Genomic DNA, 57,671 nt, shown 5'->3' on the forward strand with positions numbered 1-57,671 from the left:
TTACGAATAGGTTCAAGAAAGTGGATGGATCTTGATAGTCAGGACCCCAGCCGCTCATTGAGAAGTCGTAATCTTGGTTTTGGTCATTTTGTAAACGAACTTTAAATGGTACGTTTTTAAGTTTAACTGTAAGACCGTCTAAGTTCTTTTGTAGTTGATCTTGAATGAATTCAGAAGATTTTCTCGCATTTTCAGTATCATCACTAGTGAATTCAACTGTAATTTCGGAAACTCCAAGTTCTTTCAAACCAGCTTTCCATGCTTTTTGTGCTTCTTTTACATCATATTCTAAATGTTTACCAGATTCTTTTGTATAATCTTCTTTGTTACCTGGGTCAAAAGTGAAACCTTCTGGTACAAGATTGTTTGCAGGTTTAGATCCGTTTTTAAGAACTGTATCAGTGTACGATTGTTTGTCAATCGCAAGAGCTATAGCTTTACGGATGTTTTTGTTAGCAAATACTGTGTCTTTGCCAGCACGTTTTTGGTTAAATTTAATGTAGAATGTTGAAGAATCATTCACTGTAACGTAGTCTTTATTGTTTTTGTTTTGAGCCGCGTAATCAGCACTTAATACTGTACGGTCAACTTTGTCAGTGTTGTATAAGTTAAGTCCAGTACCGGAGTCTTGAACAACTTGTACGTTGATTTGTTTCAACTTAACTTTATCTTTATCCCAGTAGCTATCATTTTTTACATAAGTCCATTTTTTGTTTGTTCCAGTCCAGTCTTTCAACTCGAAAGGTCCGTTGAATAACATGTTATCACTATTTTGTGCATATTTTTCGCCTTTTTCCGTAACGAATTTTTCGTTAAGTGGGAAGAAAGTTGGGAATGCAAATAATGAGTTAATGTAAGCAGTTGGTTTAGCTAAAGTAATTTCTAAAGTATAGTCATCTACTGCTTTAATTCCTAATTCTTCAGGTTTTTTCTTGCCAGCTACGATATCAGTACCATTTTTGATTGCATCAAATAGGTAAGAATAAGTTGCAGCAGTGTTAGGGTCAACTGCACGACGCCATGAGTAAACATAGTCATTTGCAGTTACAGGATCTCCGTTAGACCATTTTGCGTCTTCACGAAGTTTGATAGTATAAACTGTTTTGTCATCGCTAATTTTTGGCTCTTCAGCAGCACCGGCAATGGCAGGAATACCATCTTTGTCAAGCGCATATAGACCTTCGTTTGTTTGGTTTACAACGTTTAAACCAACTTGGTCATCCGCTTTTGTGCTGTCTGCAGAAGGAATTAGTGCGCTTTCTGTCAAGTTAAGTACTTGATCTCCTGAAGCTTTTCCTGAATCTGAGCCTTTTTTGTCGGATTTGGAATCTGATCCGCCTCCGCATGCTACCAAGACTAAGCTTAGTAATAGTGTTAATCCAAGTGTAAGAAATAATTTAGATTTTTTCACTAAGTAGACCTCCCTTTTTTATTTTTCTGAAAAATTGTTTCGATACCTATTATACTCTAAGATTTCTGGCTTTGTAAATTATTTTTACAAGATAAATGAAAACAAGGATGAAAGATACAAGTTATTAAAATATTAAGGCAAAATTGAAATTGCGTGAAAACTCTGAACAGAGAGTGTTACACAATCCTCTATTTTGCAATAAATCGAATTAATTATGTATACTTTGCTAAACCTTTTGATTAAGTTTTCAGAAAACATAACCATTTAAATTGATAAATTTACGCTGAACTTTGCCAATTAAGTTTTAACTGGAAGAAGTCATCTTTTTTGTATAAGTGAAAATATCGAACCCCTTTAAATTTTTAAAGGATTATTATATTTATATACTTTTTTTGAGCTGTTGTCTAGATAAAAATACCAAAAATTTAATTAAATTTTGTAATAAATTCGAAAAACGTTGATATAAAGGCATTTTTTTATTAACAATCTGTAAAGACACTAAGGCGTTTTTTTGAACAAAAATGGACAAATTTCTAACATTGCATGATAGCTTCCTTCTATCATATAGTCTTTCTATGGAAATTATGATAGAGTGAATTATGAATTTTAATTAGAGGTGAAGAAATGTTTTTACGAATTACTATTTATACACTTATTCAAGAAGCCATTATTTTTGGTATTCTGCTTTTCGGCAAAAACCAGCATGTTAGTATAAGCAATTATGTGGATATTTCTTTCCTTGTAGCGCTTATTACATTATTAATAGGGTTATTCGTTTATATTATGAGAAGTGGCTTTTTAGACCGTGTTCATAACGGCTTTCGAAACATCTCTCGTAAAATTAAACGAGAAGAAGAGAGCGAGTTCTCAGATATGCTGTTATCCGAGCTAGTTGGCCTTCAGTACGCTGGAATTTTGATTAGTTCGCTTCTTGTTATGCTATCTAGTATCCTATGCATGTTTTTGTGATTGACAAGCCGTTTTGAAAACTGCTAAAATAAATGTATTATAACTGATGCGTTAATAGGAAGATTAGTACATTTTGTTGCTTTATAATAGAGAGTCTGTGGTTGGTGAAAACAGATAAAGCGCAAAATCGAATGGACTTCTAAGGACTGTTTGTGAAAGATTAGTAGCAAACGGCGGCTAAAGACCGTTACTTCTTTAATAGAAATTTTCTATTGCTAAGAGCCTTTTTGGTACTTAGGGTGGCACCGCGGATAACCGTTCGTCCCTAACATTTATATGTTGGGATGGACGGTTTTTTATTTTCGCAATCAGTGAAAAAATTGGAGGAATAAACATGAAAAAAGTAATCTTTTCCGGAATACAACCTAGTGGACAACTAACTTTAGGAAACTATATTGGGGCGTTGAAACAATTTGGGCAGTTCCAAGATGAGTACGAATGTTTTTATTGTATCGTAGACGAGCACGCGATTACGGTACCACAAGATAGATTAAAACTTCGCGAGCAAACAAGAAGCCTAGCAGCCCTTTATTTAGCGGTTGGACTTGATCCAGAAAAAGCGACTCTTTTTATTCAATCAGAAGTAGCAGCACACGCACAGGCTGCTTGGATTTTACAATGCAACGTCTATATTGGCGAATTAGAGCGTATGACGCAATTTAAAGATAAATCAGACGGAAAGGCAGGCGTTAGTGCTGGACTTTTAACCTACCCTCCTTTAATGGCTGCTGATATCTTACTTTATCAAACAGACTTAGTACCTGTTGGCGAAGACCAAAAACAACATATTGAATTAACTCGTGACTTAGCAGAGCGATTTAATAAAAAACATGCGGATATTTTTACGATGCCAGAAGTATTTATTCCTAAACAAGGCGCTCGAGTGATGTCTTTACAAGATCCAACGAAAAAAATGAGTAAATCGGATGCTAATTTAAAAAATGCGATTTTCTTACTTGATCCCCCAGCAACTATTAGAAAAAAAATCAAAAGTGCTGTAACGGATTCTAGTGGTATCATCGAATATAATAAAGAAGAAAAACCAGGTGTATCTAACTTGCTAACTATTTATTCCGTTATTACTGGAGAAACGATTGCTAGTATAGAAGAAAAATATGTAGGCAAAGGTTATGGCGATTTTAAAACCGACTTAGCCGAGTTAGTTGTTGCTGAACTTGAGCCGATTCAAGAAAGATACTACGCTTATCTAGAATCAGCAGAATTAGATACTATTTTAGATGCAGGAGCAGAAAAAGCAGCTCGTGTAGCTAATAAAACATTGAAGAAAATGGAAAATGGCGTTGGGCTTGGCCGTAAACGCAGAAAATAACTATAAAAAAGCCGAGTACTTAGATTAACTCAAGTACTCGGCTTTTTCTATTTAAGCATTAACCTACTTTAATTTCCACATCAATGTTTCCGCGAGTTGCTTTAGAATATGGGCATACTTCATGCGCTTTTTTAAGTAGTGCTTCTGTTTTTTCTTCATCTTGGCCTTCGATAGTTCCTTCTAATAAGACACCAATTTTAAAGCCATTGTCTTCTGGATCGCTGTACAAGCTGACAGTTGCTGTTACTGTACTTTTCGCTTCAATTCCAGCTTTGCCAAGAACTAATTCTAAAGCGCTGTTGAAACAAGCCCCGTATCCAGCGGCAAAAAGTTGTTCTGGGTTCGTTCCGCCTCCACCATCTCCACCAAGTTCTGTTGGTGCAGAGATATCGAAGTAAAATACGTTATCTGGTGAATGTACTTCACCGCTTCTTCCCCCAGTATTAATGACCGTTGTTTCATATAGTTTTTTCATTTTCTATTCCTCCTAATTGATTAGTTAATGCTTGTATTTTTGTAAGTAATTGTCTGTAGTCTAATTCGGCAAAATCGAGTAATTGAAGGCAGTTGTCCACGCTTTTTAATACATCTGGTTGTATTTTTATTGCTTTTTCTGTCAGGCGAATATACACACGTCGCTCGTCTTCCGGATGACGATTCCGTGTAACATATCCTAAATGCTCCATTCGTTTTAGCATAGGTGTTAACGTTCCGCTATCTAAAGCCAGTCGTTTACCAAGATCTGATACCGTTTGTTCCTCGCCTTCCCATAGAACAAGCAGTGCAATGTATTGTGGATAGGTTAATTGAAACGGCTCTAAAGCTTCACGATACAGTTTCGTAAATTGTTTGGATGCATTGTAAACAGAAAAACACAGCTGTTCTTCTAATATGCGCGTGTTCGTGTCCAACATGTTCTCCTCCTTTTAAGTTGTGTGCAATTTAATTTTATACAATATCAATAAATAAAGCTAGTTTTCTGCTCAAAAAAAGCCTTACCCCGAATTAGAGGTAAGGCTTTTGACTATTATCTTATTCTTCTATTCTTTTGAATACTAAAGTAGCGTTATGGCCACCGAAGCCGAAAGAGTTAGAAAGTGCTACATTTACTTCTGTTTCACGAGCTACATTTGGAACATAATCCAAGTCACAAACTTCATCTTGGTTTTCTAAATGAATTGTTGGCGCGATAATGTTATCACGGATACTCAACAGTGCAAAAATAGCTTCAATACCACCAGATGCACCTAAAGTGTGTCCAGTCATTGATTTAGTTGAACTAATTGCTAATTTTTTCGCATGGTCACCGAAGACTGTTTTAATTGCTTGTGTTTCATATTCGTCATTGTAAGGCGTACTTGTTCCGTGTGCATTAATGTAATCCACTTTATCAGGAGAAAGTCCTGCATCATCAATTGCCATTTTCATTGCACGAGCTGCACCTTCACCATTTGGAGCCGGAGCTGTAATGTGGTATGCATCACCTGTTGCGCCGTAGCCAACGATTTCTGCATAAATTTTCGCACCACGAGCTTTTGCGTGTTCATATTCTTCTAAAATAACAATCCCTGCACCCTCACCAATAATAAAACCATCACGGTCTTTATCAAATGGACGACATGCAGTTTCTGGATCTGGATTTAATGATAAAGCTTTATTCGCAGTGAAACCAGCAAGCGACATTTTAGTAATCGGTGCTTCTGCTCCACCTGTAATCATGGCATCAGCATCTCCGCGTTCGATAACTTTAAATGCGTCACCGATAGAGTTTGTTGCTGTTGCACAGGCTGTAACTGTTGTAGAGTTAATACCTTTTGCTCCGAAACGAATAGAAACTTGACCGGAACCCATATCCGGAATCATCATTGGAACGAAAAACGGACTAACTCGACGATGGCCGCGGTTTAAGAAAATTTCAAATTGTGTTTCGAAAGTTTCCATTCCGCCGATTCCTGAACCAATCCAAACGCCTACGCGAGTTGCATTGGAATCATCAATAACTAAACCAGAATCTTGTACAGCCATTTCAGCACTTGCAATCGCGTAATGCGTGAAACGGTCCATTTTACGAGCTTCTTTTTTCTCTAGATATTTTTCTACATCAAAATCTTTTAATTCTGCTGCAATTTTAACCGGAAAGTCATCCGGATTAAGTCTTGTCATTTCTGCAACACCATTAACACCTTTTTTTGCGTTTTCCCAAGAAGTTTCCGCATCGTTTCCAATTGGTGTAACAGCGCCAATACCAGTAACAACTACTCTTCTCTTATCCATTTACTCATCTCCTTATTTTGCAATTCATAAAAAACAACTTCTGTCTAATGACAGCAGCTAGTATAAAGTTAAGGCTTTATTTAAAATTAAAAATAGTGCACAAACAAATAAACCAAAAGCCTGTTTCATTATAACATAAATAAAGGAAAGTTGTCCTAACAAAAAATAATCGTTAGGGCAACTTTCCATTTTTAATTTGTTGCTTACTTACCCCAACGAATAATTAGGGCGCCCCAAGTTAGTCCGCCGCCAAAACCGACAAGCAAGACATTATCGTTATCATTAATCCGTCCTTCTTCTACTGCGTCAACAAGAGCAAGCGCGATAGAAGATGAGGAAGTGTTCCCGTATTTATGAACAGTTTTCATTAGTTTTTCTTCAGGTAAATTCAAGCGTTCACGAGAAGCTTCCATGATACGAATGTTTGCTTGGTGAGGAATTAATAAATCTAATTCTTCTTTTTCAAGACCAGCACGTTCCAGTACACGTAAAGAAGCTTCACCCATTTGGCGAACTGCAAAACGGAATACTTCGCGTCCATTCATATAAATCTTTTTATTTTCATCTAAGTTCAAGTATTTTCCACCAGAACCATCAGAACCTAAGTCGAATGAAAGCAAACCATGATCATCAGAAACTGGTCCCATAACAACGGCACCTGCACCGTCACCGAATAATACAGCTGTTGCACGATCATCCCAGTTAGTGATTTTAGATAATTTATCTGCACCAACAACTACGATATTTTTATATGCGCCTGTTTTAATGAATTGTGCTGCTGTTACTACACCAAAAGTAAAGCCAGCACAAGCTGCTTCCACGTCCATACCCGCAGCATTTTTTGCCCCTAGACGGTCTTGGATAATATTCGCAACGGATGGGAATGTTGCTTCTTGCGTAACGGTTGCAACGATAAATAAATCAATATCATCTGGAGTAAGACCAGCGTTCTCAATTGCTACTTTTGCTGCTTCATAAGCTAAATCGTGCGTATATTCATCATCGCGAGCAATTCTTCTTTCTTCAATACCAGTTCGAGTACGAATCCACTCGTCGGATGTTTCCATTATTTTTTCTAAATCGAAGTTTGTTACTATTCTTTCAGGTACGTATTTACCTACTCCTAAAATTCCTGCGTTCATGTGTTCTCCTCCATATCAAACTGCATCAGGATGAAAATATGCTTTTTCTCCTGGATATTTTATGACCTGGTACTAATTTTAACAGAGAAATATCATTTACGCAATTGGATTGCTATTTTTATTTTGCTGTTAGCGTTTTGTCAGGATTGTTTTCAGCGAAACCGCCTGCTTTGGACCAGCCAATAACTTTCCCATCTTCTGATTTAATACGGTACCAATATTCATTTTTCACATCTGCTCGGCGATCTATATCTAGTTCTTTTCCTAGATAATCATTTAAATCAGTTACTACTTTCGAATTATCTTCTACAGGATAAGCATAGATTTTTTGGTCTGAATCGGTGATGTATTTATCTAGCGTTACACTCGTTTCATTTTGTGGTGTGTAGAAAACTGTTACCGATTGACTGCTAATCCACCCAATTATCTTACCTTGATCTTGCAGTTGATACCATGTTCCTTTTTCTGTATTCGCTTTTTGAGCGATTCGAAGTGTTTTATTTTGGTAATCTTTGGTCACTCCTGCTTTTTCTGCACCTTCTGTATTATATGGTTTTGTCCAAATAACTTCTTCGCCCGGATTTGTAATTTCTGCATAGGCTAATTGGTTTTCGGTTGATGTTACTGTATCGTAAATTTGGTCATATCGATCCAAATGGTAAGTTTCGATGGTTGAAATGAGTTTTTCAGCATACCCTGGGTCAGTTGCATAACCTGCATCTTGAATAGCGTGTGCTGCGTTTTTATAATCGGTTTCTCCAATTACCGCGGAATATAATTCTGAATTACCGGATACTCCGTTGACAAAAAGTTGCGCATGATCGACTAATGATGCCTTTTTGTCTGGATATTTTCTAAAGTCGGCTTGTGTGTGGTATGCCTTGCCGTTGCTAAATTCTTGTGTCCCCATAGAAACGGAACTTCCTTCATAGCTACCTTTAATTCCAAACAAGTTATTAGCTGAAGTTGATAAACCACTTTTTCCCCAGTTGGATTCTAAAATGGCTTGAGCTAAAGTAACACTCGTTAATATTTTTTCATCTTTTTGTAAATCTTGCGCATCAGTTGCGATTGATTGTATAAATTGTTGTTGTGATAAAGTCATTCCTGCTTGACTCACTGTCGTTTGGCTCGCTTCTGCTGCCCCTGCATCCACAAAGGGTAACAATGTAGAACTTACGATGACACTTGCTAGTAAAATCTGCGTGAATTTCTTTTTCATTATCAGTTGGCACTTCCTATCCAAATTAGTTAGTTCCCCCAATTTAAATGGCTCTGTCTCTGTTAACCTTCTTCATTCTAGCATTTTCATTCTGAGAGCCTACTAATTTTTCAATGAAAGATTTATCATAAAGTAAGCAGAATGGCTATTCTAAAGGTTTTTCGCTAACCTATTTACATTTGACAATATTATGTCATTGCTTATTTGCCCCTTTACACTACTATTCTCCGTACTTGCGGTTTTTCCTTCCTTTTTTTCGATAATCGCATTTTCAAATGATATATGATTGGATAATCTAATTTTATGTGCTAAAATGTATAATGAAATAGATGAAATGGGGTGTAAGGATGCGTTACGTGGTGACTGTAATTTGGGTATTCTTACTTTCTTTAATGGCTGAATTCGTTCTTTCTTCCATGTTATATGTATCATTTGATATGACACGGGCTATTATTTTAACAGTAGGGTTATCCTTCTTCATTATTTTAATCACTTTCTTGATGCCTAAAGATAGCGAAGTTTATGACTTTAAGTAAACATCCAACTTTCTGATAGCGAGAACTCACTTTTCGAGTGTAGCTCAAAAAAAGAACCTCTTTCCAATAACTGGAAAGAGGTTCTTTTTTTATTTGTCCAAATAATATTTGTTGACTGGTTTTAAATCATCATTTAATTCGTATACAAGCGGTACGCCTGTTGGAATTTCTAAGTCCATTATTTCATCGTCGCTAATTCCTTCTAAGAATTTCACTAATGCTCGTAAGCTATTACCATGAGCTGCAATAACTACTCGGCGTCCAGCTTTAATTTCTGGAGCAATTGTATCCATCCAATAAGGAATAACACGTTCTAGCGTTACTTTTAAGTTTTCACCTGATGGAATCGCGTGTGTATCAAGTAGTTGATAACGGCGATCATTCTTTGCTTGTCTTTCATCGTTTTCTTCTAATAATGGTGGAAGAGTATCATAGCTTCTACGCCATTTTTGTACTTGGTCAGCGCCGTATTTTTCAGCGGTTTCTTCTTTATTAAGACCTTGTAGCGCTCCGTAATGTCGTTCATTTAAACGCCAAGATTTATTGACTGGAACCCACATTTGATCAGATTCTTCTAGCACATAATTAAGTGTTTTAATGGCTCTTGTTAATACGGAAGTGAAGGCTACATCAAATTCTAAGCCGGCTTCTTTAATTCTTTTTCCTGCAGTTTGCGCTTCTATAACGCCTTCTTCTGACAAGTCCACATCATGCCAACCTGTAAATAAATTCAATTTGTTCCATTCACTTTGACCGTGACGAATTAATACTAATTTCATCTTCCTCATCCTTCCATTTTCGTCTATTTTCTAAACGACTAATCCAACCAAAGTTTTCCCTTTCAAGCAGGGTGTCAAACCTTTTCCATATTATTCTGTAACTTTAAAAGTAAATTCTTTATCGTGCAAATCAATTTCCACGGATGAATGTGGCATGATTTTACCAGATACAATTTCTCTTGCTAGAGGTGTTTCTACATGACGCACAATATAGCGTTTAAGTGGTCGTGCGCCGTAAACTGGATCATACGCTTCTTCTGCAATGAAAGCTTTGGCATCATCAGAAATAGTGATAGAGATTTCTTGATCAGCTAAGCGAAGTTGCAATTCTTCTACTAATTTCTCCACAATTCCTTTAATATCAGCAAGTGTCAGTGGTTTAAATAGAATAATATCGTCTACTCGGTTCAAGAATTCTGGTTTAAATTCGCTTTGTAAAATTTGCATAACGTCTGATTCTAATTCCGCTGAAATCTCGCCTTCTTCGGTTCTTTCAAGCAATAAATTGGAGCCGATATTAGAAGTCATAATAATCACAGTGTTTTTAAAATCAATTAAACGACCTTGCGAATCAGTGATACGTCCATCATCAAGCACTTGTAATAGGATATTAAATACGTCTGGATGCGCTTTTTCGATTTCATCAAGTAAAACAATTGAATAAGGATTTCGTCTTACAGCTTCCGTTAGTTGTCCGCCTTCCTCGTAGCCAACATAACCTGGAGGAGCTCCGACAAGTCTTGATACAGAATGTTTCTCCATATATTCAGACATATCGATTCGAATCATATGGTCTTCTGAATCAAACATATTAAACGCGAGAGCTTTCGCGAGTTCTGTTTTACCAACACCTGTAGGACCTAAGAAAATAAAGGAACCGATTGGGCGTTTTGGATCTTTAATGCCGGCACGGGCACGCAATACTGCATCACTGACTAATTGAACGGCATCATCTTGACCGATTACTTTTTGGTGCAATACATCTGCTAGTTTTAATAGTTTTTCGCGTTCGCCTTCTACGAGCTTAGTTACTGGTATTCCAGTCCAACGTCCGACAATTTCTGCGATTTCATTTTCTGTGACTTCTTCTTGTAAAATCCGATCTTCTTGCGCTGTTTTCTCGCGATTTTCTTCTTCTAAAGCGAGTAATTCTTTTTCCACAGCTGGGATTTTGCCGTGACGTAATTCTGCGGCTTTGTTTAAATCGTAGTTGTTTTCCGCTTCTTCTAATTCATGGCGTAAATGGTCGATTTGTTCTCGAACTTCGCGAATTTTACCGATTTCGCTTTTTTCGGATTCCCATTTTGATTTCATTTTATTTGCTTCTTCTTTATAGTCAGCTAGTTCCCGTTGTAAAATTTCTAAGCGTCGTTCACTTGCTGGGTCTTTTTCTTCTTTTAAAGCTGCTTCTTCAATTTCTAATTGCATTACTTTTCTTGTTACTTCATCGAGTTCACTAGGCATAGAGTCGATTTCGACACGAATCGTTGCGCATGCTTCGTCTACTAAATCAATTGCTTTATCTGGTAAAAAGCGGTCGGTAATATAACGGTTGGAAAGACTCGCTGCCGCCACTAACGCATTATCATGAATATTAACACCATGATGGATTTCAAAACGTTCTTTTAAACCACGTAAAATGGAAACTGTATCTTCCACGGTTGGTTCTGGAACAAGTACTTTTTGGAAACGTCTTTCAAGAGCAGCATCTTTTTCGATATATTGGCGGTATTCATCCAATGTTGTCGCGCCGATACAGTGTAGTTCTCCTCTGGCAAGCATTGGTTTTAACATATTTCCGGCATCCATCGCGCCGTCTGTTTTCCCAGCTCCAACAATCGTATGAATTTCATCAATAAAGAGTAAAATTTGGCCATCGCTTTGTTTTACTTCTTGGAGTACTGCTTTTAAACGTTCTTCAAATTCACCGCGATATTTAGCTCCAGCGATAAGGGAACCGATATCCAGCGAGATAATTGTTTTATCCTTTAGTCCTTCTGGTACGTCTTTTCTAACGATACGTTGCGCTAAACCTTCGACAATAGCCGTTTTACCAACACCTGGTTCGCCGATTAATACCGGATTATTTTTTGTTTTTCTAGATAAAATCCGGATAACGTTACGAATTTCTGCATCGCGTCCGATAACTGGATCGAGTTTGCCGCTTCTAACTTCCGCAACTAAATCACGTCCATATTTTGTTAAAGCTTCATAGTTTTCCTCTGCATTTTGAGAAGTCACTCTTTTCCCTCCTCTGATTTTTAAAATGGCTTCTTTGATTTGTTTTTTAGTTTTATGTTGATTTTTTAGTTCAGTTGTAATTGGATTCGACTTTTGATCCATGACAGCTAGGATAAGATGTTCTGTTGAAACAAAATCATCTTCTAATTGTTGTTGTTCTTTTTCCGCATCCCGCATTAGTTGGAAAAGTGCCTGGCTCATTGCTTGGCCGTAATTCACTCCACTTCCTGAAACTACTGGGATTTTGTCCAAAGTATTGTCTACTACTTTTTGAAGTGCGTCTGTGTCAACTTCTGCTACATCATATACCCGTTTTGCAAAATCGCTCTCTGTTATTAACACTTTAAAAACGTGTGCAACGTCGATTTCTTGATGTTCTGATGCAATAGCTAGATTTTGTGCGTCCGCAATTGTTTGCTGGACTTGTTGTGTAAATTTTTGTAAATCCATTTATTCGTCCTCCTTATAAAAGATAAGTCTGACCTTTTTTGACCTTAACTTTATTATAGAATTTTAAATTGTGTTTGTCTAACAAAAACCTTCTTTTTATAGAAAAAGATCTACCAATTTTTAAGTTGGCAGATCTTCTAAGTTTTCTTAGTCACGGCCAGTAAATAGACGTAGTAAGAACATAAATAAGTTAAGGAAATCAAGATATAAATTCATCGCAATCATTGGTACGTCTGCAAGTTCCACATCGCGCTTCATAATTTGGTTGAAATCATACAAAATGTATAATGAGAAAATAATCGTTCCGCCTGCTGAAATAATCGTTGACAACATAGAGCCTAGTGGTAAAAAGACTCCCACAAAGCTAAAGATGATAAGAATGATAACTGCAGCGAATAACGCACTACTTAAGAAAGATAAGTCTTTCTTCATTTTCGCACCAATAAATGCTAGTGTCGTGAAAGTAACGGTTGCTGTAACAAATGCCATCAGAACTGCAGCACCTTGCCCAGCGCCAAAATAATATGTCAAAGTTGGTCCAAGCGTTAAACCTGTGACAAACGCAAATGCTAGTAAAACGGGATAACCTACAATTTTATTAATGGTTTTGCTTCGACGCACAACTATAGCTGTAACTAGTAACGCGACTTCTAATACGACAAGAGGCAAATAAAGTTCTGGGCTTAATTTACTCCCAATCGCAGCACCGATAGATGCAAGTAGCAAAGAAAATACAAACCAATTAAGTATTTTTTGCATAATAATTTGTTTCTCTGTTCTTTTCTCTGTATTTACTCGCTCCGATGTGTGATTGATTTCGTTCATGAACATTTCTCCTCTTCCAGTTGATTAGTTTTATTATAGCAAAAGAATTATTACATTTCTATCGGTCTTGCGTTGGAATTTCACAAAAAAAGAAGCGCACAAGAGCACTTCTTTAAATTAAATCAAATTGTTTTAAGCCTAGCATGATGCCGTCACTATTGTTGTCTTTCGTTACAAATGCGGCTTTTTCTTTTAATAGAGGTACAGCGTTTTCCATTGCAATCGCATAGTCCACCGCGCCAAACATTTCCAAGTCGTTCATACCATCACCAAAAGCGTAAGTGGGAACATCCTGATAACCCATTACTTCAAGTAGTTTAGAAATACCAACTGCTTTGGAGCCACCTTTTTTTAATACATCGTTGCTAAAAGGTGTGTTTCGAACGAATTGTAGTTCTGGAAAACGTTCTGGGAAATAGTCGTCTCCTGTTTCGAGTAAAAGAAGTGCCATATTGATTGTTTCTTCTTTATACATATTCGTTCTTACTTCTGGCATTGGCTCACCTAGGAAGTCATAGTGCGCTTTTACAACTGGCGTGTTTGCGGTAGCGCCAATTCTTTTATCATTATAATAACAAACTTCTACATTTTGTGATTTAGCTTCTTCTGTCAAACGTTTTAAGAGAGCCGCATCAATTACATCTTCGTATACTTTTTCGCCTTCAAAAATAGCCATTTGTCCATTCATCATTACTGCGGATTCGATGCCGGTAATTTTCATTTGATGACTTATTTCTATAAGTGTCCGTCCAGTAGCAATGACAGGAATAATATTATTTTCCCGAAGTTTGTCTAATGCTTGAAGTGAGCTATCAAGTACTTTGGAGTCACTATTTAAAAGTGTTCCGTCCATATCAAAAAAACAAATTCCACGTGGTTTCACATTATCCATCCTTTACTAACATAATATATCCATCATACCAATCTTACGGACGTAAAGTAAAGGCTATTTGTACATGACAAAATCTCCAGTGTGCTCAAAACCAAGGCGATGGTATATTTCACCAGCGACCGGATTATCATAGAACAAACACGGTTTCTTCCCTTCCGCTAAAACATCGCAACATAATTTTTTGAGAAGTGTGCTCGCAAAGCCACGTTGCCGGTAACCGTCAGTTGTTGCAACACCTGTAATCATTGCTGAAAAGGAATTCTCTGCGGATGTTTCTGCTACGGCTACTACTTCTTGATCTTGTTCAATATAATAAATTCGTTTAACGCCTTTTTCAATTTGGCGAATAATTAATTCTTCATTTTCGTCGCGTGTGCCAAATTCTTTAATATCTTTGCGCATTTTAATAATTGGCGCTACGTCTTCGGCTACTGCCGTTCTGACAATAACATCTTGATTTACGGAAATACGATTTACATGTTCGCACTCGCAAAAATAAGTATCTTGTCTTTTTTCAGCAAGTTGTGGTAAAAATGCTTCAAATTCCTTTGTGACACGAGAAATACCGCTAATTTCATAGGTATCATGCTTAGCAATAATTTCTGAGAAAGCTTTTGCATCAAAATTAGCATCTTTTGAATAAGGTAAGAAAAACGTATCGAATCGAAGTAACAATGCGTGTAATTTGCCCGCTGAATCGAATTCGCCCCAAAGATCTTGCACATCACTCTCGTAACCAAAATTTTCGATATCCCCAATAATAAATAAATTCAGGGTTGCTTCGGGTTTTAAAAGTGCCATTACTTCTTCATTATCAGATACAGTTAGTTTTCTAATCATGTGCCACACTCCTATTTTGAAAATTGTCTTCATTTTACGTGAGTTAGTTAGGTTCGTCAAGCCCTGAATATTCCATATAAAAAAGCTTGGGACAATTAGTCCCAAGCTTCTTAAGATTCGTAATGAATTTCGCCAATTTTTAGCAATAAGCTGATTGCATTGAATTTTTCGTCTCCAAGATGCATTTTGTTTGTATCTTGAAATGTAATAGGTGCTGATGTAATGGCTTCTTTCGGTTGTTCAAAGAATTTTTCTTCAAGTGCCAAACTTTCTGTAATTTGTGTTATGTATTTTTGGAATTTAGTTTCGTTTCTCATTTTCCCTATCATTAATGCTTTTAAAGTGCTTTGGGAAATCCCGACTACAAGCGCGAATGTTCTATGAGTATATCCATTTATTTTCATATAAAGTGACAAATTAGTGGCAATTCTTTGTTTCTCTGCCTTGTTTTTCATTTGGGTGAACCTCCTGTCTTTCTATAGTTATCATTATGCCCGGTGAAGATGAGAATTTGATTAAAACTTCATAGTATTTAGCTAAAAATATTGAAAACGTTTTCTTTTATTGCGAAAAAATATGCCGGAATAATATCTATCCCGGCACGTTTTTTATTTTGTGTATTTTTCCCAGACAACCGTTCTTAATACTTCTAAAAATTCTGGGTCGGCATTTGGCATTGGTGGTCGGTGGTATGCTGCGCCAACTTCATCTGTTACTACTTTACATTCATAATCATTGTCGTAAAGTACTTCTAAATGTTCCGCAACAAAGCCAACTGGCGTATAAATAAAGTGTTTATATTTTTCTTGACCGTAAAGTTCTCTTGTTAAATCTTGTACATCAGGTCCAAGCCAAGGTTCTCCGGTCTTCCCTTCACTTTGCCATCCTAATGCGTAATGAGGTACTGCGACTTCTCCAAAGATTAAATCTGCTGTTTCTTGTAGTTGGTCTGGGTATGGATCATTATGTTGTTTAATTTTTTCTGGCAAACTATGCGCCGAAACGATTAAAACAGTATCCATTAATTCATCTGGTGGAATTTGTTTGGCTGTTTCGTTAATTCGGTCAGCCCACATTTGGATGAATTTCGGTTGTTTATACCAGTCATTAATAGCCTTAATCTCGATACTACCTAGTTTATCTGCAGCGTCTTTTGCTCTTTTATTGTATGCTTCGACGCTAAAACTAGAATAATGTGGCGCTAAAACGATGGAAATCGCTTCTTCTATACCGTCTTTATGCATCGCCTCGACCGCATCTTCAATGAAAGGTTCGATATGTTTCAAGCCAATATATGCTTTAAATTCTACTTCGTCTTGCGTTTCATTTAGTGTTTTTTCTAATCCATAGGCTTGTGCTTCGGTTATTTTTGCTAGTGGAGATAGGCCGCCGATAGCGTGATATCTGCCGCGTAAATCTGCAATCATTTCTTCGCTTGGCTTGTGACCGTGACGGATATCGGTATAGTAACGTTCGATATCTTCATCTTTGTACGGTGTCCCGTAAGCCATTACAAGTAAACCTACTTTTTTAGTCATTTTTTATCATCCTTTTTTTAATAGAATTTCGCTTCTCTCATGGATGTAATTTGTTAGTTTTTTCAGCATTTCTGGTGGTACTTCTGGGAAAACGCCGTGTCCTAAGTTAAAGATAAAACCTGGTTTTAATACGCCTTCTTGCAAAATCCGTTCGGCTTCTTCCAAACATTTTTCTGGTGCAAGTAGCGTGGACGGGTCTAAATTCCCTTGGATTGCTTTGGTTGGCACTTTTTGTCTAGCAGTTGTTAGTGTTTCACGCCAGTCAACGCCAACGACATCAAGCGGCATAGTTTCCCATTCTGCTAAAAGATGACTTGCGCCAACTGCTTGCATAATAATTGGCGTCGTCGGATGGACAGCCTTTACTTCTCGCACAATCATTTCGATAACAGGTCGGATGTATGTCGCATAATCGGCTCGGCTAAGTGCGCCTACCCAAGAATCAAATAATTGCACAGCGGAAGCCCCTGCGTTAATTTGCGCTACTAAATAGCTCGCAGTCATTCGGCCAAGTTTTTCCATTAATATTGCCCACACTTCTGGTTCGCGGTACATAAAGCTTTTTGTTTGGTGGTAATTTTTCGATGGGCCACCTTCTATCATATAGCTTGCTAAAGTGAACGGCGCTCCTGCAAAGCCAATTAGTGGCACCTCTAACATATCATCTGCTAGTAGTTTTATCGTATCGAGCACATATGGTACTTCGATTTCCGGTTGAAAGATTGTCAGTTTTTCTACATCTTGAAACGTTCTAATGGGATTATGTATCACTGGACCAATGCCAGACTTAATCTCTACGTCTACCCCCATCCCCGGAAGTGGTGTCATAATATCTTTATATAAAATTGCTGCGTCTACTCCGTATTGATCTACGGGCAGTTTTGTTACGTAAGCACATAATTCTGGTTGGTGCGTAATTTCAAATAGAGAGTATTGTTCTTTTAATTTGCGGTATTCTGGTTGGGATCTCCCTGCTTGTCTCATGTACCAAACCGGAATTCGGTCAACTTGTTCTTTTCGCGCTGCTTTTAAAAATAAATCATTCGTTATTTTTGTCATCGAGTCGCTTCCCTTCTTTGTTCATTTACACACAATAGGCAACAGAACAATAAATAACTTCTCCAGATAAAAGGATACTAGAAATCTTGTATAAAACCAAACAAATTGCCTATCTGCTGTTTCAATTATGAAAAACGTGGAAAACAAAGGTGTAATCATTTATCTTAATGGAATAAAAACCGAAAGAAGGACTTATCATGAAAAAAGTATTTATCACAACCGGAACTGAGCACTACCTTCGTCAACTAATGGCAAACTACAGCGGCGAAAATGTGACACTTCTGCAAAATTTTTCCCAATCACTTTTGTACCAAGAATCTACTGGCGAGAAAATTTTCCAAGAAGGCGCAGAGTATCGGGTATTACAAAGCAGTGGTTCCTTAAAAGGTTTTGGCGTAGTTGTTTTTGAATATATCCAACTCCGCGACGAAGAAATTCCGATTTTCTTACAACTGTATCAACATGCTAGTTTACATTTTAGTGAAACGCCGGGCTTACAAAGTACAAAACTTACGAAAGCCATGAATACGAACAAATTTTTAATTATTTCATTTTGGGATTCCGAAGTGTTCTTCCAAGAATGGAAAAAAACACCGCTACACAAAGAAATCACGAATATCATGAAGAAAAATAATACTCAAACAGGTTTCTCTCATGAAGATATTTATCATTATCCCGAATTTTCCCATGATGCTAAATAAGAAAAAGCGATTTGGACCAAAAATCCAAATCGCTTTTTTTATTCATACATTTTTTTCATTCTGACTGGTGCATAAAGGAAAGTAAAAATAGCGACAAAAGCTAGATTTATTCCTAAAATAATCATCCCACCAATGGTTCCATTTTGAGCAATTCCAATGATGCTAAAAAGTAATGCTTGCGCGAGTAGCAAAATTCGTAAAAAATGGATAAAACTACGATGACGGTAACTATCATCAATTGGATAAAGTCGTAGCATAATTTGTGCATCATAATGTTTTAACATCGGAATAAATTGAAAGCCTGTTAAATATAAGAACAGTAGCGAGAAAATAATATTTAAGTAAAAACCTTGAACAAACACGAGTAAAATAACAGCAATGACGGTCAATCTGATGTACAATCCTGCATATTCATTCGTTCTCGCAAAAGTCCGGCTAAACAAATAAGCAAACGTTTTTCTTTTCGCATAAGGGATTGGTTGATAAAGAAAGTCGAGATAACTCCGTCTGCGAACCGTCCCACGCAAATGTGGCACATCCGTAAACAGATTCACTAGACGATAAAAACGGTTCATCCGCGCTTCTTCTTTATCTACTAAATATTCCCATCGCAGGGTCACTTTAGCAGTTTTCGTTTTAAGCCAGTAATAGCTCGCTAAAAGTACTACCAACACTAACGGAATCGAAATATAAGGTGCGGCAATAAGGGCAATATAAATCAAAATAGCATTCAGGATAACACGAATAAACATCCATGTTGTATCCGCTTCTTCTAATTTCATGCTTTCCCAACCGAAATAAATATTCCAAGCTTTTAGCATACTAAGCACAATAAACAAAGTGAAAAACTGGCTATATGGAACTTCTGTAACTTCCACATACATCGGCATACAAATCCCCAGCACAATCACAAACACATATAATTGCATAAAGAAACTCGCTATTTTTGCTTGAGAAAAATAAGTGTCCATTGCTTTTTCTTGGACAATTAAGTAAACAATATCCGGTTTTTTCAGCAAGGTGGCAACTGGACTAATCGCAATAGAAGCCGTAAGTAAAATAACCATTAACGGAATAACTGGGAATGTTGGTTCCAGCGTCTTCACCCATCCAGCATAATAAAAAATCCCCGCTCCAAGCCCAATCACAAGCACAAAAAGCAAATGATCATTAAACATATAACGCAGGTAGCGCATAACTTCAGTCGTATACGCACTAAAACGTTCCTTCCAAAGCGCTTTGCTGTCAAATATCATCTTCATCAGCTTCCTCTTCCTTTGTCAACTGAATGTAAATTTCATCAAGTGAAGCTCCTGGCATTTCGAAATTCGTTTGCAAGTCTTTTAGCGTTCCTTCTGCACGGATTTCGCCTTGATGAATAATAATGAAGGTATCGCAATATTTTTCAGCCGTTGCAAGAATATGCGTTGACATTAAAATACTTGCACCTTTACTGCGCATTTCATCCATCCAATTAAGGAGTGACTGAATACCAAGCGGATCAAGTCCAACAAAAGGCTCGTCAATAATATATAATTTAGGCTCAATTAAAAAAGCCGACATAATCATTACTTTTTGCTTCATCCCTTTAGAAAAATGAGCTGGAAACCAATTCAATTTTTTCTCTAAACGAAACTCTTTTAACAGCGGTGTCATTCTCGCGTGTAGTTCTTCTTCGGATATTCCATAAGCCATTCCGGTTAATTCCAAATGTTCTTTTAAAGTTAATTCTTCATATAATACCGGTGTTTCTGGGATATAAGAAAATTGCTTTCGATATGTTTCTGTATCTTCCACTAATTGGTGACCGTTGATTTTAATCGTTCCTTGTTTAGGGTGCATTAGGCCAGTTATATGTTTGATGGTAGTACTTTTCCCTGCCCCGTTTAGACCAATCAATCCAACTATTTGTTTTTCTTCAATCGCAAATGAAATATCTTTTAAGACTGGACGTTTTGTATATCCGCCTGTCAGGTGTTCTACTTCTACTAAAGCCATTTCCATACCTCCTTACGTAATCTTTAGTTAATAATAGCATATTCATCCCTTGAACTGTCAAAATAATCCATTACCAACTATCTAACACATGCTTTTCACTCCTTTTTATGTTAAATTAAAGTAGTACATAATTATATGTTGTGAAAGGTGGTCATACTTAATGGACGATTGCATTTTCTGCAAAATAGTTCGTGGTGAAATTCCTTCTGCCAAAGTGTACGAAGATGAGGAAGTTTACGCTTTCCTTGATTTAGGACAAGTCACAGAAGGTCATACACTCGTAATTCCAAAAAAACATGCTAGGAACACATTCGATTTACCCGATGAAACGGCCGCCGAATTATTCCGTCGCGTTCCTAAAATCGCGCGAGCATTGAAAGAAGCTTTACCAATACAAGGATTAAATATACTAAATAATAATGAAGAAGTTGCTTTCCAATCTGTATTTCATTGTCATATCCATTTAATACCAAGGTATAGCAAATCCGACGACTTTGGGTTAAAATGGAAAGATAACGCAGACTGGTACACACAAGAACGTTACCAAGAAATTGCTGAACTTATTGCAGCAAAAGTAGACTAAAATGACTTTTATGGATGGAGTGGAGTATAAATGAATAAAAAATCACTTATTTTCGGTATTTTAGCTGGTGGGGCAATTGGAGCTGCAGCCTCAGTATTGTTTGCTCCAAAATCCGGCAATGAACTTCGCAAGGACATTGTCGCTAAATCAGGCGAAGCAAGTGTTATCTTGAAAGAACTAGCTTACAATGCAAATGAACTTATCCAATCAGTTCAAGTGCTTGGCTCAGAAGGTTCCACATTACTAAAAGATGTTTCTTCTGACATCATGGAATCAGTTTCCAAATGGAATGAAGAAATGGAACCAGAAAAGAAACGCTTAAAAGACGAAATTAAAGACATGCAAAAAACAATTTCTGACTTAGAAAAAACGTTGAAAAAAGATAATAAATAAGTAGAAAAACTGGGCGCCTGCTCAGTTTTTTTGTTTGGCTAAAACGAGCTTCAAAAAAACGTCAAAATTAGGCAATTATTTCTCTAAAAAAAGCTTGAATTTTGGAGCATTTGAGCATACAATACTATGGTGCCTTCTGACAGAGGAGCACTATTTTAGCTATAACTGGAGGAAAGCTTACAATGCGCTGCCTAAAATCAATCAACACAGAGCGACGAGACGAATTTAATCGCCTTTTCTTTAAAGGAATTCTTGTCTGGCTAGTTGCCGTATGTATTTGTTTTTTAACACAACATTTAATTTATCCTGGTCAACTGACAAACGATTATCAATTCATTAGCTTTTTGGGTATTATTTTAATTTACCCAATCCATAAACTACTTCATATTCTTGGATGTTTTAAGTACCGTGAAGGAACTGTAATCCAGTGGCGCATCCATTTCTTTTTCCTTCCTTGTATAAAATTAAATATTAAGCGAATCATTCCAAAATGGCACTACATTTTTTCGTTAGTTTTACCATTTGTGGTTATCACTGCTATTTTAGTAGCGTTAATGCTACTTACGCCAATCGGGCATTCGGGAATGTTCTTAATTTTACTTTCCGTGCACGTTGGAATGAGTTTTTCTGACTTTACTCATATTAACAAATTATGGAAAATGCCGAAGAATTGTTTTATCGAAAGTGCAGAGCGCGGATTTTCTATTTTAATTTCTGACTAAACCATAAGAATATCATTAAATTTCTTTCATCTTTTCTTTTTATCTTTAATTTATGTTATGATAGTTATTGTGTTAAGCGGGAATTATTCCAACAACTAAGGAGTGTGTTTTATTTAATGAAGAAGAAATTAATTCTTGGACTTGTCATGGTTATGGCATTGTTCAGTCTAGCAGCGTGCGGTGGCGGCGGAAATGTCGTTAAGACAGATTCTGGCGATGTAACAAAAGACGAACTTTATGATGCTATGAAAGATAAATATGGTTCTGAATTCGTACAACAACTTACTTTCGAAAAAGTCCTTAGCGATAAATACAAAGTAAGCGATGAAGATGTTGACAAAAAATTCAACGAGTACAAATCACAATACGGAGATCAATTCTCTGCAGTGTTAGCTCAAAGTGGCTTAACTGAGAAATCATTCAAAAGCCAACTTAAATACAACATGTTAGTACAAAAAGCGACAGAAGCTAATACAGATACTAGCGATAAAGCATTAAAAGAATACTACAAAACTTGGCAACCAGATATCACTGTAAGCCACATTTTAGTAGCTGATGAAAACAAAGCCAAAGAAGTTGAACAAAAACTAAAAGATGGCGCTAAATTTGCAGATTTAGCGAAAGAATATTCTACTGATACTGCTACAAAAGAAAACGGCGGTAAATTAGAGCCATTCGGTCCTGGTAAAATGGATCCAGCATTTGAAAAAGCAGCTTATGCCCTTAAAAACAAAGGCGACATCAGTGCTCCAGTAAAAACACAATACGGATACCACATCATCCAAATGGACGAACCAGCTACAAAAACTACTTTTGAGAAAGATAAGAAAGCTGTAAAAGAATCTTACCTTCAGTCTCAATTAACTACTGAGAACATGCAAAAAACACTTAAAAAAGTATACAAAGATGCTAACGTAAAAGTAGAAGATAAAGACTTGAAAGATGCTTTCAAAGATTTTGACGGTTCTTCATCTGATTCCGATTCATCTAAATAAGTAATTAAAAACCACGCTTGGAAAATTCCAAGCGTGGTTTTTTGCATTTATTCAAATGTAGGATTATAAAACGAACGATTATCTAATCCAAATACACGTTCACTAAATTCACCAGGTTTTGTATGTTTTAACACTTTGTCCATCATATTTAAGGAAGCATCCATTAAATCAATTTGATGTAAAATCTCGGCTTCACGTACAAGTGGTGGTTTCGGGCTGCCCCATTCCCCTTTGCCATGGTGAGAAAGTAACACATGTTTTAAAACAACTACTTCTTCTCCGTCGATGGAAAGCTCGTCAGCAATTTTGCTCACTTCTTCTACTACGATGGAAATATGGCCAATTAAGTTCCCTTCCAGTGTATACGTGGTTGATACCGGCCCTGACAGTTCAATGACTTTACCTAAATCATGTAAAATCACTCCGGCATAAAGTAAATCACGGTTAACGGATGGATATAGATCAGCGACAGACTTTGCAAGACGTAGCATCGAAACCACATGAAAACTCAAACCAGAAACAAATTCATGATGATGGCGCATTGCTGCAGGATAATCATAAAAATCATCTTGGTATTTTTTTAAGAGCGCTCGAGTAATTCGTTGCAAGTTCGCATTTTTCATTTCAAAAATATATTGTGTAATCTCATCAGCCATTTCATCTTTATTGATTGGTGCAGTTTCCATGAATTCACTGGCACTAACGCCATCAATAGCTGTCGCCTGTCTAATTTGACGGATTTTCAGCTGCTTTCTTCCACGGTAATTTTGAATATCACCCATAAGATGTACGATTTGCTGTACCCCGTAATTTACTTCATCACTTTCTTTTACATCCCAAAGTTTTGCTTCTAATTCACCTGATTTATCTTGCAAAACAAGACTCAAGAATGGCTTTCCGTTGCTAGCCGTTCCTTTGACACTTGATTTAATTAGCAAGAATAAGTCTACTGTTTCTCCAACTTCATAGTCTAATAATCTTTTTTCCATTGTATCGCCTTCTTTCTTTCTGTAGTAAGAAGTTTCTTCACTCATTATAGCACGCGTATGTCCTCACTGGAAAAATATTTGCGAGTTTCTTGATGGCATGTGAAAAATATTACTTGGTTTTCACTTTTTCGTTTTTGAAGTAGTTGCATCATTTGCCCCATTCTAGCCGAGTCAAAATGCACAAATCCATCATCAATAATAATTGGCAGTGGAAAGTCTTTATGGATAACATCAATTAGCGCAAAACGAATGGCCAAATAAAGTTGTTCCTTCGTTGCTTGGCTAAGTTCTTCTGGGAAAAACGGCACGATATCTTTGCTTTCCACTTGCAACCTATTTTCTCGTAAGTATACCTTCGTGTAGTTTCCGTTTGTCAGATATTGGAAATAGTCACTTGCTAATTTTAAGGTTTTAGGAAGCTTGCCTTCTTGTAATTGCTGCATGGTGTTTTGTAAAATTTGAAGCGCAAGTTTTGTTTCTGTCCATTCAGCTGCTATTTGTTGTAATTGGCTTTTTTCTGAATAAAATTCTTGCATTAAGACAGCGAAAGTTCCACCTTCTTCTAGTTTGGTGATTTCGTGATTTTTTGCTGCAAGTGATGCGTAAAGCTGCTCTTGCTCTACTTCTATTTTGCGTAGAGTTTCTTCTAATTGGAGTTCTTTTTCTTTAATGATAGCTTGATTTTCAAACTGGCTTAAAGCTCGTCGTTTGTCTGGCTCTAGTTGTGCTTCAATAAGGACTAAACGTTCACGCCATTTTTGTTCTTCTTTCACGCGCATGGCAGCCATTCGAAATTCTTCTTCATCGTTTGTATTGGCTCGATCTAACAAGTCTGTTTTCTCTTTTTTTACGAGCAATAAATCTTGCTTCACTAAATCTAGTTGCATTGTTACTTGTTCTAATTTTTCAGCAAGCTTGGCATTTTCCGTTAGGTGGTTTCGATAATAAAGTAAGCCTTGTCGCAGAAATGTGATTTTTTCTTCGATGTCTTTATAATCTGCGGGGAGTTGTAACTTTGCAAGTCGCGCTTTGTAGGCATTTTGTTTTGCTTCCAACGGTTCTAATTTCAAGCTAAGCTCATTGATTAGTTGCCTTTTTTCACTATTCGCTTTGTATTGTTGTAAATCATACGGCCAATTTATTCCTGGCTCGTTTTCGATTGCTAAGTCAGCAAATAGTTGGTTTAGTTCCATCGTATGCTGATATATTGCTTCGTTTAATTTATTCTCGCTAGCTTGTAATTCAGCTATTTGAGAAGCAATGATATCCATTTCATTCAATAGCTGTTGCCATTCTTGCCTTATTTTCTTTTGCTCTAAAAAGGCTAAAAGTTGTTCATTATTAGCTGGTGCAGCTTTTCCTGTAGTCATAAATGAATAGCCGACAATAAGCGCAGCAATAAAGACAAGTGCAATGCTCCACATAGACTGGAAAATAATCATCAAAACTAAAGCTACTGCAAAAATACCTAGTGAAATAAAGGTTTTCGTCATGGTTGTTTTTGGTTTTTGTTCGATTTTTTCTTTTGCTCGTTGGAACGTTTTATTGCCCCACATCTCGGCTTCTATTTGATCAATCTTTTTTTGAAGTTTTTCTTCTGTATCATTGGTTAGTTTTAATTTTAACTGGATTTCGTGTTGTTGCTCTTTGTATGACTGTTCGTTTTCTTTTAAACGGTTTGTTCTTTGTTCTAGTTCGCTTGTCCATATTCTAAGTGGTCGTTTTGTATCTACCTGATGAAATTGGATTTCTTGCTTTAAGCCATTCAATTGGAGCTCGCGTTCACCAAAAGCAGCATAGGTTTCGATTAAATAAGTAATTTCAGCTTCATTCTCTGCAAAAAAGAGGCTATGTTCATAACTGTTTTTGCTAATGAGGTTTTTTTGACGTTCTTCTAATTGAATCAACTGATTTTGCCATTCTTTTTCTCGGAGTTGTAGGTGTTCTAAACGAATAATTCCGTCTGGTGGAAAACTGGCTTCTAGAGATTGGCTAGCCTTGCTATCGAGCGCTTTCCACTCTTGATATAACGGCCACAAGTCTGACAAAATAGTTAATGTATCTAGTTCTACGCGGATGGTTGTCTTTTCTGTTTGCAATGCTGTTTGCCTTGCTGTTGCTTGTTCTTTTTCGTTTATAAGTTGTTCATATTGTGCATTTTGTTTTTTGGCATTTTGAAAAGCTTGTTGAGCTGCTTTTACTTTTTTTAGTTGTTGGTTAATTAGTGGATTTCGACCGCTTGGTTTGTAAAGGCTATCTAATTTTTTTTGTAGGGCTTCCGCAGTTTTTAGAAGTGCATCCGAACCGGTTGTACCTGTCGCTAGTAAATAGCGTTCAAATTCCTTCTTCTTCCACTGGTGAATATTTTGCAAGCCATGTATATCAAATGAAAAAATAGCCTCATACGTATTTCGATCGATTTCGCCTATGATTTCTAGTAACTTCTCTTCTCCAGCTGTTTGGCCATCACCATAGTAAATCCGCACGTCACCAGTTGCTTTTCCTTTTAAACGTTCAATAACAACTTTGCCAAGAGGAGTATCTTCTAAGGTCAGTCGTCCACCATATGGGCCACCATTTTTGGGTTCCATACGTGGGATGGATTGCTGTTTTGTTGGGAAGCCAAATAAAATACTATGTATAAAAGCCATAATAGTTGATTTTCCAGCTTCATTTTCACCGAAGATCACTTGAAAATTGGCGATATTATCAAAATGAGCGTTGGACCATTTGCCGTAACCAACAATATCAATCGACGTTATTCTCATTTGTTATCACCTTCCACTTCTGCAAGCGTCATCCCTAGTTCCATTAAAGCTTTATTTAAAATTGCTTCTCGATCTTGTTCAGATAAATCATCTAAATATCTACTCACGCCACTTTCAAGATAGAGTCCTTCTACTGCTTGATAAAAAGCGGATTCATCTTGTAGTTTGTGATAGCTGTGCATAATTTCTTTGCCTGCTAAATGATGTTCATGCCATGTTTGGGAATTACTTTTGTTCGTTATTTCGATTGTTATTTTGTGCACCCATACAAATGTGGTATCTTCCAGCTCTACTTCTTCTTGAAGCATTTGTAGCCAATCATTTGTATTAAGTTTCTGCTTATTCGCCATTTGGACAATTACATGAAGAAAATAGCTATGGCTTCGTCCTCGATAGCTTTCTAGCAGTTTGGTCATTTCGCGGTAAAAAGTATTAATCTCGCTATTTTCAGGCAAAGAAATTATGACTTCTTCCCAAATAATCGGGCTCGTTTCGATGAAATCAATGGTCGTGTTTGCTTCTGATAAAGTGATAATACTTGCACCTTTTTCGCCTGACTCTTTACGATTTCGACCTTGGATATTTCCCGGGTAATAAATGCTAGGAAACTCCGCAAGCAATTGGCGTTTATGAATATGACCGAGCGCCCAGTAGTCAAAGCCTTTTTTGCTGATTTCTTGCACTCGAAATGGAGCGTAGACATCATGTTCTTCGCTACTGGATACTTCAGAACCGTGCAGTAAAGCAATATGGAAATCTGCATCTCCTTGCACCTTGTATTCATCTACGCGGCTTGAGCGGATGTGGCGTTCATTATAGCTAAATCCATAAAGATGGACATGAACACCGCTAGCTGTTTGGAGTGATGTTACTTCAACCTGTTCCGGAAAAACATGCACATTGTTTGGTAGTGCCAACTTTTCTTTATGTTTTTCTATAAAATCATGATTACCGTGAATCATAAAAACGTTAATATTAGCGGCTTCTAATCGCTTCATTTCTTTTAAAAAGCGCGCTTGAGCACGGACACTTTGGTCTTCACTATCATAAATATCTCCCGCAATTAAAACGAAATCAACGGCTTCTTTGATTGCTATGGTTGTTATTCGTTCTAACGATTGAAATGTGCTTTCTTGTACGGCAGAAAAAAGCGGCTGTGGTAGCGTCGAAAGTCCAATGAAAGGACTATCTAAATGCAAATCTGCTATATGTAAAAATTTGATTTCTTTCATGACTTTCGCCTCCTTCTCAAAAACCGAATATACGTTCCTATTATACCTTACTATTGCTTCACGTACAAGCATTTCAAATAAAAAAGTGGCGCTATTATTTGCTAAATAAATAACAAATAATCGCGCCACTTCGATTCATATAAATTAGTCGTTTGCCACATTATATAAATCTTGTAATGGTGTCATGATGATGCGGTTTAGATCATTGATAATCATGCTCATCGCTTGTTCTTTTTCCATTAGTTTCACAATTAGTTCGTTTTCTTGAACTTCTTGAGCAACTTGTTGTGCTACATCTACTGTTTCGTCGTCAATTTCTTGACCAGTCATTTGTTTTTCTTGGATTGTTACTTGAACATCACGGAAACGTTCGAATTTTGCTTTTGCGTCAGCATTTTCGTTTACTTCACGGTATGCATCTTGTAAACTGATGAATTCAGGTGTTTCACGAATTCCTTTGTCTAAATCATGTGCTAAATCATAAATATTAACTGCCATTGATAAATCCTCCAAATATCTGTATTTGTCACTTCTGTTTCACTATAACAAAAAGTCGCCGGTTATTCCAGTATAAAAGAACTAAATCCACATTGCGAGAATCCCTTGAATAATTCCAATAAATCCTCCTAAAATCCCACCTAAATAAGTAATCATTTTTAATTCTCTTCCGGATATTTCAACGACTAGTTTTTCAATTTCAGGTAAAGAAAAAGTAGCGATTTGTGTTTCGACAAGTTTTGCTAAATCCATTCGTTCTACTATATCCGCGCTATGCGTCGCTACAAAATCAAGCATTCGCTCTACAACAAAAGGAATCATTTTTTCTGTAATGGCGGCTTCGTAATTGCTTAGCATCGCTTGGATTGGTTGATTAAATAGTTTATCGTGTGGAACTGCTTGAATTAGTTCAGAAGTCAGCTGTCCTGCCAAATGTGCTTGTTTTTCTGTCGGAATAAGTTCTTGTAATTCTTTCGCTTCAAAATTGTGCCATTCTGTTGTTAGTAGTTGGTTGATGAGGTTTTTCGTGTCTTCTTGGTTGATAAGTTTTAAGCCTTCTTGTTGAATTTTTTCAGAGAAGCTATCAACATTGATGAACATTCTAGCCATACTACCCATTTTCCCGTGTTCTTCAAAGAATTTTTGTAGCATTTGTTTAATTTGTATTTTACCTTCTTCACTTGCGATAAAAACGGACATTTTGCTCGTAATTCTTTCTGTTACATGGGGAAGCTTGGTTGCAAGTTCTGTCTCTAACATAGCTGGAATTAAATCGCTCATTTGGGTGGTTTTTTTTGCTGTTAAAAAGTGGTTGATTTCTTTTTCTAGTGTTGTTTCTAGCCACGCAATGGAGCGTACTTCTGCATTTTCATATCCGAAATGATGTAGTAATTCATTAGGCGTCGTTTCTAGTTGCATTTTTTCATGGAACATTTTTGTGATTGTTTCGGTTATTTCTTTTTGCAAAGTTTCATCCAGCAGTCGGGCGCGAATAGCGTCTTCTGTTAGTAAATGGCTCACGACCACTTTTCCGATGTGTTCAGCTAGTTCATCGCGTCGTTTTGGAATAAGTCCTGGTGTAAATGGTAATCGTTTATTGAAAAGGTAAATGGCTTTGTACGGGCGGAAAAGCATTCGGATGGCGATATAATTCGTCATGGCTCCGATAAATCCACCAATCACTGCCATTAAAAGTATCGTAAATAACACTGACATGTTTGCATCTCCTAATATTTGTCTAGTAAAAGTGGTTTCATTATACGTGAAAAATCCCTAGACAACAATTGTTTCTAGGGAAGTTCATTCTAAAGTATGAGATTACAAATTAGTCATTTTTAGCGGATCTATCCATAAATCAAATTCCGCTTCGCTAACAAAACCAGTTTTGATTGCCGCTTCTTTTAACGTGGTATTTTCATCAAAAGCTAGTTTGGCAATCTTGGCAGCTTTTTCATAACCAATGTGCGGATTTAAGGCTGTGACTAGCATTAACGAGTCATTTACTTTCGTTTCAATGACGCTTTCGTTTGCGGTAAGTCCTTCTAAACAATGAATTCGGAACGAGCGCATGCTGTCTGAAAGAAGTTTGACAGACTCTAGGAAATTAAAAATAATTACTGGCTTATACACATTGAGTTCAAAGTTTCCTTGGCTCGCAGCAACATTGATTGTCGTATCATTTCCCATTACTTGTGCCGCAACCATCGTTATCGCCTCACACTGCGTAGGATTCACTTTTCCCGGCATAATCGAGCTACCTGGCTCATTGGCAGGAATCGTCAGCTCGCCAATGCCGCTACGAGGTCCGCTTGCTAGAAAACGAATGTCATTAGCAATTTTCATTAGATCCGAAGCAAGGCTACGAATCGCCCCATGAACAAAATTAATCGGACTATGGCTAGTTAAGGCAAAATATTTATTGGAATCAGATGTAAAAGGATATCCGGTTTGTTTCATTAATTCTTCGGCTACTTTATCCCCAAAATCGCGTGAAGCATTTAGCCCTGTTCCAACTGCTGTTCCGCCAATCGCCAGCGGTAAAATGGCTTTCATACTTGATTCAAGATAATTTTTATTATTTGTTAGGCACGCTTCCCAGCCGCTAATTTCCTGTCCGAGTGTTAACGGGGTTGCGTCTTGTAAATGGGTTCGACCAATTTTAACGAGCTGCATATACTTATTTTTCTTCTCTGTTAAAACGGCTTCCATTTTAGTGATTTCTGGTAAAAGGTTTGTTACTATAGCTCCGTAAGCGGCAATGTGCATCGCTGTTGGGAACGTATCATTCGAGCTTTGCGACATGTTGACATCATCATTCGGATGAATCTGTCCCGTGCCTAGAGTTAGATTGGCAACATGCGCGATAACCTCATTAACATTCATATTGCTCTGTGTCCCGCTTCCCGTTTGCCAAACAACTAAAGGAAAATGTTCATCTAACTTGCCTTGAATGATTTGGTCACAAACGCTACCAATTGCTAATGCTTTTTCTTCGGGTAATTTGCCTTCCGCTGCGTTTACTTTCGCTGTGGCTTTCTTTAACTGGGCAAAAGCATAGATAATTTCGATTGGCATTTGATTATCACCAATAGCGAAATTCCTTCTACTACGTTCTGTTTGTGCTCCCCAATATTTAGCCGCATCTACGGAAATTTCTCCAAGTGTATCTCGCTCGATTCGTTCCATTTCGCCACCCCTTTTTATTCTATTTTAGTATAAACCGGATGTTTTCGCAAAACTCACGAATAATGTTCGCTATTCCGTTTTTGACAGAGGTTTCATTTTAATCATTAAAATAGTCAGGCTTACAAGTAAAACGATCCATGCGACAGTGATGCAGAGCGACGGGATAAAGTAATCCATTGTCTTTTCTGACATAATTAGCATAGTGGCATTTTTGCTTAAATACGCTGGATTGAACATTTGAATCCAACCACCAAAACCACTAATGACTCCAAGCACAATCGCGATAAATACGCTAAGCATTGCCACAACCGCATTACTATCAAAAACAGCGCTCGCAAAAACAACAAGGCTAATCACGAAAACAAACCAAAGCGCATACACTAAAAAGCCTTCCACTAAAGATTGAACCGCTAACTCGCCAAATAAAAAGTACGTATAATAAGCCGCTAGCACGTAGCCAATTAAAAGCGAACTTAAACCAACCACGCATTGCATGACCCATTTAGATAACACGTATTCTACAGCACTCACGGGCCGCGTCATAATAAACGCGAGCATCCCTCTCGTGCGATCATTTTGAATGCAAGCCATCGCGACAACGATAATAATGATAATACCAATTTGATCAAATTGAGAACCAAGTGTTTGCGCCATTACTTCCTGCGCCGATTGATTTCCCATCAAAGCAACGACTTGCTCCGTTTCTGCGCCAGTCCCAACGGCTTTCAATATTTCCGGTAAAAAATAAATCATTAATGGTTGGGTGAGTCCGAGCAAAGCGAATACGATGGGGAGCCAAATAATTTTTAAACTCCGACGTTGTTCTAGCCATTCTTTTGCTAGTAAAGCGTTAAAATGTGTCATTTGCCCACCTTCTCCATAAAAATTTCTTCTAAGCTTTGATGTCTGTTTTCGATGCGAATAAACTCACCGTCTATGTTTAGCAAGGAACTCAAAATGGCTTCTGCTCCTGCTTTTTGGTTAGTCGTATATACTTGATATACTGTCCCCACTTTTTCGATTTTTTCTACATAGTTATTTTGAAGAAGCTCTTTTTGCCAAGCATCGCTATCGCCATTTAATTCGACATCAAATACGGGAGAACTTTCTTCTTTCATCAGCTGTGCCACTGTGTTATCTGCGACTAATTCGCCATTTTTAATGATGGCAATGCGGTCACAAATTTCTTCTGCATCTTTTAAAATATGCGTTGAAAATAAAATCGTAATTTCTGTTTTTAGTTTGTCTAAAAGGAGCATCATTTCGCGGCGACCAATTGGGTCAAGCGCGGAAACTGGCTCGTCTAGCACTAGTAGTTCTGGTCGGTGTAAGATGGCTTGTGCAATTCCAAGACGTTGACGCATGCCCCCAGAAAATGTGCTAATTTTTTTGTTCGCGCTCGCTTCTAGCCCAACTAATAATAAAACTTCTTGAATACGCGCTGCTAAATCTTTTTTCTCCATATTAGATAATTTCCCCATAAAATGGAGACACTCTGCTGCGCTCATCCAACCGTAAAATTCTGGATACTGTGGTAAAAATCCAATTTTCTCACGGACAGATTTAGCATCCATTCCATCGATAGTGATTTGGCCTTCGTCTTGGGTTAGTATTTGAACAATCATGTTAATCATCGTTGACTTACCAGCGCCGTTTGGACCGATCAAAGCTACACATTCTTTTTCGTTAATGCTTAAATCTATCCCCTTGATAACCCATTTTCCATTGTATTTTTTCTTTAGTCCTTGGATTTCTAATTTTTTCATTAGTTAGCATCCTCTTTTCGGCCAAAAATAAAATAGGCGATTGGGCCAAAGACGTTGATAACAATAATAACTACTAGCCAAATGATTGGATTTTTGCGTGTATTCCAGTTTTTAGTTAAATCAATAATGGCGGTTAATAATAGTGCTAAGTAAAGAAGAAATACGGGTATAATTAATGCTATTTGAGTTTTATCCAAAGTTTTCACCTCATTCTTTTGTTATACTTATTGTATAACAGTTATAATATTAATGCAATATAAAAAAGCACATTTCACTAGCATCTAACTAGTAAAATGTGCTTTCAATCAATTACCGATCGAATCAATTAAATTTCCAATTCCATCAGAAACTTTTCCGCCAAATTCTTTTACTTTATCGGCGCCTTTTTTGATTGTTTCGCCGGCTTCATCTGCTTTTTCTTTCACGCCGCTCCAGAAGTCGCTACCACTATCCTTCGTAGCTTCTTGCTCTTCTTTTTTCGCAGCGGTTTCTTGTGCGGCACTCTTCGTGCTAAAGTCTGTGGATTTCTGATATTGTAAGCCGCTGTTCATGACGTAGTGTGCCAAACTGGAAACGCCAGCAGAACTTGTTGTTGTTAAATAATGGTCTTTGTCGGTTTTATCAAATCCCATCCAAACGGCGCCGACCAAGTTTGGTGTATAACCAACAAACCATTGATCTTTTGTCCCGTTAGTATCATCAAATGGAACTTGGGTGGAACCTGTTTTCCCAGCCATTTCGTGACCTGAAACAGCTGCACTTCGGCCTGTTCCTGTGTTGATAACATCAAGTAGCATGGATGTCATTTCATTAGAAACTGTTTCCGAAATGATTTGTTTCGTTTTAGGCACATTTTCGTAAACGGTATTGCCTGATGGATCAACAATTTTGGTGATAATATGTGATTCCGGTTTTGCGCCATTATTGGCAAATGTAGAATAAGCGGTGGCGATTTCGACTGGCGAAGCACCTTTACTCATACCACCGAGGGCAAGACCTAGTGTTTTATCTTGTTCGGGAACTGTAATACCAAACTTCTCAACCGATTTAACGCCTTTATCGATACCAATTTGGTCAAGCAACCAAACGGCCGGGGCATTAATCGAGTTCGCAACGGCTTTATACATCGGAACTTCTCCACTATAAACGCCGCCAACATTGGTTGGTGTATAGTTTCCTTTGTAAGTCGTTTTTTCATCTTTTAGCATTGAATCAACATCGTAACCAGCTTGAAGCGCCGGTGTGTAAACTGCGAGAGGTTTCATCGTCGAACCTGGTTGAGCTTTCATTTGAGTTGCTCGGTTAAAACCACGGAAAACGTGTTCGCCGCGACCACCAACAAGAGCCCGAATCCCACCAGTTGCTGGGTCCATTAAGACTGCGCCAGATTGAACTAATGTACCGTCATTCGCATTCGATGGGAATAAATTATCGTTATTGTAGACTTTTTCTAAAGATGTTTGATAGTTTTGATCTAATTCTGTGTAGATTTTATACCCTTTTTGCATGATTTCGTCTTGTGTTATATCTGCTTCATTAACAGCTTCGTTTATAACTGCATCGACATACCATGGATATTTATTTGCAAGCGGATCTTTGGATTGATCGTTTAAAACAATTTTCGTTGCTTTATATTTTTCGCCTTCTGCTTTTGTTATATTGCCTGTTTCGACCATCGCATTTAAAACCATATTCCGGCGGTTCGTTGCTTTGTCGATATGTTGGTAGGGGTCATATGCACTTGGAGCTTGAAGTAATCCAGCTATTGTCGCAGCTTCTGGAATATTTAAATCTGCCGCTGACTTACCAAAATATTTTAAAGAAGCATTTTCGACGCCCCACTCTCCATTACCAAAATAAGAGCGGTTTAAGTACATTTCCATAATTTCGTCTTTTGAGTAGGTTTTTTCGATTTCTCGAGCCATAAAAATTTCTTTCGCTTTTCGTGTAAAAGTTTGTTCTTGCGTCAGTAACGCATTTTTGGCAAGTTGTTGCGTGATAGTACTACCACCACCAGAAATGCCTCCGCTGCTGACTAAATTAACGCCAGCCCGAGCAATTCCTTTTAAGTCAAAGCCTTTATGTTCGTAAAATTTTCTATCTTCAATGGAAACGACAGCATTTTGAAGATTTTTAGAGATTTTATTGATGGATACAAATGTTGCGTCCGTGGAAGAAAGTTCTCCAGCTTTGTCTCCGTCTTTGTCATAAATAATCGTGGCGGATTCTAGACCTTTTTTCAAAGCGTCGATATCAGCTGATTTTGCTACCACTACAAGGTAAATAATAAAACTTAATAAGAATACGAGTCCAGCTAGTAAAAAAATCTTGCCAATATGTTTGTTTTTCCAGAAGCGTCTAAATTTCTGCCATCCTTTGTTAATCCATTTTCCGATAAAACCAAAGAATAATTTCAGGTATTTAATAAGTTGTTGTTTGAATTTGTCCATGTAACTCTCCTATCTTTCTACACGGTATTAACTAAAACTATAAACACAGTTATACACGTATTTTACGTTAAAAAGCAACTTTATGCCACCAACTTTAGACCGATTTTTGTAATAATTTTGTAATAATCCATATTTCCTACATATTTGTTAACCTCTTTTTTACAATTTCTTCATTTTAATGTTTCTAGTAGTTTAAAAAGGGTAGATATTACTGTTACCAATACTTGTGTTTTGGTAATAAGAATCACCTATATACTGTGTACAACAAGTAATGGCAGACGTTTTACATGGACGCATTAATAAGCCGGAAAGGAATTGGAATATGACGCAAAAGCTGATCTACTTTTTATCACAAACGCATATTCGAAGCGCCATTGCTGAAGCCTGGGCGAAGAGACTTTCACTTAGCAATGTCAAATTCATTAGCGGTTCTTGGCATAAATCCAAAGCGACACCATTTATTGCGGAAGCGTTGAATGAGTTTGCAATTGAGCCACCTGAAAGCTTGTCTTATTCCCCGAGCTCAGAACTACTGGCAGATGCTGATCTCATTGTAACAATTTATGATTCTGCACATGAAACTGCACCAAATTTTCCAGCTAACATACAAGATAAAATTATTTATTGGGACATTGATGATCCAGAACAAGAAATAGCGTTACCCAAAAAATGGGCGAGTTATCAAGAAGTATGCGATAACATTGCCTTATCAGTAAAAAATTTAGAGCACGTATTGATAGAGGCTTAGATTTCGTTGTCCCGCCATTTGTAGGCGGGACTTTTATGTTAAATCAGAAAGGAGTATACATAATGGACGGGTATAACGATTTAAAAAAGGCTGAGAAAGCGGCATTTTTAAGTATATTTGCTTACTTGTTTCTCGCTGTGTTAAAAATAGTCGCTGGTCAGTTGGGAAACTCCGACGCCCTACTTGCAGATGGCTTGAATAACACGACGGATATTATCGCTTCTGTGGCGCTTTTAATCGGCCTTCGAATTTCGCGAATTCCACCTGATGCCGATCATTCCTATGGACATCGACGGACAGAAACAATCAGCTCTTTGATTGCTTCTATTATTATGTTTTTGGTTGGTGTCCAAGTTATTTGGAGCTCGATTGTACATATCATTGAAAAAGAATTTGCGACGCCATCAATGTTAACTGCTGTCGTCGCCCTATTTTCTGGCGTGTTTATGTACGGCGTTTATTTATATAATCACCAACTTGCGAAAAAAATAGATAGCCAAGCAGTGCGAGCTGCTGCTTATGATAATCGGTCAGATGCATTTGTTAGTTTTGGCGCATTTATCGGAATTATCGGAGCGGTACTTGGTGTTCCTTGGCTTGATTCGGTGACAGCCTTTTTAGTCGGCGTTTTAATCGTTTATACAGCTGTAAAAATTTTTTACGATGCTGCTCATTCGTTAACGGACGGCTTTGATGTTTCTAAACTCGAAACGATTCATGATTTAATTGCTTCTGTACCTGATGTGAAAAAAGTTATTGATATTAAAGCGCGAATGAATGGAAATCGAATTTGGATTGATGCAACGATTGCTGTCGATCCGGAGTTAAATGTGGTTAAGAGTCATGAAATCACTGAAATTGTCGAACAAAAAATCCGAAGTAAGTTTGAAGGTGCATTTACTTTAGTGCATATCGAACCATTTTTCGAATAATATTCGTTGTCAATAACCGTAAAGTCAACTATAATTTAGATTAAAGTATCATTTGCTGGGAGGGAATATTCGATGGGGCAGAGAAACTAATTCATACAAATTATCTAACTAGAATGAAAAATATGCAGCAATACATTGGAGGAATTCTCTTCCAGGGCCGTTTTTCTTCTATATAGATAGTTTTATCATAAGCTTATTTATATTAAATTAGGAGGTGTTTGCCTTAGCAGAAACTATTTCTGTCAAGGCGATTTATTGATATTAACCATTAAATTTTTAATTATAGCTTTACTTATTGCTATATCAGCGTTTTTCGTGGCAACAGAATTTGCGATTGTTAAAATGCGACCAAGCCGCTTGGACCAATTAATTGCGGAGAAAGATAAACGTGCGGTCCTTGCTAGACATATTTATAATCATTTGAACGCTTACTTATCTGCCTGCCAACTCGGGATAACAATTAGTTCCCTTGGACTTGGTTGGTTAGGGGAATCTACGGTGGAAGCTGCCCTACATCCATTATTCAGCTTAATGGAATTGCCGCAATCTGCTATTACGATTCTTTCCTTCACGATCGCCTTTCTTTTTATCACATTCTTGCACGTGGTTGTCGGCGAACTTGTACCGAAAACATTGGCGATTGATAAAACAGAAACCGTTGCACTTGCGGTAGCTCGTCCGTTGCATATTTTTTACAAAGTGATGTTCCCGTTCATTTGGGTTTTAAATGGTTCTGCGGTTTTTATCGCGCGTCTTTTTGGCTTAGAACCTGCTTCTGAACATGAAATCGCTCATACCGAAGACGAGTTGAAAATCATCGTCGGCGAGAGTTATAAGAGCGGCGAAATCAACCAATCGGAATTCCGTTATGTAAATAAGATTTTTGATTTTGATGAACGCATGGCGAAAGAAGTAATGATTCCACGAACCGAGATTGTGACCGTTGATACTGGTTCTACAATCGGCGAATTATCCGACATTATGCAAAATGAACGCTATACGCGCTATCCTGTTATTGATGGCGATAAAGACCATGTTATCGGCGTACTTAATTTAAAAGAAATTTTATCAGCCTATGTCGAACATGGCTCGAGTCCAAGTTTTAGCATCGATCCTTACGTGAAACCGATTATCCGAGTAATTGAAACAATTCCGATTAAAGAACTGCTATTCCGGATGCAGCGCGAACGTTCCCATATTGCGATTTTGCTTGACGAATATGGTGGTACTTCCGGGCTCGTTACGGTAGAAGATATTGTGGAGGAAATTGTTGGTGATATTCGTGATGAATTTGATGCCGATGAAATTCCAGAAATTCGCAAAATCAAAGACGGACACTATATTGTTGATGCGAAACTTCTGATTGATGAAGTAAACAATATTTTAGGTACAGAAATCGAGGAAGAAGAAGTCGACACAATCGGCGGCTGGTTCTTAACGCAAAATTATGAAGTCGAAGTTGGGGATGAAATTGATTACGATGGCTTTATTTTCCGCGTAAAACAAGGCGAACCTCACCATATTGAGTATATCGAGATTATCAAAAAAACGAATGACTAATTTAAAAAAGCTATCCCACTTAAGGGATAGCTTTTTTTAAATGCGATGCTGTAACATAAATTGTTTGAATTTCTCTGCCGCCGGAGTTAACGTCTGATTTTTCACAACTGCTAAATAAAAGGATCGTTCCCAGTTCGGACTCCTAATTGGCAACACCTTCACATCTATGTAATTCAAAATTGGCATATTCGGAACCACCGCGATTCCAAAATTTTGCGCAACCATTCCCGCAATAACTTGATCTACTTCGATTTCATAGGCGATTTTGTAATCCGCGCCTATTTTTCTAAATAATTCATCGATAATCGGTCGTAATCCACTTTTTTTCGAGAAAGCGATATGCGGATAATCGACGGTCTCGCTTAAATCAATCCAGTCTTTCTCAGCTAGCGGATGACTTTTTGGCACGATTAGCACTAATTCTTGTTTGGCAATCGGTGTAAAATGGATATTGCGTTCATTTTCTAGCTTGGAGCAGATGCCGATATCAAATTTCTTTTCTTTTAAGCCTTGAATGATATCAATCGAAACGCCAGTATGGAAAACAAAATCGATGTTCTTTTCTGGTTCAGTTTGTAAGAATTCTTGAACGAGCTTTGGTACGAGGGAGGTTCCGAGTGTTTGCAAGAAAGCTAAGTCGATCTGACCTTCCCCATTTGCCGCTTTTTTGGTAGTTGCTACGCCTGTATCTAGCATATCTAACGACTCTTCCACATAATCAAGAAACACTTTCCCCGCCTTACTTAACCCGATATTCCTGCCTTCTTTTTCAAATAAAGCGATGCCTAGTTCTTGTTCTAAAGAGGAAATTGCGTGGCTTAAACTAGGTTGCGTAATCAGTAATTTTTCAGCTGCTTTTGTGTAATGCTCCATGTGCGCCAATGTGACGAAATAACGTAAATGGTGTAAATTCATGCCTTCTCCCCTCACTAAAAGTTATCTATGCAATTTATCTATCAATTAATAGAATAATACCAATTTGTTTTTATGGAATAGTCATAATACAATTAAACTGTAGTTACGCCAGTGAAATAAACTTATTCCTTAAAAACCAATATACGGTAGAATAGGTTAACTGTCCAGTTCATTTTTCAACTATTGAAGGCGTTATCACATCAGAGATTTTTAATTTAGTGGAATTTATTTTTTTGCTGGTGTTTGTGAAAATGTTATCAAAGTTTCTTGTAATTTTTATTATGGAGAGGAGATAATTTTTATGACAAATGCAAATGGCAACTTAAAAAAATGCCCCATCACGATTAGCTCTTACACGCTTGGAACGGAGGTATCTTTTCCTAAACGTGTCAAAGTCGCTGCTGAAAATGGTTTTGACGGAATCGGCTTACGTGCAGAAAACTATGTTGACGCACTAGCTGCCGGATTAACCGACGAAGATATGTTGCGAATTTTAGACGAGCACAACATGAAAGTAACCGAAGTCGAGTACATAACACAGTGGGGCACTGCCCAAGATCGTACGGTGGAACAACAAAAGAAAGAGCAAACCACTTTTCATATGGCGCGATTATTTGGCGTCAAACATATTAACTGTGGCTTGCTTGAAAAACTCCCTGAAGAACAAATCATTGTCGCGCTTGGTGAACTATGTGACCGGGCCGAAGAATTAATTATCGGTTTAGAATTTATGCCATACAGTGGTGTTCCGGACTTACAAACAGCTTGGTGCGTTGCCGAAGCATGTGGCCGCGATAACGCACAGCTAATTTGCGACACATGGCACTGGGCTCGAGCAAACCAAACAGCCGAATCTATCAAAAATGTTCCTGCTGACCGGATTGTATCCATCCAACTATGCGACGTTCACGAAACGCCGTACAAAGAACTGCGCGAAGAATCCCTTCATGATCGTTTAGCTCCTGGAGAAGGATACGGCGATACGGTCGGTTTTGCAAAAATTTTAAAAGAACATGGTGTTCATCCGCGTGTTATGGGAGTTGAAGTTATCTCAGACTCCATGGTAGCAACTGGTTTAGAATATGCGGCAATTAAAGTATATAATGCAACTAAAAAAGTGTTAGACGAAGCATGGCCAGAGATTGCTCCAAAGTAAACCCCTATCTGCTTATGTGAAGATTGTAACGTATCAGAACGATTCCCTGTTGAAAGGAAAGTGTTAGTTTTGAAATTTAATTCGATGTTTTCACCCATTGATATCGGGCCGATGAAAGTGCCTAACCGATTTGTAGTATCACCAATGTGTAACAACTATGCGAATACAGATGGAACTTTATCAGATACTTCCCTTGCTTATTATAAAGAACGGGCGCTTGGTGGTTTTGGACTTATTACGTTTGAAGCGACCGTAGTAGATGTTCGGGCAAAAGGCGGGGCCAATAAAGCTTGCCTTTATAGTGATCATCAAATTGCTAGTTTTAAACGCGTGATTGATGTATGTCACGATGCTGGCGCTAAAATCTCCGTTCAATTGCAGCACGCCGGACCAGAAGGAAATTCCAAAGTATCTGGTTTTCCTTTAAAAGCTGCTTCTGCGATTGCGTCTGCGGCTGGGCGAAATACGCCGGAAGCCATTTCTCGCGAAGAATTATATGAATTAATTGAACTATACGGAGAAGCTGCTTTACGAGCAAAAAAAGCTGGTGCCGATGCAGTTGAAGTTCATTGTGCGCATGGTTATTTAGTAAGTAGTTTCTTATCCGCCCGAACGAACAAACGCGTAGATGAATTTGGTGGTTGTTTTGAAAATAGAATGCGATTGCCGCGACTTATTATCGAAAGTATTCGTAAACGGGTTGGACATTCTATCGCGATTCTCTGCCGGATTAATAGTACAGATGGCGTGGACGGTGGGCTTAGCGTTCAAGATAGCGCGACGGTTGCGGCTTATTTAGAGGATTGTGGTCTGGATGGTCTACATGTTTCTCGTAGCGTCCATATCCGCGATGAATACATGTGGGCGCCTACTGTTTTGCACGCTGGCTTTAGTTCCGATCTTGTAACGCAAATTAAACGTGCTGTTTCTATCCCAGTTATTACGGTTGGTCGTTTCACCGAGCCACATTATGCCGAATTAATGGTTCGTGAAGGGCGTGCTGATTTAGTTGCTTTCGGACGCCAATCTTTAGCGGATCCAGAAACACCAAATAAAGCTGCCGCTGGAAAACTAGATGAACTTCTTCCTTGTATCGCTTGCCTTCAAGGTTGTGTTGCTAACATGTATGCCGGCAAACCAATTACTTGTTTAGTAAATCCGTTACTCGGCCGTGAATCCGAAGCCTACCTACCAAAAACTCCAAGTAAAAAAGTGGTAGTTGTTGGTGGCGGCGTTGGCGGACTTTATGCCGGATGGCTAGCTGGATCCCGTGGTCATGATGTGACAGTATATGAAGCATCTGATATGATTGGCGGCCAAATGCGTTTAGCAGCCTATCCTCCCGGCAAAGGCGATTTAACAAATATGGTTCGTAGCTACATTAAAAAATGCGAGCAATTCGATGTGGAAATTAAAACGAATACACCTGTTACAACCGAACTTATTCAAGAAGTTTCCCCAGATGCTGTTATAATCGCGACTGGCGCAACCCCACTCGTTTTACCAATTCCTGGTATTGAAGATGCTGGCTTAATCCATGCAGTTGACTTACTTGATGGGAAAGAAACTTGTGGCAAAAAGGTACTTGTTGTCGGTGGCGGCATGGTTGGTAGTGAGACCGCTGCATTTTTAGGTGAAGCTGGGCATGACGTAACTGTTGTAGAACTGCGTGATGAAGTCGGCGCAGACGTCATTTCCGAACATCGCAAATTCCTGATGCGCGATTTTGATGAATATAAAATCAAAAGTGTTACTAACGCAAAAGTCACGAGTTTCTTTACAGATGGGGTAACGTATTCCTTAGCTGACGATAAAGAATACCGTATTGACGGTTTTGACTCGGTTGTTCTAGCAATGGGGTCAAGAGCTTATAACCCACTAGAAGAAGCTATCAAGGAAATCGTACCCGAAACCTATGTGATTGGTGATGCCGTTCGCGCACGCCGGGCATTAGACGCAACAAAAGAAGCACTAGACGCTGTATTACAATTATAATTTGCTGTCCTACTCGTTGTTCAAGCAGCGAGTAGGAATTATTCGGAGGTAACAAAAAATGGAAAATAGAATTTCAGGAACGACTAGGCTTCTTGGCTTAATTGGGACACCCATAGACCATTCAAAATCTCCAGTTATGTATAATTACAGTTTTCAAAAAGCAGGTTTGGATTATGCTTACCTTGCCTTTGATACTCCTATTGAAAAAGTTGCTGATGCGATCAGTGCAATCAAAACATTCAACCTTCGTGGTTCAAACGTAACCATGCCTTGTAAAAGTGAAGTTTTAAAATACATGGATGACCTTTCCCCTGCTGCTCGGATGATTGGCGCTGTTAACACTATCGTAAATGAAAACGGGAAACTAACCGGGCATATCACAGACGGCCTTGGTTTTGTTGCAAATTTACGAGACGCTCATGTCGATGTTGCCGGTAAAAAAATGACTATAATCGGTGCTGGTGGCGCGGCTACAGCAATCCAAGTCCAGTGCGCACTTAATGGGGCCAAGGAAATCACCATTTTTAATATTAAAGACGCTTTTTATGAAAAAGCCAAACAAACGATTACTTCGATAAAACAAGAAGTACCACATTGCATCGTACATATTTATGATTTGAACGATACAGAAAAATTACATGCGGAAATTGCAACCAGTGATATCCTTGTCAACGCAACACTCGTTGGTATGCATCCAAATGAACACGAAACACCAATCAATAATACATCTGTTTTTAGAAAAGAACTCATCGTGACAGATATTGTCTATAACCCTAAGAAAACCAAACTATTACTAGACGCAGAAGCTGCTGGTTGTAAAATAGTTGGCGGACTAGGAATGCTTTTGTGGCAAGGCGCCGAAGCATATAAACTGTTTACTGGAGAAGATATGCCAGTTTCAGAAGTAAAGGATCTATATTTTAACTAATAAATTCATCAGGATTTCGAGAGGAGAAAAAAATGAACGCAAAAAGATTTTATCCAACAGCAATAGCACTTTATTTTACTTATTTTATTCACGGTATTGGGGTATCCATTCTTGGCCAATACAAACAAGATTTCGCCGGAGTATGGGGAGCAGACACGCTTTCTGACGGCACATTTGATGTTAGTATGGTTATCGCCGTTATCGCTGCACTTGGCCTAGGACGCTTACTTACATTACCAATTTCCGGACCTTTTTCAGATAAATTTGGGCGTAAACCTTCCGCATTAATCGGTGTTGGTTTATATGCCATTTATTTCATCGGTCTAGCATTTGCACCAAATATGTATATCGCTTACGCTTTCGCTTTTGTCGGAGGAGCTGCGAACTCATTCTTAGACACAGCTGTAACACCATCTGTTTTAGAAATTTTCACAAAAAATGGCGCGATTGCCAACATGTTTACTAAATTCTCCATTTCTATCGGGCAATTCGTATTACCTTTCGCAATCGGTATGGTTGCAGCGGCAAATATGTCATTCCGCACACTATTCATTATTACAATGGCTTTAATCGTTATTGATGGTTTAATTATCGCGTTTATGCCGTTCCCTCCAATGAACAACAATGTTGGCGGCGAAAAAGCAAAACCAGCGAAAATGAAATTCAATGCAACAAGTTGGGCAATTATCGGTATCGGTTTCACCTGTACTTCCACTTTCCAACTATGGTTAAACTGTAACCAAGAACTTGGGAAATTGTACGGTATGGCTGATCCAAGTAAAATTCAATCATTCTACTCACTAGGAACAATGTGCGCGATTTTAATCACTGCTGTTCTCGTGAAGAAATTTATTTTACCAGTACGAATTTTGATTCTTTATCCAGCAATCGCAACATTAATGCTACTAATTATTTACATCGTTCAAACGCCAACTATTTGTCTGATTGGTGGATTTGTTATCGGATACGCTGCTGCTGGTGGGGTTCTTCAACTAGCTGTATCGACTGCCAATGAATTCTTCCCTACGAACAAAGGGAAAATCACTTCGATTGTAATGATTTCTTCCAGCCTAGCAAACTACATCGTTTTAAACGTAGCGAGCTATATTACTAAAGCTGGTGGTATCGAAGGTCCGAAATATGTGTTATTATTCAATGTAGCGATAACTGTTATTGGTATCCTACTAGCAATCTTCGTCAACATGCGTTATAAAAACGAATCTAAAATTGCAACTAAATAATTGATTATTCAACTGAGCATTCACCTGCTCAGTTGAACTTACATATCATTTGTGAAGTAAAGCACAAACTTATGTATTTTATCTATATGTATCTATTAAAAAAGAGGACATTTCTAATAAAAGGACCTCATATTACATAAAGGAGAGCAGACTATGAAAAATAAATATTTATCTACATCACTAGGTCTTTATATGAACTATTTCGTTCATGGTATGGCGTTAATCATCATCGCACAAAATATTGATTTTTTATCTCAAAAATGGCATACAGATTTAGCTGGTGCTGCCGGCGTTGTATCTTCCTTTGGGATTGGTAAATTATTAGCTGTATTTATTTCGGGGAAACTATCCGATAAATTTGGTCGAAAGTTGTCTGTTATTCTCGGTGTGTTTTTCTATATTGTCTTTTTAGGCGGTATTTTGTTAAGTCCAAACACAATTATTGCTTATGCTTTTGGGATTTCCGCTGGGATAGCTAATTCTTTCCTAGACACAGGAACCTATCCCGCACTTATGGAAGCTTATCCAAAAAAAGCTGCTTCTGCCAACATTATTGTAAAAGCTTTCGTACAAACTGGTCAATTCCTTTTACCGTTCATGATTGCTTTCATTTTGGCCAACAACTTGTGGTATGGCTGGAGCTTTATTGTTTTAATCGCTACCTTACTAATTAACTTGCTCTACACCTTAACTCGCACCTTCCCGCCAATGACCGTTGGGAAACCATTAGATTTTGAAGCAGAACTTGCTGAAGAGAAAAAGCAGAAATTTCATTTTAGTGTTGATGAGATTTGTTTGATTTTATTTGGTTTTGTTGCTCAAACGCTACTTTACATTATGAGCCAGTGGATTGCTAAATACGGTTCAGAAGTCATTCATATGACCGATGATGCTTCACGATTACTTGTCAGCTATGCGAGTGTCGGAGCGATTATCTGTGTGTGCGTAACGTTTGTTTTAGGAAACCGCGGCGTGCGAACGTTGTATATTTTAATCACTTACATCACTATGACAATGCTCATCTCCTTCACTTTGTTTGCTTTCCCAAGCGAAATTGTATGTATCGTCGGCGCTTTCTTACTTGGTTATTTCTCTGCTGGAGGAATCATTCAACTAGGGTTAACGCTACTTGCAGAAGTTTCGGCTCGTGGAAAAGGCTTTGTTACGAGTCTTTACACCATTGCTGAAGGGATTGCTGTATTTATTATCCCATTAATCGCCGCAGCTATTTCCCGCGTTGATATCGCCGCTATTTTCTTACTAAATGCTGGGATCGCATTGTTTGGATTAGCGCTCTTACTGGTTGTGTTTACAAGAAAGAAAAAATTTGCACGTGATCATATATAAAAAAAGGTCGAGAATTGGATAATCCAGTTCTCGACCTTTTTTTAATGTTTCCTTAACGTTTTCCATTTGTACATAAGTATCCAAAAAGCTACAACGGATGCAATTAAAATTAATATCATTTTGATTAACAAGCCCACAACTTGCCCGGTCGTAATTAATTTAGCATATTCAAAACTAGCATAATGACCGCTTAAACAAATAGTAATATAAATCGAGCCAATAATTAATATCGGTAAACGGAACTTGTTATTCATTAAGAATCTACCATTGTTTTCTAAGGAAGCAGTTTTCATTGCGTACCAACTAATGATTAACATTACTATCGTTAAAACAATTAAAACGATAAATTCTCCTAGTACCATTCCACCTCTTAATATCGGGGTCGGAAGTGCATTAAACAACATCACCGCACCACCATCGACATCAGCAATTATTTTTCCCGCAAAGTAAGCTTTAAACCCAACGACCAAATTAGTCAGTGCTCCAGGGAACATATATAGAAAGCTAATAACTGATCCGATGGCAATTATACCTGCTGTAATGATTTCACCGACTAAATTCCCAACCGCCATTGCTAACACGTAAGAAAATAAAAATAGCAATGAAAAAGAAACAATATACATAAACGCATCTGGCACACTTGGTAAATATATTTCCGGTATTTGCTGATAAATATACATAAACCTGCCAAGCATAATCAATGGGCCTATCAAGCAAATCAAAATGAGCGGAATAAACATTTTATGCCAAAATATTTGCCTCCTTGAATAAGGTAAGCCAAACGTAAAATAATCCATCTGCTTATTTTTCTCAAAAACGGTTAATTTTAATCCTAAGAATAAAAACACGTAGAAGAAAAGTGCTAAATTTCCTTCAAAATCATATGGCGTTAAACTTAAATCATTTTTTATTTCATTGCCTGTCATTTTTTGACCAGTTGAATTTAATTTTTGAAATTCTTCTGACTGAAAATATTTATAATTATCGTTAAATAAACTCACTGTATTCGTCGCCGTTGTCGCTTCAGAGCCGATAAAAGCGATCAATATAAATATAAAAATCCAAGCATTCTGACGCCATTCTTTCCAGAGAAGTCCTGTACTCATGCTTTCTCGCCTCCTTGTTCTTCTAGATGGTAGATAAACAGGTCTTCCAGCGTAACAGCGAGTTCATCCATGAAAATCGGTTTTTCTTTTTTAATTGCCGCATACAGTTCCGTATTCATATCTCGGAATAAAATAGTATATACACGGCCGTACTTATTAATTATTTTCCCATTTTCTAGTAAAATAGGTGGTATTTTTTTATTTTCAAAAGCGATTTGGATTTTAACGGCTTGCTCTCGAAGTGATTCCAGATGATACGATTCTTCAATATGATTATCTTGCAAAATATGGATATAATCAGCAATCGGATCTAAATCATCTAAACGGTGCGAAGAAATAATAATTCCTAATTTCCGTTTTTCCACTTCTTCTAACAATATGCCCATAATTTTCTTTTGAGCAATCACATCAAGGCCTTCCATTGGTTCATCGAGTAAAATATAATCGGCTCCTATAGAAAGTGCCAAAACAAGGCCAAACAGTCCTTTCATTCCTTTAGAATAATTTTGAAATTTTACATCTGTGGCTAGATTGACTTGCTTCATCAAATCATCAAACTTCGCTCCATCAAATAATGGATATGTTTTTTGATAGAATTTTTTAATCGTTGGAATTTTATAACCATCCCAACAACTTAAATTATCTTGAAGCATAAACATTCTTTGCTTTAACTGCGGATTTTTGCTCAAAGGTTCATCTAGGTATACATCTCCCTCGTCTGGGATATAAAAACCCATTATCGTCCGAAAAAGAGTTGTTTTACCTACGCCGTTCCGTCCAACTATCCCAACAATGTCTCCTGGTTTTACTTCGAATGTTATTTTATCCAATAAGAGTTTTCCATCAATTTTTTTACTAAGCTCATCAACCTTCAACCACGTCACCTCCAATGATGTCTTGACTATATTCATCTGATAATCTATGTATTTCCTCTACATTAATTCCAAGGTAAACTAAATCGAGTATCGTTTCTTTTAACTTTACTTTTGTCTCTGCTAACTTTTTTGGCGAATTAACTTTATCGGTTTGATTCGCTATAAAGGTTCCTTTTCCTTTGACCGTGACGATGACTTCTTGCCGTTCTAATTCTTGGTAAGCTTTACTCACAGTGTTTGGATTCACTCCTATTCTACTAGCAAATTCACGTATCGACAGTATCTTTTCGCCTTCTTTTAATATCCCTTTGACAACTTGTTCTTTAATTATTTGGACGATCTGTTCATAAATCGGTAGTTGACTTTTTGTGTTAATCTTAAACATCTCTCCCCCTGCTTTCATGAACTCTACTATAGAGAACTAATTGTACTAGTTACTATAGTACAGTAGATAAAAAAATAAATCAATTCTCATATTAAAAAGAGAATTGATTTAAGCTTTATTTTTCTAGTGTTAGCAATGCTTCTTTCATCGCTATTCCGCCGCTATAACCAGTTAATTTGCCATTTTTGCCAATAACTCTGTGGCAAGGTATGACTAAAAGTAGTGGGTTTTTGCCAATTGCTGTTCCTACGGCGCGAACAGCTTTAGGACGGTTGATTTGCTCGGCGATTTCTGTGTAGGTTCGCGTTTCTCCATAAGGTATGGCTTGTAATGCGTTAAACACCTCGAGTTGCAAAGGAGTCGCTGCTAAATCAATTGGTACAGTAAATTGCGTACGTTCGCCGTTCAAATAAGCTCGGATTTCTTCTTTATATAGTGTCATCTTTTCTGGGGCAAACTTGGCTGATTGGATTTGTTCTTCTTGTGTTCCAATATAAACTAGCCCTACATCTGTCGCGGCGAAATAAAGCTCTTTTTCTGAAAAGTGGATTGTATCATAGTATAATGTCGCCATTCTCTTCACCTCTTTCTGTCATTAATTATACGCTTAATTAGGTGGATTTCCTATGTACTATCGTTATAAAAGCAAGATTAGAAAAGTTTTCCTCGCAATTTAGTCTGATAACGTTTATGATTAATAAGAAGTTGAGGTGATAACATTGTCGGATTATTACTTAACCAAAAAAAGATGGCAAGCAATTGCAACGAATGACAAGACTGCTGATGGCTCTTTTTTCTACGGAGTTACGTCAACGAAGATTTTTTGCTATCCTTCTTGTAAATCACGATTGCCTAAAAAAGAAAATATTGTCATTTTTCATAGTGCGGAGGAAGCTTTTTCAAATGGATATCGCGCTTGCAAGCGATGCAAATCTGGTGGTAATGCGCTACCTGATACCGAGTGGGTCACTAACATCGAAAGCTATATTAAGGAAAATTTTGCTCGTCCACTTACTTTACAAATAATTGCGGATGATTGCCACGGGAGCCCTTATCATTTACATCGAACGTTTAAGCGGATTACGACGATTACACCTATTACGTATCTTGAGAATGTTCGGATTGACTTTGCAAAACAGCAGCTACTTCATTCCGATCAGTCCATTGAAACTATCGGGAAACTGTCCGGCTTTCCAAATCCCTCCCATTTTTCAACGACTTTTAAAAGACATACTGGTTTGTCGCCAAAGCAATTGCGAGACAAATAATAATAAAAAATTCAAATTAGAACGGATGATACGAATATGACACATGTAACATTACCCATTTTAGAAGATTGGGAAGGCCTTTCACTAACAACTATTTTGCAAGAAAAATTCCATCTAGGAAAAAAAGCACGCCATGAAATTCGCATGTCTCAAGATGTGTTGCTTAACAATAAGCCACTTGAGGATTGGAATACGCCACTTTTTGTTGGTGCGAGTCTTTCTTTGCCAATCATTTTGCACGAAAAAATTCCGGTTTACGCGTATGATTTAGAAATTATTTATGAAGATGATTTTTTACTTGTCGTGAATAAACCTGTTGGTATGAAAACGCACCCGAATGATAGTTACGAAAGAGATACATGCGCGAATGCGGTGCAATATTATTTAGAAAAAACAGGCCAAGAAGCGAATGCCTTAGCTGTACATCGGCTCGATCAAACAACATCTGGACTAGTTCTCTTTGCTAAAAATAAATTAGCGATTGCTGGCCTATCATGGCAAATGGAAAATAGAGCAATTCACCGGACTTATCTTGCAGCTGTTGACGGCACTTGGGGACTTGTGATGCAAACGATTAATAAACCAATTGGTGAAGATCGCCACCACGGTTCTAGACGCCAAATCAGCCCATACGGCCAACCCGCTGTAACCCATGTAAAAGTACTAGAAAATGATAACGAAAAAAACACTTCCCTTGTAGAATGCCAAATCGAAACTGGCCGGACACACCAAATCCGCGTTCATTTAAGTGGTATCGGTCATCCAATCATTGGCGATACGCTTTACGGCGGCTCACCTCGTGCCAATCGCATCATGCTGCATGCCGAGAAATTACATTTAAACCATCCTTTCAAAGGCAAAGAAATGAACTTTTCTGCACCAGCCGGGGATGATTGGATATTTTAAAAAGCCACAACATTACGCTGTGACTTCTGTACAAATTTCTACTTTCATGCCATCTGGATCCTCAAAAAATACGGCATAATGATTTTTACCACCAGCAAAAGGATATCGGTCTTCATATAGAAGCCTGATTCCTTTTGCTTTTAATTTAGCCCGAAACTCATCAATTCGTTCTTTGGTACCACCATGAAAAGCTAAATGATTAAGGCCAACTCGTTTGCGGTGATACCCTTCCACAAGAAACGGTTCCTCGGCTTGTACAAACACTAAATACGTCTCCCCGAACTTATAACTAAAACCTTCATTCCACGTCTGATATAACTCATAAGAAAGCTCTTCTAACAGTTCCGACCAAAACAAACGACTTTTTTCTAAGTCAGCAACATAAAGTTCCACGTGATGTAACATTTTACGCCTCCCCGATATGTTTAAGTGCTTCTCTTCGGCTTAACGGCGCAAGTGGATGGCTATTTACAAACTGACGAACAGCCTCACTATCCACTTTCGCATATTGTCTAAGCGCCCAACCAATTGCTTTTTGAATAAAAAACTCTTTGGAACCAAGCCATTTTTCGCAGTTGGAAAATAACAATTCCACATCGGTTTGCTCTTTATATTTTAATTGAAATAAAATCGCTGTTCGCGCGAGCCAAATATTATCTCCGTTGATCCACGCTTCATTATAAGTGGGAATCAGTTCTGGATATAGTTTGAAATGATTGCTTACAACCGTTCCCGCCAAGCCATCTACCGTGTCCCACCAAGATTTCGTCACAATTAATTTTTCATAGACTTCTATCGCTTCACTCGGTTGCTTTTTACCATAACGGCTCAATAAATCAATCGCCACATATTGAAATTCGCGCTCCTCTTCCGCAAATAAGGTAGCGGCAAGTCCAAGCAAATCCACCGGCGTCCCATTTTCTTTCAAAAATGTCGCTACTAATTTTTTCCGTTCGCCGGCTCTAATCCCTAGAAAAGTAAATTGATTTTTCATGTAAGCTTCCATCGGGATCGCATCTTGAGGTGAACCGTTAGCGCGAAATAACGTTTGAATATCTATCATTCTGTTCTCCCGCCTGTTAAATAAGCACGTTCTCGTTCAATGCTACTTAAAAAGTATTCTAAATCATCCGGATCCGGCCCAACACGTTTGCCAGTTTCCAGGCGATCAATTTTCTCCATATCGCTTGCATCCAATTGAAAATACGACAAGCGCGAATTTTCTTCAATTCGACTAGAAGTAATCGACTTCGGAAAAATAATCGTATTGCGGTTCAAATGCCATTGTAGAATCACTTGGTCCACAGAAGCTTGATGTTTTTTCGCAATTTCCGTAATCACCGGATTTTGCATTAAAATCCCCTTAGCAAGTGGCGACCAAGCAGCATGCGCGATATTTTGTTCCGCCAAATATTTCCGAAGATCATTTTGCGGTAAAAGTGGATGCGTTTCCACTTGATTTAACACTGGTTTTTCATTTGCAGCGACCAATAAATCACTTAAATGATGTTGCTTGAAATTCGCAACCCCAATCGATTTAATCAATTTTTCATCATGCAGCCGTTCCATCGCCCGCCAAGAATCACGGTATTTCCCCGCAACTGGCCAGTGAATCAAATATAAATCCAAATAATCCAGTTTCAAATTACCCAGCGTCCGCTCAAACGCAAATAACGTCTCATCGTAGCCAAGGTCGCCGTTCCACACTTTCGAGCTAATAAATAATTCTTCGCGCGAAACCGCACTATCCGCAATCGCTTGTCCAACAATTGCCTCATTATTATAAACTGCCGCCGTATCAAATAACCGATAACCAACTTCAATGGCCTTCTCCACAGCACCAGCGATAAATTCCTGTTCTTTTACTTGAAACACACCAAGTCCAATATAAGGAATTGTCTCATTCCCCGGCAGTATCATTCTGTCTTGTAAAGTTTTTGTCAAAACGAAACCCTCCTCACGAAAACTGTTTTGTGAACTTTTTCTCTTAAATGAATTATACACTATTTTCGCAAATTTATATTTTAAAACCAGTATACCGAAATGCGCCTTACTCTCCTAATAAAAAGCCACAAAAAATCTACTTTTTTTATTCATTTAGTGAAATACCTAAAAACAGCCATTGGAAACGCTATCAGAACGTTTATTTGCAGAACCATCAAAAAAAAGTTTCCTATTTATTCCCATCCTATGTTAGTATTAATTTGTGGTAAAGATCTATCAAGTTTTTTATTAATTTTTGTTAACTTATCGTTAAGAAAAAAGCTCCCTTTTCAAAGTAAAAGCGAGCTGATTATTAATGACCAAAAATGATCGGGGGAATTAAGAAAATGGCTTTTAAAAATAAAAAAGACCGTTTTGCTTCGTTGTTGCATGACATTGCAGTAAATTTACATGAAGGTGCAAATTTCTTTGCAACTTACAACATTAATTCGGTGGAGGATCTACATACTTTCTCGAATAAAATCAAAGAATATGAAACAGCTGGGGACTCCATGGTTCACAAAATGATTATGGAATTAAACGACGCTTTCATTACACCAATCGAACGTGAGGATATGTTAGAACTAACTAACCGCCTAGACGACGTGATGGATGCACTTGATGAAACAGCTTTCTCACTAGAAATCTGCCAAATCACTCATTATGATGAATACATGACTAAATTTATCCAAGCTATTCAAGCAAGCACTGTTGAAATTGAAAAAGCAGTTGATCTTGTTTTTGATAAAAAACTTAAAGATGTTCGTAAACTTGCGATTCAAATTAAAGATTACGAATCTCAATGTGATGATGTTTACCGCGAATCACTAATCCAACTTTTCCAAAACGAAAAAGATCCAATTAAACTTATTCGTCTAAGAGAAGTTTATGAAAAATTAGAAGACATTGCTGATAGTTGTCAAAGCGTTGCTAATACGCTTGAATCAATTGTCATGAAAAATGCGTAAGGGGCCTAGATAGATGGAAGGAATGTTTCTCATCACCCTCGTCATCGTACTTGCCGCGCTAGCATTTGACCTAATTAACGGGTTTCATGATACAGCTAACGCCATTGCGACTAGTGTCTCTACAAAAGCCTTAAAACCACGACATGCGATTATTCTCGCTGCCGTAATGAACTTTGTGGGTGCTATTTCATTCACAGGGGTTGCTAAAACAATTACAAAAGACATTGTTAACCCATTCGCCTTAGATCACGGGGAACTTGTTATTTTAGCAGCATTACTTTCAGCTATTGCATGGAATTTAATCACTTGGTATTTCGGAATTCCTAGTAGTTCCTCTCATGCCTTGATTGGTTCCATCGCCGGTGCAGCAATTGCATCAGCCGGATTTGCAGCAATTGAATACAGCGGATTTACTAAAATCATTGTTGGTTTATTAGTATCTCCTGTACTTGCTTTCGTAGTCGGTTACACGATATATTCACTCTTCAAGATTTTCTTGAAGAACTTAAACTTAGCCACGACCAATCGGCGCTTCCGGATGATTCAAGTCGGAACTGCTGCGCTACAATCTTACACACACGGAACAAATGATGCACAAAAATCAATGGGGATTATCACAATGGCATTAATTGCTAGTGGTTTCCAAACAACCGATGATGTGCAATTATGGGTTCAAGTATCCTGTGCGATTGCTATGGCGATTGGTACAAGTATTGGTGGTTGGAAAATCATCAAAACTGTCGGCGGTAAAATCATGAAAATCAAACCAGTTAATGGTGTAGCGGCTGATTTAAGTTCCGTTATCATTATTTTCGGTGCCACTTTCATTCATTTACCAGTTAGTACAACGCACGTAATCAGCTCTTCTATCCTTGGTGTTGGAACAGCTCACCGTGTGAAAGGTGTCAAATGGGATACTGCACAACGCATGATTATCACATGGGTTATCACACTTCCTATTTCTGCAACCATTGCAGCACTTATCTTCTATGTACTAAGATTCATTCTTTAATAAACTTTAGAGCCTTGCTTATGCGAGGCTCTTTTTATACATTTTTTTGAATAAAACTAATAATTATACGTAAAAACAAGATTATTTTAAAAACATATTGCATATTTACTCATTTTGATGTATTATAATAAACATCGATAATAACGAAACATTTATTATACATTACTCAAATACCAAAGGGAGTTGTACTTATGCAGAAGCATTTATTACAAAAGTTCGCAGCAATTTTACTTGTTTTTATAGTTGTATTTTCTGGCTTCACTACTGTGTTCGCCGCTGATACTAAGGATGAAACCTTAACTAAAATTCAAGAAAAAGGTGTATTAACAGTCGGACTTTCCGCTGACTATCCACCGTATGAATTTCATCAAACAATCGACGGTAAAGATAAAGTCGTTGGTTTTGATGTAAGCATTGCCGAAAAAATTGCCAAAGATTTAGATGTTAAATTAGATATTAAAGAAATGAACTTCGATAGCTTGCTTGGCTCATTAAAAACCGGCAAGATTGATATGATTATTTCTGGGATGTCACCAACACCAGAACGCCAAAAAGAAGTAGATTTTTCTGATCCATATATGTTCGTCCAACAACGTGTTGTGGTTAGAAAAACGGACAAAGATAAATTTACAAGCGTGAATGATTTTAGCGGTGTTAAAGTTGGTGCCCAAAAACAAACTACTCAAGAAGAATTAGCACAAAATGAACTTGTTGGTTCAGATGTTGTTTCCCTTCAAAAAGTACCCGACCTCATTCTTAACCTAAAAAGCAACAAAGTCGATGCCGTTGTGCTAGAAGGCCCTGTTGCCGAAGCTTATATTAGCCAAGATAAAACACTAGCAATGGCCGACATTAAATTCGTGAACGGTAGTAAAGAAACAGCCATCGCAATGCCAAAAGGCTCCACTGATTTACAAGCAAAAGTTAACGCATCAATTAAAGATATTCAAGATACAGGCTTATTGAAAAAATATCAAAAAGAAGCCAATAAACTAATGTTCCAAGATGGTAGCTTCTATGAAAAATATGGTAACTACTTTATCACCGGTACATTAATCACGATTGCTCTAGCCGCTATCGGCGTATTATGTGGTGCGGTTCTTGGTTCATTACTAGCCTTAATGAAACTAGCAAAAACAAGATGGTTACGCTGGCCAGCAGCATGTTATATTGAATTTGTTCGTGGTACGCCACTTCTTATTCAAATTTTCATCGTCTTTTTCGGAACGCAAATCATCGGAATGGACGTATCAGCCTTCGTTTCAGGTTGTATCGCCCTATCCTTAAACAGCGCGGCTTATGTTGCTGAAATTATCCGTGCAGGTATTTCCGCTGTCAATAAAGGCCAAATGGAAGCAGCTCGTTCTCTTGGTATGACGCAAAGTGCAAGCATGCGTTACATCATTTTACCGCAAGCTGTGAAAAACATTCTTCCTGCACTTGGGAATGAATTCGTTACTGTTATTAAAGAATCTTCCATCGTATCCGTAATCGGTGTAACAGAGCTAATGTTTATGACTGGCGTAGTCCAAGGCGCAAGCTTCAAGCCATTTATCCCGCTAATCATTACATCGTTAATTTACTTTGTACTAACATTTAGCCTATCAAGACTACTAGGTGTTGCTGAAAGGAGAATGAGAACAAGTGATTGATATTAAAAACCTACACAAACATTTCGGTAAATTAGAAGTCTTAAAAGGTATTGACCTTGAAATCGCATCTGGAGAAGTGGTCGTAGTTATCGGCCCTTCCGGAAGCGGAAAAAGTACTTTCTTACGTTGCCTAAACTTATTAGAACAACCAACATCTGGCACGATTCTGTTCGAAAACAAAGACCTGATGGATAAACAAACCAACGTCAACGAACTTCGTCAAAAAATGGGCATGGTTTTCCAAAACTTCAACTTATTCCCACATAAAAACGTGCTCGAAAACCTAATGTTAGCCCCAATGAAAGTAAAAAACGAAAACACTGCAGCTGCCAAAAAGCATGCCCTATCTTTACTTGAAAAAGTCGGCTTAGCTAATAAAGCAACTAGCTACCCTTCGCAACTTTCTGGCGGACAACAACAACGTGTCGCTATCGCCCGGGCGCTCGCAATGAATCCAGACGTAATGCTCTTCGATGAACCAACTTCCGCACTCGATCCAGAAATGGTCGGCGAAGTGTTAAGCGTTATGAAGTCACTGGCTAAAGAAGGCATGACCATGGTTGTCGTAACCCACGAAATGGGCTTTGCACGGGAAGTTGCCGACCGCGTTGTCTTCATGGACGAAGGCGTAATTCAAGAACAAGGCACTCCAGAAGAAGTGTTCGGAAACCCACAAAACGATCGGACAAAAGACTTTTTAGGAAAAGTTTTAGCATAAACTTAGATTACGTCTCGCCTATTATCGGTGAGGCGTTTATCTGCACTTATAGAAAAAAGGAGCTAATTAAACATGATGAATAACTCAAAAATTGCTAAAAGACATCAACAAATGCCCGTTAACATTCTTGCTGATATTGGTACACTCGCGAAAACAATGCCTGATATTCTTGATTTATCTATCGGCGATCCCGATTTAATTACAGATCAATCAATTATTAATGCTGCATTTGAAGATGTGAAAGCTGGCCATACAAAATATACAGAATCTGGTGGAGATGTAGAGCTGATTGACGCCATTCGAGGTTATTTCAGCCGCAACTACGACCTTTCCTTTGAGCGCAACCAAATCCGTGCCACAGTTGGCGCACTTCATGGCATGTATTTAACTTTACAAACCATTCTTGATGACGGCGATGAAGTCATTATTCACGAACCTTACTTCTCCCCTTACAAAGATCAAGTGTTAAACTCTGGTGGTACGCCAATTATCATTCCTACTTACGAAAAAGATGACTTCGCGATTAATGTCGATATTTTAGAAGCTGCCATCACTAATAAAACGAAAGCTCTAATTTTAAATTCACCTAACAATCCAACTGGCGCTGTTTTTTCACCAGAAACATTTGAAAAAATCGCTAACCTTGCTAAAAAATATGACTTCTTTATTTTGTCCGATGAAGTGTATG

At 37.8% G+C, this 57,671-nt stretch carries 57 protein-coding genes and 1 other annotated feature (2 of these 58 running past the window's edge); of the genes, 23 read left to right on the top strand and 34 right to left on the bottom strand.

Going from position 1 to position 57,671, the window contains the following annotated elements; translation table 11 throughout:
- Window positions 1–1,411, bottom strand: the 5' portion of a protein-coding gene (locus tag HCJ55_RS02070) for a peptide ABC transporter substrate-binding protein (protein WP_185501872.1). The gene continues 266 nt to the left of window position 1, outside the view; 1,411 of the gene's 1,677 nt are visible here — the first part of the coding sequence; the start codon lies at window positions 1,409–1,411; its stop codon lies beyond the left edge, outside the window.
- Window positions 1,412–2,035: 624 nt separating this feature from the next.
- On the opposite strand from HCJ55_RS02070, the gene HCJ55_RS02075 reads away from it, so the two are divergent.
- Together HCJ55_RS02075 and trpS are read left to right on the top strand one after the other, a co-directional pair.
- The gene (locus HCJ55_RS02075) at window positions 2,036–2,380 is read left to right on the top strand and encodes a DUF3899 domain-containing protein (RefSeq protein ID WP_185501871.1); all 345 of its coding nucleotides are present in this window, start codon (window positions 2,036–2,038) and stop codon (window positions 2,378–2,380) included.
- Between the two features lie 42 nt (window positions 2,381–2,422).
- Window positions 2,423–2,650: a binding site (T-box leader), on the top strand.
- Between the two features lie 64 nt (window positions 2,651–2,714).
- On the top strand, window positions 2,715–3,710 hold the full coding sequence (trpS, locus tag HCJ55_RS02080; RefSeq protein WP_008948507.1) for a tryptophan--tRNA ligase: 996 nt from the start codon (window positions 2,715–2,717) through the stop codon (window positions 3,708–3,710).
- A gap of 58 nt (window positions 3,711–3,768) precedes the next feature.
- On the opposite strand, the gene HCJ55_RS02085 is transcribed toward trpS, so the two are convergent.
- The 5 genes from HCJ55_RS02085 to HCJ55_RS02105 form a co-directional block, all read right to left on the bottom strand.
- On the bottom strand, window positions 3,769–4,185 hold the full coding sequence (locus HCJ55_RS02085; protein ID WP_008948508.1) for an organic hydroperoxide resistance protein: 417 nt from the start codon (window positions 4,183–4,185) through the stop codon (window positions 3,769–3,771).
- Window positions 4,169–4,621, bottom strand: coding sequence for a MarR family winged helix-turn-helix transcriptional regulator (locus tag HCJ55_RS02090; RefSeq protein ID WP_185502101.1), 453 nt, complete (start codon window positions 4,619–4,621; stop codon window positions 4,169–4,171). Before HCJ55_RS02090 ends, HCJ55_RS02085 begins: the two co-directional genes overlap by 17 nt.
- A gap of 121 nt (window positions 4,622–4,742) precedes the next feature.
- The gene (gene fabF / locus HCJ55_RS02095) at window positions 4,743–5,984 is read right to left on the bottom strand and encodes a beta-ketoacyl-ACP synthase II (RefSeq protein WP_008948510.1); all 1,242 of its coding nucleotides are present in this window, start codon (window positions 5,982–5,984) and stop codon (window positions 4,743–4,745) included.
- A gap of 203 nt (window positions 5,985–6,187) precedes the next feature.
- Window positions 6,188–7,126, bottom strand: a complete 939-nt coding sequence (gene fabH / locus HCJ55_RS02100) for a 3-oxoacyl-ACP synthase III FabH (RefSeq protein WP_185516820.1) — start codon at window positions 7,124–7,126, stop codon at window positions 6,188–6,190.
- A 118-nt stretch (window positions 7,127–7,244) separates the two neighbouring features.
- The gene (locus tag HCJ55_RS02105; RefSeq protein WP_185516823.1) at window positions 7,245–8,372 is read right to left on the bottom strand and encodes a GW domain-containing glycosaminoglycan-binding protein; all 1,128 of its coding nucleotides are present in this window, start codon (window positions 8,370–8,372) and stop codon (window positions 7,245–7,247) included.
- 323 nt (window positions 8,373–8,695) lie between these two features.
- Here HCJ55_RS02105 and HCJ55_RS02110 point away from each other — a divergent pair, with 323 nt between their 5' ends.
- Window positions 8,696–8,884, top strand: a complete 189-nt coding sequence (locus HCJ55_RS02110) for a YjzD family protein (protein ID WP_185392509.1) — start codon at window positions 8,696–8,698, stop codon at window positions 8,882–8,884.
- An 89-nt stretch (window positions 8,885–8,973) separates the two neighbouring features.
- On the opposite strand, the gene gpmA is transcribed toward HCJ55_RS02110, so the two are convergent.
- From gpmA to hemE, 8 genes are all read right to left on the bottom strand, one after another.
- A complete protein-coding gene (gene gpmA, locus HCJ55_RS02115) occupies window positions 8,974–9,663 on the bottom strand; it encodes a 2,3-diphosphoglycerate-dependent phosphoglycerate mutase (protein ID WP_185516825.1) in 690 nt (229 codons plus the stop codon).
- A gap of 90 nt (window positions 9,664–9,753) precedes the next feature.
- Complete coding sequence (gene clpB, locus HCJ55_RS02120) at window positions 9,754–12,354, bottom strand: ATP-dependent chaperone ClpB (protein ID WP_185516827.1); 2,601 nt, start codon at window positions 12,352–12,354, stop codon at window positions 9,754–9,756.
- A gap of 147 nt (window positions 12,355–12,501) precedes the next feature.
- Window positions 12,502–13,179, bottom strand: a complete 678-nt coding sequence (locus tag HCJ55_RS02125) for a Bax inhibitor-1/YccA family protein (protein ID WP_185501869.1) — start codon at window positions 13,177–13,179, stop codon at window positions 12,502–12,504.
- 112 nt (window positions 13,180–13,291) lie between these two features.
- Window positions 13,292–14,062, bottom strand: a complete 771-nt coding sequence (locus HCJ55_RS02130; protein WP_185504087.1) for a Cof-type HAD-IIB family hydrolase — start codon at window positions 14,060–14,062, stop codon at window positions 13,292–13,294.
- Window positions 14,063–14,125: 63 nt separating this feature from the next.
- Entirely contained in the window at window positions 14,126–14,911 is a 786-nt protein-coding gene (locus HCJ55_RS02135; protein WP_185501867.1) for a GNAT family N-acetyltransferase, read from the bottom strand.
- A 110-nt stretch (window positions 14,912–15,021) separates the two neighbouring features.
- The gene (locus tag HCJ55_RS02140) at window positions 15,022–15,366 is read right to left on the bottom strand and encodes a hypothetical protein (RefSeq protein ID WP_008948520.1); all 345 of its coding nucleotides are present in this window, start codon (window positions 15,364–15,366) and stop codon (window positions 15,022–15,024) included.
- 153 nt (window positions 15,367–15,519) lie between these two features.
- Window positions 15,520–16,449: a ferrochelatase gene (gene hemH, locus HCJ55_RS02145; protein WP_185516829.1), complete on the bottom strand. Its 930-nt coding sequence runs from the start codon at window positions 16,447–16,449 to the stop codon at window positions 15,520–15,522.
- Between the two features lie 6 nt (window positions 16,450–16,455).
- Window positions 16,456–17,508 (bottom strand): uroporphyrinogen decarboxylase, encoded by a 1,053-nt coding sequence (gene hemE / locus HCJ55_RS02150; protein WP_185516831.1) that lies wholly within the window; start codon window positions 17,506–17,508, stop codon window positions 16,456–16,458.
- 197 nt (window positions 17,509–17,705) lie between these two features.
- Between hemE and HCJ55_RS02155 the strand changes: the two genes are divergently transcribed.
- Window positions 17,706–18,209 (top strand): antibiotic biosynthesis monooxygenase family protein, encoded by a 504-nt coding sequence (locus HCJ55_RS02155; RefSeq protein ID WP_008948523.1) that lies wholly within the window; start codon window positions 17,706–17,708, stop codon window positions 18,207–18,209.
- Between the two features lie 38 nt (window positions 18,210–18,247).
- On the opposite strand, the gene HCJ55_RS02160 is transcribed toward HCJ55_RS02155, so the two are convergent.
- Complete coding sequence (locus tag HCJ55_RS02160) at window positions 18,248–19,471, bottom strand: ABC transporter permease (RefSeq protein ID WP_185397192.1); 1,224 nt, start codon at window positions 19,469–19,471, stop codon at window positions 18,248–18,250.
- Window positions 19,455–20,207, bottom strand: coding sequence for an ABC transporter ATP-binding protein (locus HCJ55_RS02165; RefSeq protein ID WP_008948525.1), 753 nt, complete (start codon window positions 20,205–20,207; stop codon window positions 19,455–19,457). Before HCJ55_RS02165 ends, HCJ55_RS02160 begins: the two co-directional genes overlap by 17 nt.
- A 160-nt stretch (window positions 20,208–20,367) precedes the next feature.
- Between HCJ55_RS02165 and HCJ55_RS02170 the strand changes: the two genes are divergently transcribed.
- The 4 genes from HCJ55_RS02170 to HCJ55_RS02185 all read left to right on the top strand — a co-directional run bounded on the left by HCJ55_RS02170 (window position 20,368) and on the right by HCJ55_RS02185 (window position 22,900).
- Window positions 20,368–20,790, top strand: coding sequence for an HIT family protein (locus HCJ55_RS02170; RefSeq protein ID WP_008948526.1), 423 nt, complete (start codon window positions 20,368–20,370; stop codon window positions 20,788–20,790).
- A gap of 30 nt (window positions 20,791–20,820) precedes the next feature.
- Window positions 20,821–21,183, top strand: coding sequence for a YtxH domain-containing protein (locus HCJ55_RS02175; protein ID WP_003768001.1), 363 nt, complete (start codon window positions 20,821–20,823; stop codon window positions 21,181–21,183).
- Between the two features lie 182 nt (window positions 21,184–21,365).
- Window positions 21,366–21,905 (top strand): DUF3267 domain-containing protein, encoded by a 540-nt coding sequence (locus HCJ55_RS02180; RefSeq protein WP_008948527.1) that lies wholly within the window; start codon window positions 21,366–21,368, stop codon window positions 21,903–21,905.
- A 116-nt stretch (window positions 21,906–22,021) separates the two neighbouring features.
- On the top strand, window positions 22,022–22,900 hold the full coding sequence (locus HCJ55_RS02185; RefSeq protein ID WP_185481226.1) for a peptidylprolyl isomerase: 879 nt from the start codon (window positions 22,022–22,024) through the stop codon (window positions 22,898–22,900).
- Between the two features lie 47 nt (window positions 22,901–22,947).
- Here HCJ55_RS02185 and yhaM read toward each other — a convergent pair whose 3' ends face one another.
- The 10 genes from yhaM to HCJ55_RS02235 all read right to left on the bottom strand — a co-directional run bounded on the left by yhaM (window position 22,948) and on the right by HCJ55_RS02235 (window position 35,288).
- Window positions 22,948–23,889: a 3'-5' exoribonuclease YhaM gene (yhaM, locus tag HCJ55_RS02190; protein ID WP_185481227.1), complete on the bottom strand. Its 942-nt coding sequence runs from the start codon at window positions 23,887–23,889 to the stop codon at window positions 22,948–22,950.
- 44 nt (window positions 23,890–23,933) lie between these two features.
- Window positions 23,934–26,657 carry an ATP-binding protein gene (locus HCJ55_RS02195; protein ID WP_185516833.1) on the bottom strand — a complete coding sequence of 908 codons (2,724 nt, stop codon included), beginning with the start codon at window positions 26,655–26,657 and terminating at the stop codon, window positions 23,934–23,936.
- A complete protein-coding gene (locus tag HCJ55_RS02200) occupies window positions 26,654–27,889 on the bottom strand; it encodes a metallophosphoesterase family protein (protein ID WP_185516835.1) in 1,236 nt (411 codons plus the stop codon). The genes HCJ55_RS02195 and HCJ55_RS02200 overlap by 4 nt, the downstream gene beginning before the upstream one ends.
- 144 nt (window positions 27,890–28,033) lie before the next feature.
- Entirely contained in the window at window positions 28,034–28,387 is a 354-nt protein-coding gene (locus tag HCJ55_RS02205; RefSeq protein ID WP_008948533.1) for a YlbF/YmcA family competence regulator, read from the bottom strand.
- A gap of 81 nt (window positions 28,388–28,468) precedes the next feature.
- Entirely contained in the window at window positions 28,469–29,602 is a 1,134-nt protein-coding gene (locus HCJ55_RS02210; RefSeq protein WP_185516837.1) for a DUF445 domain-containing protein, read from the bottom strand.
- A 102-nt stretch (window positions 29,603–29,704) separates the two neighbouring features.
- A complete protein-coding gene (gene fumC / locus HCJ55_RS02215) occupies window positions 29,705–31,072 on the bottom strand; it encodes a class II fumarate hydratase (RefSeq protein WP_185516839.1) in 1,368 nt (455 codons plus the stop codon).
- A gap of 69 nt (window positions 31,073–31,141) precedes the next feature.
- Window positions 31,142–31,936 carry an ABC transporter permease gene (locus HCJ55_RS02220; protein ID WP_185516841.1) on the bottom strand — a complete coding sequence of 265 codons (795 nt, stop codon included), beginning with the start codon at window positions 31,934–31,936 and terminating at the stop codon, window positions 31,142–31,144.
- Window positions 31,933–32,838 carry an ABC transporter ATP-binding protein gene (locus HCJ55_RS02225; RefSeq protein WP_185516843.1) on the bottom strand — a complete coding sequence of 302 codons (906 nt, stop codon included), beginning with the start codon at window positions 32,836–32,838 and terminating at the stop codon, window positions 31,933–31,935. The genes HCJ55_RS02220 and HCJ55_RS02225 overlap by 4 nt, the downstream gene beginning before the upstream one ends.
- Window positions 32,838–33,035: a PLDc N-terminal domain-containing protein gene (locus HCJ55_RS02230; protein WP_008948538.1), complete on the bottom strand. Its 198-nt coding sequence runs from the start codon at window positions 33,033–33,035 to the stop codon at window positions 32,838–32,840. Before HCJ55_RS02230 ends, HCJ55_RS02225 begins: the two co-directional genes overlap by 1 nt.
- A gap of 108 nt (window positions 33,036–33,143) precedes the next feature.
- Window positions 33,144–35,288 carry a penicillin-binding protein 1A gene (locus tag HCJ55_RS02235; RefSeq protein WP_008948539.1) on the bottom strand — a complete coding sequence of 715 codons (2,145 nt, stop codon included), beginning with the start codon at window positions 35,286–35,288 and terminating at the stop codon, window positions 33,144–33,146.
- Between the two features lie 322 nt (window positions 35,289–35,610).
- Between HCJ55_RS02235 and HCJ55_RS02240 the strand changes: the two genes are divergently transcribed.
- The 3 genes from HCJ55_RS02240 (at window position 35,611) to HCJ55_RS02250 (ending at window position 38,528) form a co-directional block, all read left to right on the top strand.
- A complete protein-coding gene (locus HCJ55_RS02240) occupies window positions 35,611–36,036 on the top strand; it encodes a low molecular weight phosphatase family protein (RefSeq protein WP_185502099.1) in 426 nt (141 codons plus the stop codon).
- 62 nt (window positions 36,037–36,098) lie between these two features.
- Window positions 36,099–36,968, top strand: a complete 870-nt coding sequence (locus tag HCJ55_RS02245) for a cation diffusion facilitator family transporter (protein ID WP_185516845.1) — start codon at window positions 36,099–36,101, stop codon at window positions 36,966–36,968.
- A 255-nt stretch (window positions 36,969–37,223) separates the two neighbouring features.
- On the top strand, window positions 37,224–38,528 hold the full coding sequence (locus HCJ55_RS02250) for a hemolysin family protein (RefSeq protein ID WP_185506127.1): 1,305 nt from the start codon (window positions 37,224–37,226) through the stop codon (window positions 38,526–38,528).
- A gap of 36 nt (window positions 38,529–38,564) precedes the next feature.
- On the opposite strand, the gene HCJ55_RS02255 is transcribed toward HCJ55_RS02250, so the two are convergent.
- Complete coding sequence (locus tag HCJ55_RS02255; protein ID WP_185501857.1) at window positions 38,565–39,443, bottom strand: LysR family transcriptional regulator; 879 nt, start codon at window positions 39,441–39,443, stop codon at window positions 38,565–38,567.
- Window positions 39,444–39,744: 301 nt separating this feature from the next.
- On the opposite strand from HCJ55_RS02255, the gene HCJ55_RS02260 reads away from it, so the two are divergent.
- The 5 genes from HCJ55_RS02260 to HCJ55_RS02280 all read left to right on the top strand — a co-directional run bounded on the left by HCJ55_RS02260 (window position 39,745) and on the right by HCJ55_RS02280 (window position 46,110).
- Entirely contained in the window at window positions 39,745–40,599 is an 855-nt protein-coding gene (locus HCJ55_RS02260; RefSeq protein WP_185504099.1) for a sugar phosphate isomerase/epimerase family protein, read from the top strand.
- A 69-nt stretch (window positions 40,600–40,668) separates the two neighbouring features.
- Complete coding sequence (locus tag HCJ55_RS02265; RefSeq protein WP_185501855.1) at window positions 40,669–42,594, top strand: oxidoreductase; 1,926 nt, start codon at window positions 40,669–40,671, stop codon at window positions 42,592–42,594.
- Between the two features lie 58 nt (window positions 42,595–42,652).
- Window positions 42,653–43,522: a shikimate dehydrogenase gene (gene aroE, locus HCJ55_RS02270; protein ID WP_185516847.1), complete on the top strand. Its 870-nt coding sequence runs from the start codon at window positions 42,653–42,655 to the stop codon at window positions 43,520–43,522.
- 32 nt (window positions 43,523–43,554) lie between these two features.
- Complete coding sequence (locus HCJ55_RS02275; RefSeq protein ID WP_185501853.1) at window positions 43,555–44,763, top strand: MFS transporter; 1,209 nt, start codon at window positions 43,555–43,557, stop codon at window positions 44,761–44,763.
- Window positions 44,764–44,916: 153 nt separating this feature from the next.
- A complete protein-coding gene (locus HCJ55_RS02280; RefSeq protein ID WP_185516849.1) occupies window positions 44,917–46,110 on the top strand; it encodes an MFS transporter in 1,194 nt (397 codons plus the stop codon).
- A gap of 41 nt (window positions 46,111–46,151) precedes the next feature.
- Here the strand turns inward: HCJ55_RS02280 and HCJ55_RS02285 are convergent, their stop codons facing one another.
- From HCJ55_RS02285 to HCJ55_RS02300, 4 genes are all read right to left on the bottom strand, one after another.
- Window positions 46,152–47,216: a membrane protein, putative gene (locus HCJ55_RS02285; RefSeq protein WP_008948551.1), complete on the bottom strand. Its 1,065-nt coding sequence runs from the start codon at window positions 47,214–47,216 to the stop codon at window positions 46,152–46,154.
- Window positions 47,213–48,091, bottom strand: coding sequence for an ATP-binding cassette domain-containing protein (locus tag HCJ55_RS02290; RefSeq protein WP_185516851.1), 879 nt, complete (start codon window positions 48,089–48,091; stop codon window positions 47,213–47,215). Before HCJ55_RS02290 ends, HCJ55_RS02285 begins: the two co-directional genes overlap by 4 nt.
- Window positions 48,081–48,476 carry a GntR family transcriptional regulator gene (locus HCJ55_RS02295; protein WP_008948553.1) on the bottom strand — a complete coding sequence of 132 codons (396 nt, stop codon included), beginning with the start codon at window positions 48,474–48,476 and terminating at the stop codon, window positions 48,081–48,083. The genes HCJ55_RS02290 and HCJ55_RS02295 overlap by 11 nt, the downstream gene beginning before the upstream one ends.
- 115 nt (window positions 48,477–48,591) lie before the next feature.
- On the bottom strand, window positions 48,592–49,050 hold the full coding sequence (locus HCJ55_RS02300; RefSeq protein ID WP_008948554.1) for a methylated-DNA--[protein]-cysteine S-methyltransferase: 459 nt from the start codon (window positions 49,048–49,050) through the stop codon (window positions 48,592–48,594).
- Window positions 49,051–49,195: 145 nt separating this feature from the next.
- On the opposite strand from HCJ55_RS02300, the gene HCJ55_RS02305 reads away from it, so the two are divergent.
- Together HCJ55_RS02305 and HCJ55_RS02310 are read left to right on the top strand one after the other, a co-directional pair.
- Window positions 49,196–49,744 (top strand): bifunctional transcriptional activator/DNA repair enzyme AdaA, encoded by a 549-nt coding sequence (locus HCJ55_RS02305; RefSeq protein WP_185516854.1) that lies wholly within the window; start codon window positions 49,196–49,198, stop codon window positions 49,742–49,744.
- Between the two features lie 36 nt (window positions 49,745–49,780).
- On the top strand, window positions 49,781–50,650 hold the full coding sequence (locus HCJ55_RS02310) for an RluA family pseudouridine synthase (RefSeq protein ID WP_185516856.1): 870 nt from the start codon (window positions 49,781–49,783) through the stop codon (window positions 50,648–50,650).
- Window positions 50,651–50,662: 12 nt separating this feature from the next.
- On the opposite strand, the gene HCJ55_RS02315 is transcribed toward HCJ55_RS02310, so the two are convergent.
- From HCJ55_RS02315 to HCJ55_RS02325, 3 genes are read right to left on the bottom strand one after another with little or no spacing between them, the layout of a single operon-like run.
- A complete protein-coding gene (locus HCJ55_RS02315; RefSeq protein ID WP_185516858.1) occupies window positions 50,663–51,055 on the bottom strand; it encodes a VOC family protein in 393 nt (130 codons plus the stop codon).
- Window position 51,056: 1 nt separating this feature from the next.
- The gene (locus HCJ55_RS02320) at window positions 51,057–51,713 is read right to left on the bottom strand and encodes a DNA alkylation repair protein (protein ID WP_185516860.1); all 657 of its coding nucleotides are present in this window, start codon (window positions 51,711–51,713) and stop codon (window positions 51,057–51,059) included.
- Entirely contained in the window at window positions 51,710–52,594 is an 885-nt protein-coding gene (locus HCJ55_RS02325) for an aldo/keto reductase (protein WP_008948559.1), read from the bottom strand. Before HCJ55_RS02325 ends, HCJ55_RS02320 begins: the two co-directional genes overlap by 4 nt.
- A gap of 386 nt (window positions 52,595–52,980) precedes the next feature.
- Between HCJ55_RS02325 and HCJ55_RS02330 the strand changes: the two genes are divergently transcribed.
- The 5 genes from HCJ55_RS02330 to HCJ55_RS02350 all read left to right on the top strand — a co-directional run.
- The gene (locus tag HCJ55_RS02330) at window positions 52,981–53,601 is read left to right on the top strand and encodes a DUF47 domain-containing protein (protein WP_003723380.1); all 621 of its coding nucleotides are present in this window, start codon (window positions 52,981–52,983) and stop codon (window positions 53,599–53,601) included.
- 13 nt (window positions 53,602–53,614) lie between these two features.
- Window positions 53,615–54,613, top strand: coding sequence for an inorganic phosphate transporter (locus HCJ55_RS02335; RefSeq protein ID WP_008948561.1), 999 nt, complete (start codon window positions 53,615–53,617; stop codon window positions 54,611–54,613).
- A gap of 191 nt (window positions 54,614–54,804) precedes the next feature.
- Window positions 54,805–56,265 carry an ABC transporter substrate-binding protein/permease gene (locus HCJ55_RS02340; protein WP_185516862.1) on the top strand — a complete coding sequence of 487 codons (1,461 nt, stop codon included), beginning with the start codon at window positions 54,805–54,807 and terminating at the stop codon, window positions 56,263–56,265.
- Complete coding sequence (locus tag HCJ55_RS02345) at window positions 56,258–56,983, top strand: amino acid ABC transporter ATP-binding protein (protein ID WP_008948563.1); 726 nt, start codon at window positions 56,258–56,260, stop codon at window positions 56,981–56,983. The genes HCJ55_RS02340 and HCJ55_RS02345 overlap by 8 nt, the downstream gene beginning before the upstream one ends.
- 75 nt (window positions 56,984–57,058) lie before the next feature.
- Window positions 57,059–57,671, top strand: partial view of a pyridoxal phosphate-dependent aminotransferase gene (locus HCJ55_RS02350; RefSeq protein WP_185516928.1) — the 5' portion only. 536 nt of this gene lie beyond the right edge of the window; only the first 613 of its 1,149 coding nucleotides appear in the window; it begins with the start codon at window positions 57,059–57,061; its stop codon lies beyond the right edge, outside the window.

The organism is Listeria marthii (assembly GCF_014227425.1).
Classification (GTDB): domain Bacteria; phylum Bacillota; class Bacilli; order Lactobacillales; family Listeriaceae; genus Listeria; species Listeria marthii.

Coding starts and splice junctions, on each gene's coding strand:
- HCJ55_RS02260 (WP_185504099.1), top strand. CDS start 39,745: ATGACAAATGCAAATGGCAACTTAAAAAAATGCCCCATCACGATTAGC.
- HCJ55_RS02205 (WP_008948533.1), bottom strand. CDS start 28,387: ATGGCAGTTAATATTTATGATTTAGCACATGATTTAGACAAAGGAATT.
- HCJ55_RS02180 (WP_008948527.1), top strand. CDS start 21,366: ATGCGCTGCCTAAAATCAATCAACACAGAGCGACGAGACGAATTTAAT.
- gpmA (WP_185516825.1), bottom strand. CDS start 9,663: ATGAAATTAGTATTAATTCGTCACGGTCAAAGTGAATGGAACAAATTG.
- HCJ55_RS02340 (WP_185516862.1), top strand. CDS start 54,805: ATGCAGAAGCATTTATTACAAAAGTTCGCAGCAATTTTACTTGTTTTT.
- HCJ55_RS02135 (WP_185501867.1), bottom strand. CDS start 14,911: ATGATTAGAAAACTAACTGTATCTGATAATGAAGAAGTAATGGCACTT.
- fabH (WP_185516820.1), bottom strand. CDS start 7,126: ATGAACGCAGGAATTTTAGGAGTAGGTAAATACGTACCTGAAAGAATA.
- HCJ55_RS02075 (WP_185501871.1), top strand. CDS start 2,036: ATGTTTTTACGAATTACTATTTATACACTTATTCAAGAAGCCATTATT.
- HCJ55_RS02175 (WP_003768001.1), top strand. CDS start 20,821: ATGAATAAAAAATCACTTATTTTCGGTATTTTAGCTGGTGGGGCAATT.
- HCJ55_RS02160 (WP_185397192.1), bottom strand. CDS start 19,471: ATGAAGATGATATTTGACAGCAAAGCGCTTTGGAAGGAACGTTTTAGT.
- clpB (WP_185516827.1), bottom strand. CDS start 12,354: ATGGATTTACAAAAATTTACACAACAAGTCCAGCAAACAATTGCGGAC.
- HCJ55_RS02310 (WP_185516856.1), top strand. CDS start 49,781: ATGACACATGTAACATTACCCATTTTAGAAGATTGGGAAGGCCTTTCA.
- HCJ55_RS02200 (WP_185516835.1), bottom strand. CDS start 27,889: ATGAAAGAAATCAAATTTTTACATATAGCAGATTTGCATTTAGATAGT.
- hemH (WP_185516829.1), bottom strand. CDS start 16,449: ATGACTAAAAAAGTAGGTTTACTTGTAATGGCTTACGGGACACCGTAC.
- trpS (WP_008948507.1), top strand. CDS start 2,715: ATGAAAAAAGTAATCTTTTCCGGAATACAACCTAGTGGACAACTAACT.
- HCJ55_RS02185 (WP_185481226.1), top strand. CDS start 22,022: ATGAAGAAGAAATTAATTCTTGGACTTGTCATGGTTATGGCATTGTTC.
- HCJ55_RS02210 (WP_185516837.1), bottom strand. CDS start 29,602: ATGTCAGTGTTATTTACGATACTTTTAATGGCAGTGATTGGTGGATTT.
- HCJ55_RS02125 (WP_185501869.1), bottom strand. CDS start 13,179: ATGAACGAAATCAATCACACATCGGAGCGAGTAAATACAGAGAAAAGA.
- HCJ55_RS02085 (WP_008948508.1), bottom strand. CDS start 4,185: ATGAAAAAACTATATGAAACAACGGTCATTAATACTGGGGGAAGAAGC.
- HCJ55_RS02315 (WP_185516858.1), bottom strand. CDS start 51,055: ATGTTACATCACGTGGAACTTTATGTTGCTGACTTAGAAAAAAGTCGT.
- HCJ55_RS02295 (WP_008948553.1), bottom strand. CDS start 48,476: ATGTTTAAGATTAACACAAAAAGTCAACTACCGATTTATGAACAGATC.
- HCJ55_RS02165 (WP_008948525.1), bottom strand. CDS start 20,207: ATGGCTTTAGTAGAAGTAGAACACCTGACAGGCGGATATACAAAACGT.
- aroE (WP_185516847.1), top strand. CDS start 42,653: ATGGAAAATAGAATTTCAGGAACGACTAGGCTTCTTGGCTTAATTGGG.
- HCJ55_RS02280 (WP_185516849.1), top strand. CDS start 44,917: ATGAAAAATAAATATTTATCTACATCACTAGGTCTTTATATGAACTAT.
- HCJ55_RS02220 (WP_185516841.1), bottom strand. CDS start 31,936: ATGACACATTTTAACGCTTTACTAGCAAAAGAATGGCTAGAACAACGT.
- HCJ55_RS02110 (WP_185392509.1), top strand. CDS start 8,696: ATGCGTTACGTGGTGACTGTAATTTGGGTATTCTTACTTTCTTTAATG.
- HCJ55_RS02140 (WP_008948520.1), bottom strand. CDS start 15,366: ATGAAAAACAAGGCAGAGAAACAAAGAATTGCCACTAATTTGTCACTT.
- HCJ55_RS02155 (WP_008948523.1), top strand. CDS start 17,706: ATGAAAAAAGTATTTATCACAACCGGAACTGAGCACTACCTTCGTCAA.
- HCJ55_RS02320 (WP_185516860.1), bottom strand. CDS start 51,713: ATGATAGATATTCAAACGTTATTTCGCGCTAACGGTTCACCTCAAGAT.
- yhaM (WP_185481227.1), bottom strand. CDS start 23,889: ATGGAAAAAAGATTATTAGACTATGAAGTTGGAGAAACAGTAGACTTA.
- HCJ55_RS02330 (WP_003723380.1), top strand. CDS start 52,981: ATGGCTTTTAAAAATAAAAAAGACCGTTTTGCTTCGTTGTTGCATGAC.
- HCJ55_RS02245 (WP_185516845.1), top strand. CDS start 36,099: ATGGACGGGTATAACGATTTAAAAAAGGCTGAGAAAGCGGCATTTTTA.
- fabF (WP_008948510.1), bottom strand. CDS start 5,984: ATGGATAAGAGAAGAGTAGTTGTTACTGGTATTGGCGCTGTTACACCA.
- fumC (WP_185516839.1), bottom strand. CDS start 31,072: ATGGAACGAATCGAGCGAGATACACTTGGAGAAATTTCCGTAGATGCG.
- HCJ55_RS02195 (WP_185516833.1), bottom strand. CDS start 26,657: ATGAGAATAACGTCGATTGATATTGTTGGTTACGGCAAATGGTCCAAC.
- HCJ55_RS02170 (WP_008948526.1), top strand. CDS start 20,368: ATGGACGATTGCATTTTCTGCAAAATAGTTCGTGGTGAAATTCCTTCT.
- HCJ55_RS02240 (WP_185502099.1), top strand. CDS start 35,611: ATGACGCAAAAGCTGATCTACTTTTTATCACAAACGCATATTCGAAGC.
- HCJ55_RS02275 (WP_185501853.1), top strand. CDS start 43,555: ATGAACGCAAAAAGATTTTATCCAACAGCAATAGCACTTTATTTTACT.
- HCJ55_RS02235 (WP_008948539.1), bottom strand. CDS start 35,288: ATGGACAAATTCAAACAACAACTTATTAAATACCTGAAATTATTCTTT.
- HCJ55_RS02300 (WP_008948554.1), bottom strand. CDS start 49,050: ATGGCGACATTATACTATGATACAATCCACTTTTCAGAAAAAGAGCTT.
- HCJ55_RS02255 (WP_185501857.1), bottom strand. CDS start 39,443: ATGAATTTACACCATTTACGTTATTTCGTCACATTGGCGCACATGGAG.
- HCJ55_RS02225 (WP_185516843.1), bottom strand. CDS start 32,838: ATGAAAAAATTAGAAATCCAAGGACTAAAGAAAAAATACAATGGAAAA.
- HCJ55_RS02335 (WP_008948561.1), top strand. CDS start 53,615: ATGGAAGGAATGTTTCTCATCACCCTCGTCATCGTACTTGCCGCGCTA.
- hemE (WP_185516831.1), bottom strand. CDS start 17,508: ATGACAAAAATAACGAATGATTTATTTTTAAAAGCAGCGCGAAAAGAA.
- HCJ55_RS02285 (WP_008948551.1), bottom strand. CDS start 47,216: ATGAGTACAGGACTTCTCTGGAAAGAATGGCGTCAGAATGCTTGGATT.